52 protein-coding genes (2 of these 52 running past the window's edge) are annotated in these 56,025 nt (G+C 75.2%); 27 read left to right on the forward strand and 25 right to left on the reverse strand.

Annotated elements, in window-relative coordinates; all coding sequences use genetic code 11:
• Positions 1-400: the 5' portion of a nitroreductase family deazaflavin-dependent oxidoreductase gene (locus J0910_RS07635; RefSeq protein WP_420157817.1), read on the reverse strand. Its footprint begins 143 nt before the window's first position; only the first 400 of its 543 coding nucleotides appear in the window; its start codon is at positions 398-400; its stop codon lies off the left edge, out of view.
• Positions 401-694: 294 nt separating this feature from the next.
• Between J0910_RS07635 and J0910_RS07640 the strand changes: the two genes are divergently transcribed.
• On the forward strand, positions 695-1,867 hold the full coding sequence (locus tag J0910_RS07640) for an FAD-dependent monooxygenase (RefSeq protein WP_420157818.1): 1,173 nt from the start codon (positions 695-697) through the stop codon (positions 1,865-1,867).
• 51 nt (positions 1,868-1,918) lie between these two features.
• Here J0910_RS07640 and J0910_RS07645 read toward each other — a convergent pair whose 3' ends face one another.
• On the reverse strand, positions 1,919-2,518 hold the full coding sequence (locus tag J0910_RS07645; RefSeq protein WP_420157819.1) for a TetR/AcrR family transcriptional regulator: 600 nt from the start codon (positions 2,516-2,518) through the stop codon (positions 1,919-1,921).
• A 67-nt stretch (positions 2,519-2,585) separates the two neighbouring features.
• Here J0910_RS07645 and J0910_RS07650 point away from each other — a divergent pair, with 67 nt between their 5' ends.
• Entirely contained in the window at positions 2,586-3,773 is a 1,188-nt protein-coding gene (locus J0910_RS07650) for an FAD-dependent monooxygenase (RefSeq protein WP_420157820.1), read from the forward strand.
• A gap of 392 nt (positions 3,774-4,165) precedes the next feature.
• Here J0910_RS07650 and J0910_RS07655 read toward each other — a convergent pair whose 3' ends face one another.
• From J0910_RS07655 to J0910_RS07670, 4 genes are all read right to left on the reverse strand, one after another.
• Positions 4,166-4,975, reverse strand: coding sequence for a succinate dehydrogenase/fumarate reductase iron-sulfur subunit (locus tag J0910_RS07655; RefSeq protein WP_420157821.1), 810 nt, complete (start codon positions 4,973-4,975; stop codon positions 4,166-4,168).
• On the reverse strand, positions 4,972-6,918 hold the full coding sequence (locus J0910_RS07660; protein ID WP_420157822.1) for a fumarate reductase/succinate dehydrogenase flavoprotein subunit: 1,947 nt from the start codon (positions 6,916-6,918) through the stop codon (positions 4,972-4,974). Before J0910_RS07660 ends, J0910_RS07655 begins: the two co-directional genes overlap by 4 nt.
• Positions 6,919-7,024: 106 nt before the next feature.
• A complete protein-coding gene (locus J0910_RS07665) occupies positions 7,025-7,843 on the reverse strand; it encodes a hypothetical protein (RefSeq protein ID WP_420157823.1) in 819 nt (272 codons plus the stop codon).
• A gap of 300 nt (positions 7,844-8,143) precedes the next feature.
• A complete protein-coding gene (locus tag J0910_RS07670) occupies positions 8,144-9,085 on the reverse strand; it encodes a LysR family transcriptional regulator (RefSeq protein WP_420157824.1) in 942 nt (313 codons plus the stop codon).
• Between the two features lie 80 nt (positions 9,086-9,165).
• Between J0910_RS07670 and J0910_RS07675 the strand changes: the two genes are divergently transcribed.
• Genes J0910_RS07675 through J0910_RS07685 form a run of 3 tightly spaced genes read left to right on the forward strand, consistent with a single transcriptional unit; the run spans position 9,166 to position 12,554 of the window.
• Positions 9,166-9,867 carry a succinate dehydrogenase cytochrome b subunit gene (locus tag J0910_RS07675; RefSeq protein WP_420157825.1) on the forward strand — a complete coding sequence of 234 codons (702 nt, stop codon included), beginning with the start codon at positions 9,166-9,168 and terminating at the stop codon, positions 9,865-9,867.
• Positions 9,868-11,808, forward strand: a complete 1,941-nt coding sequence (locus J0910_RS07680) for a fumarate reductase/succinate dehydrogenase flavoprotein subunit (RefSeq protein WP_420157826.1) — start codon at positions 9,868-9,870, stop codon at positions 11,806-11,808. It begins immediately after the preceding gene.
• Entirely contained in the window at positions 11,805-12,554 is a 750-nt protein-coding gene (locus J0910_RS07685) for a succinate dehydrogenase/fumarate reductase iron-sulfur subunit (protein WP_420157827.1), read from the forward strand. The genes J0910_RS07680 and J0910_RS07685 overlap by 4 nt, the downstream gene beginning before the upstream one ends.
• A gap of 105 nt (positions 12,555-12,659) precedes the next feature.
• Here the strand turns inward: J0910_RS07685 and J0910_RS07690 are convergent, their stop codons facing one another.
• The 3 genes from J0910_RS07690 to J0910_RS07700 form a co-directional block, all read right to left on the reverse strand.
• Entirely contained in the window at positions 12,660-13,673 is a 1,014-nt protein-coding gene (locus tag J0910_RS07690; protein ID WP_420157828.1) for a hypothetical protein, read from the reverse strand.
• Positions 13,670-14,299, reverse strand: coding sequence for a GNAT family N-acetyltransferase (locus J0910_RS07695; RefSeq protein WP_420157829.1), 630 nt, complete (start codon positions 14,297-14,299; stop codon positions 13,670-13,672). The genes J0910_RS07690 and J0910_RS07695 overlap by 4 nt, the downstream gene beginning before the upstream one ends.
• Before the next feature lie 165 nt (positions 14,300-14,464).
• Positions 14,465-15,169 carry a TrmH family RNA methyltransferase gene (locus J0910_RS07700; protein WP_420157830.1) on the reverse strand — a complete coding sequence of 235 codons (705 nt, stop codon included), beginning with the start codon at positions 15,167-15,169 and terminating at the stop codon, positions 14,465-14,467.
• Positions 15,170-15,345: 176 nt separating this feature from the next.
• On the opposite strand from J0910_RS07700, the gene J0910_RS07705 reads away from it, so the two are divergent.
• A complete protein-coding gene (locus J0910_RS07705; protein WP_420157831.1) occupies positions 15,346-17,595 on the forward strand; it encodes a hypothetical protein in 2,250 nt (749 codons plus the stop codon).
• A 640-nt stretch (positions 17,596-18,235) separates the two neighbouring features.
• Here J0910_RS07705 and J0910_RS07710 read toward each other — a convergent pair.
• The 5 genes from J0910_RS07710 to J0910_RS07730 all read right to left on the reverse strand — a co-directional run bounded on the left by J0910_RS07710 (position 18,236) and on the right by J0910_RS07730 (position 25,976).
• Positions 18,236-19,897: a hypothetical protein gene (locus tag J0910_RS07710; RefSeq protein WP_420157832.1), complete on the reverse strand. Its 1,662-nt coding sequence runs from the start codon at positions 19,895-19,897 to the stop codon at positions 18,236-18,238.
• Positions 19,898-19,912: 15 nt separating this feature from the next.
• A complete protein-coding gene (locus J0910_RS07715; protein ID WP_420157833.1) occupies positions 19,913-20,320 on the reverse strand; it encodes a DUF3054 domain-containing protein in 408 nt (135 codons plus the stop codon).
• 226 nt (positions 20,321-20,546) lie between these two features.
• Complete coding sequence (locus J0910_RS07720; protein ID WP_420157834.1) at positions 20,547-21,902, reverse strand: MFS transporter; 1,356 nt, start codon at positions 21,900-21,902, stop codon at positions 20,547-20,549.
• Positions 21,903-22,201: 299 nt separating this feature from the next.
• Positions 22,202-23,368: a S1 family peptidase gene (locus J0910_RS07725; RefSeq protein WP_420157835.1), complete on the reverse strand. Its 1,167-nt coding sequence runs from the start codon at positions 23,366-23,368 to the stop codon at positions 22,202-22,204.
• 451 nt (positions 23,369-23,819) lie between these two features.
• A complete protein-coding gene (locus J0910_RS07730; protein ID WP_420157836.1) occupies positions 23,820-25,976 on the reverse strand; it encodes a S9 family peptidase in 2,157 nt (718 codons plus the stop codon).
• 67 nt (positions 25,977-26,043) lie between these two features.
• On the opposite strand from J0910_RS07730, the gene mshB reads away from it, so the two are divergent.
• A complete protein-coding gene (mshB, locus tag J0910_RS07735) occupies positions 26,044-26,904 on the forward strand; it encodes an N-acetyl-1-D-myo-inositol-2-amino-2-deoxy-alpha-D-glucopyranoside deacetylase (protein ID WP_420157837.1) in 861 nt (286 codons plus the stop codon).
• 249 nt (positions 26,905-27,153) lie between these two features.
• Positions 27,154-27,576, forward strand: coding sequence for a hypothetical protein (locus tag J0910_RS07740; protein ID WP_420157838.1), 423 nt, complete (start codon positions 27,154-27,156; stop codon positions 27,574-27,576).
• Positions 27,577-27,657: 81 nt separating this feature from the next.
• On the opposite strand, the gene J0910_RS07745 is transcribed toward J0910_RS07740, so the two are convergent.
• The 3 genes from J0910_RS07745 to J0910_RS07755 form a co-directional block, all read right to left on the reverse strand.
• Positions 27,658-28,875: a site-2 protease family protein gene (locus J0910_RS07745; protein ID WP_420157839.1), complete on the reverse strand. Its 1,218-nt coding sequence runs from the start codon at positions 28,873-28,875 to the stop codon at positions 27,658-27,660.
• A 234-nt stretch (positions 28,876-29,109) separates the two neighbouring features.
• Positions 29,110-30,438, reverse strand: a complete 1,329-nt coding sequence (locus J0910_RS07750) for a hypothetical protein (protein WP_420157840.1) — start codon at positions 30,436-30,438, stop codon at positions 29,110-29,112.
• A 109-nt stretch (positions 30,439-30,547) separates the two neighbouring features.
• On the reverse strand, positions 30,548-30,766 hold the full coding sequence (locus J0910_RS07755) for a putative acetyltransferase (RefSeq protein WP_420157841.1): 219 nt from the start codon (positions 30,764-30,766) through the stop codon (positions 30,548-30,550).
• A 203-nt stretch (positions 30,767-30,969) separates the two neighbouring features.
• On the opposite strand from J0910_RS07755, the gene fdxA reads away from it, so the two are divergent.
• Positions 30,970-31,293: a ferredoxin gene (fdxA, locus tag J0910_RS07760; RefSeq protein ID WP_420157842.1), complete on the forward strand. Its 324-nt coding sequence runs from the start codon at positions 30,970-30,972 to the stop codon at positions 31,291-31,293.
• A 152-nt stretch (positions 31,294-31,445) separates the two neighbouring features.
• A complete protein-coding gene (gene dapC, locus J0910_RS07765; RefSeq protein WP_420157843.1) occupies positions 31,446-32,567 on the forward strand; it encodes a succinyldiaminopimelate transaminase in 1,122 nt (373 codons plus the stop codon).
• Between the two features lie 413 nt (positions 32,568-32,980).
• Here the strand turns inward: dapC and J0910_RS07770 are convergent, their stop codons facing one another.
• Together J0910_RS07770 and fes are read right to left on the reverse strand one after the other, a co-directional pair.
• Entirely contained in the window at positions 32,981-33,355 is a 375-nt protein-coding gene (locus J0910_RS07770) for a MarR family winged helix-turn-helix transcriptional regulator (RefSeq protein ID WP_420157844.1), read from the reverse strand.
• Positions 33,356-33,586: 231 nt separating this feature from the next.
• On the reverse strand, positions 33,587-34,936 hold the full coding sequence (gene fes / locus J0910_RS07775) for an enterochelin esterase (RefSeq protein ID WP_420157845.1): 1,350 nt from the start codon (positions 34,934-34,936) through the stop codon (positions 33,587-33,589).
• A gap of 35 nt (positions 34,937-34,971) precedes the next feature.
• Here fes and fepB point away from each other — a divergent pair, with 35 nt between their 5' ends.
• Complete coding sequence (gene fepB / locus J0910_RS07780; RefSeq protein ID WP_420157846.1) at positions 34,972-35,949, forward strand: Fe2+-enterobactin ABC transporter substrate-binding protein; 978 nt, start codon at positions 34,972-34,974, stop codon at positions 35,947-35,949.
• 111 nt (positions 35,950-36,060) lie between these two features.
• Here fepB and J0910_RS07785 read toward each other — a convergent pair whose 3' ends face one another.
• Positions 36,061-36,981 carry a hypothetical protein gene (locus tag J0910_RS07785; RefSeq protein ID WP_420157847.1) on the reverse strand — a complete coding sequence of 307 codons (921 nt, stop codon included), beginning with the start codon at positions 36,979-36,981 and terminating at the stop codon, positions 36,061-36,063.
• A gap of 269 nt (positions 36,982-37,250) precedes the next feature.
• On the opposite strand from J0910_RS07785, the gene J0910_RS07790 reads away from it, so the two are divergent.
• From J0910_RS07790 to J0910_RS07800, 3 genes are all read left to right on the forward strand, one after another.
• Positions 37,251-38,087 (forward strand): 2,3,4,5-tetrahydropyridine-2,6-dicarboxylate N-succinyltransferase, encoded by an 837-nt coding sequence (locus tag J0910_RS07790; RefSeq protein ID WP_017592796.1) that lies wholly within the window; start codon positions 37,251-37,253, stop codon positions 38,085-38,087.
• A 78-nt stretch (positions 38,088-38,165) separates the two neighbouring features.
• Positions 38,166-39,251, forward strand: a complete 1,086-nt coding sequence (dapE, locus tag J0910_RS07795; RefSeq protein ID WP_420157848.1) for a succinyl-diaminopimelate desuccinylase — start codon at positions 38,166-38,168, stop codon at positions 39,249-39,251.
• A gap of 50 nt (positions 39,252-39,301) precedes the next feature.
• Complete coding sequence (locus J0910_RS07800; protein WP_420157849.1) at positions 39,302-40,099, forward strand: LOG family protein; 798 nt, start codon at positions 39,302-39,304, stop codon at positions 40,097-40,099.
• A 23-nt stretch (positions 40,100-40,122) separates the two neighbouring features.
• Here the strand turns inward: J0910_RS07800 and J0910_RS07805 are convergent, their stop codons facing one another.
• Positions 40,123-40,437 carry a hypothetical protein gene (locus tag J0910_RS07805; RefSeq protein WP_420157850.1) on the reverse strand — a complete coding sequence of 105 codons (315 nt, stop codon included), beginning with the start codon at positions 40,435-40,437 and terminating at the stop codon, positions 40,123-40,125.
• Between the two features lie 75 nt (positions 40,438-40,512).
• On the opposite strand from J0910_RS07805, the gene J0910_RS07810 reads away from it, so the two are divergent.
• The 3 genes from J0910_RS07810 (at position 40,513) to J0910_RS07820 (ending at position 42,340) form a co-directional block, all read left to right on the forward strand.
• A complete protein-coding gene (locus tag J0910_RS07810; RefSeq protein ID WP_420157851.1) occupies positions 40,513-40,929 on the forward strand; it encodes a hypothetical protein in 417 nt (138 codons plus the stop codon).
• A gap of 51 nt (positions 40,930-40,980) precedes the next feature.
• Complete coding sequence (locus tag J0910_RS07815) at positions 40,981-41,568, forward strand: DNA-3-methyladenine glycosylase I (RefSeq protein WP_420157852.1); 588 nt, start codon at positions 40,981-40,983, stop codon at positions 41,566-41,568.
• Positions 41,569-41,752: 184 nt separating this feature from the next.
• Positions 41,753-42,340: a hypothetical protein gene (locus J0910_RS07820; protein WP_420157853.1), complete on the forward strand. Its 588-nt coding sequence runs from the start codon at positions 41,753-41,755 to the stop codon at positions 42,338-42,340.
• A 154-nt stretch (positions 42,341-42,494) separates the two neighbouring features.
• Here the strand turns inward: J0910_RS07820 and J0910_RS07825 are convergent, their stop codons facing one another.
• Positions 42,495-43,307 (reverse strand): enoyl-CoA hydratase-related protein, encoded by an 813-nt coding sequence (locus J0910_RS07825; protein ID WP_420157854.1) that lies wholly within the window; start codon positions 43,305-43,307, stop codon positions 42,495-42,497.
• 279 nt (positions 43,308-43,586) lie between these two features.
• Between J0910_RS07825 and J0910_RS07830 the strand changes: the two genes are divergently transcribed.
• Positions 43,587-43,754, forward strand: a complete 168-nt coding sequence (locus J0910_RS07830; protein WP_081620500.1) for a DUF3117 domain-containing protein — start codon at positions 43,587-43,589, stop codon at positions 43,752-43,754.
• 88 nt (positions 43,755-43,842) lie between these two features.
• Positions 43,843-45,333 (forward strand): leucyl aminopeptidase, encoded by a 1,491-nt coding sequence (locus tag J0910_RS07835; protein WP_420157855.1) that lies wholly within the window; start codon positions 43,843-43,845, stop codon positions 45,331-45,333.
• A gap of 13 nt (positions 45,334-45,346) precedes the next feature.
• On the opposite strand, the gene J0910_RS07840 is transcribed toward J0910_RS07835, so the two are convergent.
• The gene (locus J0910_RS07840) at positions 45,347-46,015 is read right to left on the reverse strand and encodes an O-methyltransferase (protein WP_420157856.1); all 669 of its coding nucleotides are present in this window, start codon (positions 46,013-46,015) and stop codon (positions 45,347-45,349) included.
• Between the two features lie 443 nt (positions 46,016-46,458).
• Between J0910_RS07840 and sigE the strand changes: the two genes are divergently transcribed.
• From sigE to J0910_RS07860, 4 genes are all read left to right on the forward strand, one after another.
• Positions 46,459-47,058 carry an RNA polymerase sigma factor SigE gene (sigE, locus tag J0910_RS07845; protein ID WP_420157857.1) on the forward strand — a complete coding sequence of 200 codons (600 nt, stop codon included), beginning with the start codon at positions 46,459-46,461 and terminating at the stop codon, positions 47,056-47,058.
• A complete protein-coding gene (locus tag J0910_RS07850) occupies positions 47,055-47,738 on the forward strand; it encodes an anti-sigma factor family protein (protein WP_420157858.1) in 684 nt (227 codons plus the stop codon). Before sigE ends, J0910_RS07850 begins: the two co-directional genes overlap by 4 nt.
• On the forward strand, positions 47,732-48,835 hold the full coding sequence (locus tag J0910_RS07855) for a sigma-E factor regulatory protein RseB domain-containing protein (RefSeq protein ID WP_420157859.1): 1,104 nt from the start codon (positions 47,732-47,734) through the stop codon (positions 48,833-48,835). The genes J0910_RS07850 and J0910_RS07855 overlap by 7 nt, the downstream gene beginning before the upstream one ends.
• Positions 48,836-49,280: 445 nt before the next feature.
• Positions 49,281-50,372 carry a S1C family serine protease gene (locus tag J0910_RS07860; RefSeq protein WP_420157860.1) on the forward strand — a complete coding sequence of 364 codons (1,092 nt, stop codon included), beginning with the start codon at positions 49,281-49,283 and terminating at the stop codon, positions 50,370-50,372.
• 95 nt (positions 50,373-50,467) lie between these two features.
• Here J0910_RS07860 and J0910_RS07865 read toward each other — a convergent pair whose 3' ends face one another.
• Positions 50,468-50,935 carry a nucleoside deaminase gene (locus J0910_RS07865; RefSeq protein ID WP_420157861.1) on the reverse strand — a complete coding sequence of 156 codons (468 nt, stop codon included), beginning with the start codon at positions 50,933-50,935 and terminating at the stop codon, positions 50,468-50,470.
• A gap of 118 nt (positions 50,936-51,053) precedes the next feature.
• Positions 51,054-52,193, reverse strand: a complete 1,140-nt coding sequence (locus J0910_RS07870) for an Mrp/NBP35 family ATP-binding protein (RefSeq protein ID WP_420157862.1) — start codon at positions 52,191-52,193, stop codon at positions 51,054-51,056.
• Between the two features lie 195 nt (positions 52,194-52,388).
• Here J0910_RS07870 and J0910_RS07875 point away from each other — a divergent pair, with 195 nt between their 5' ends.
• The 4 genes from J0910_RS07875 to J0910_RS07890 form a co-directional block, all read left to right on the forward strand.
• A complete protein-coding gene (locus J0910_RS07875) occupies positions 52,389-53,312 on the forward strand; it encodes an RNA polymerase sigma-70 factor (RefSeq protein WP_420157863.1) in 924 nt (307 codons plus the stop codon).
• 267 nt (positions 53,313-53,579) lie between these two features.
• Entirely contained in the window at positions 53,580-54,680 is a 1,101-nt protein-coding gene (locus J0910_RS07880; protein ID WP_420157864.1) for a CPBP family intramembrane glutamic endopeptidase, read from the forward strand.
• A gap of 150 nt (positions 54,681-54,830) precedes the next feature.
• A complete protein-coding gene (locus tag J0910_RS07885) occupies positions 54,831-55,496 on the forward strand; it encodes a DUF6758 family protein (RefSeq protein ID WP_420157865.1) in 666 nt (221 codons plus the stop codon).
• A gap of 45 nt (positions 55,497-55,541) precedes the next feature.
• Positions 55,542-56,025 carry the 5' portion of a PHP domain-containing protein gene (locus tag J0910_RS07890; protein ID WP_420157866.1) on the forward strand. It continues 407 nt past the right edge of the window, so the window shows 484 of its 891 coding nt (coding positions 1-484); it begins with the start codon at positions 55,542-55,544; its stop codon lies beyond the right edge, outside the window.

Below are 56,025 nucleotides of genomic sequence, written 5' to 3' on the forward strand. Positions count from 1 at the left end.
CCGGGATCTCCCTGCCCTTGTAGTTCACCGAGGCCTCGGGGCAGGCCAGCAGGTTGTGCGTCCAGGCCGGGTGGTTCTCCCGGCCGAAGTTGCTCCCGACCACCAGGAAGGAGCGCGGCGTCCGGTCCCGCTCCGGCAGGCAGGCCACCGGCGCCCGGCGCGGCGCGCCGCTCTTCCGGCCGCGGGTGGTCAGCATCAGACTGGGCACGGCCCAGCGGGCGAGCTGCGCCCGGCCGCCGGTCAGCCGGTACAGCAGCCGGTCGGCCGGGGGGAACACCTTGGGCGCGATCCGGGCGAAGAGCCGGCTCGCGGCGGCCTTCTGCACCGCGGGCAGCAGCGCCTCGGCGACCGCGCGCCGGGGGCGCCGCGCACCGGGCGGCGGGGTCGGTGAGGGGGGCACCGGGACTCCCTTCGTCGTCGCTTCCGCGGCCCGGCCGCCGGAGCGCTCGGGCCGCACCTAGAACCTAGCGGTCGCTTGGTTGTTCGGGAAGGGGGGCGCGGCGCCCGGTGGAGCGGGCATTTCGGGAGGAAAGCGGGGAGAAGGGCGGCGCGCGCGAGTCCAGGTCAGGCCACGCCGCAGGAAAACGCGCCAACACATGGCGTTCCCGGGGCGCCGACCCTAGCCTGAATGCCAGGGCTCCGAACCGCTCTCCCGGTGCGGGGCCGCGGCCCCTCGTCTCCGGAGGACCAGCGCATGTCAGCACCGCACGCCGTCGTGGTCGGGGGCGGCATCGGCGGCCTGGCCGCCGCGGTCGCCCTGACCAGGGCCGGGTGCGAGGTGAGCCTTTTCGAGAAGGCCCCGCTTCTCGACCCGGTCGGCGCGGGGCTGGCGCTCGCCCCCAACGCGCTGCGCGCCCTGGACGCCCTGGACGCCGGCGAGGAGGTCCGCAAGCGGTCGGCGCCGCACGGCATCGCCGCGATCCGCCGCCGGGACGGCCGCTGGCTGGTGCGCACCGGGCCGCACGAGACCCAGCAGCGCTTCGGCGACGCGGTCTGCGTGCTCCGCTACGCCGACCTGTGCGACGTGCTGCTGCAGCGGCTGCCCTCGGGCGCCCTGCACACCGGCTCCGCGGTCACCGCGGTGGAGGCCGGCACCACCCGCCAGCTGGCCCGGGTCTCCACCGAGACCGGCGACCTCAGCGCCGACCTCGTGGTGGTCGCCGACGGTGCGCGCTCCGCGGTCCGCTCCGAGCTCTTCCTGGAGCACCCGGGGGCGGTCTACGCCGGGTTCGCCTGCTGGCGGGCGATCGTCCCGTGGGACCAGGCCGACCCGCTCGACTTCGGGGAGACCTGGGGCAAGGGCGGCGTCGCCGGGGTCCTCCCGCTCAGCGGGGACGAGGTGTACTGCTACGCCACCGCGAACGTCCCGGCCGGCGAGTCCGCCCCGGACGAGCGCGCCGCGCTCGTCGAGCGGCTGGCCGACTGGCACGAGCCGCTCGCCGACCTGTTCGCCGCCGCCCGCCCGGAGGCGGTGGTCCGCAGCGACGCCTGGCACATCGACACCCCGCTGCCCGCCTACCACAAGGGCAGGGTGGCGATCCTGGGCGACGCGGCGCACGCCATGACGCCCAACCTCGCCCAGGGCGCCGGCCAGGCGATCGAGGACGCCGTGGTGCTGGCCCACCACGCGGGCGGTTCGATGGCCTACGTGACCACCGCGGTGCAGTCCTACAGCGCGGCCCGGGTGGGGCGCACCACGGCCCTGGTGCAGCGCTCCGCGCAGCTGGCCGAGGCGGTGCAGAACGACTCCCCGGTCCTGGCCGGGCTGCGGGACACCGCCGCCGGCCTGGTCGGCAAGGTCGCCCCCTGGCAGCTGGCCCGCTACACCCGCCCGGTCGACGACTGGCGCCCCCCGGTCGCCTCCTGACCCGGGGGAGGGGCCGCCGGCTCCCGGTGCCGGGAGCGGGACGGGCCCGGGTCAGCCCCGCCCGCCGGCGGGGAGCCAGGCGTCCAGCAGCTCCGCGGCGCCGGCGACCAGGTCCTCCAGCGGGGACGGGGCGGCGCTGCCGCCGCCGGCCACCGAGTCCAGGACCATCCCCTCGCACCAGGCGATGAGCGAGCGGGCGTGCCGCTCGGGGGCCGCCGATCCGAGGCCGCGCAGGGTCGCCACCGCCGTGTCGCGGAACCGGGCGCCCGCCCGGTCGTAGATGCGGCGCAGCTCGGGCCGGCGGGACGCCTCCAGCGCCAGCTCGAAGCGGGCCAGGGTCCGCTCGGCCGAGGTGTGCACCGAGGCGTGCACGAACCCGGCGAGCAGCCGGGCCGCCTCGTCCCGGGTGGGCGGCGCGCCGGCGAAGAACGCGGTCAGGGCCTGCTCCTCCTCGGCCGCCATGTGCTCCAGGGTGATCTCCAGCAGCCGGGCGCGGGTGCGCGCGTGGTAGGAGGTCGAGCCGTCCGGAAGCCCGGCCGCCCGGTCCACGGCGCGGTGCGTCAGGCCGCGCAGCCCCTCCCGCGCGGTGACCCGCACCGCGGCCCGGGCGATCAGTTCGATCCGCTCGCGTCCCCGCGCGCTCTCCGCCAAACCGCCCCCTCCGTCGAAGCTCTACGGATGTAGAGTACAGTCTCTACAGATGTAGAGGAGAGTGGAGATGGGCGGAACGGAACACGCGGTGGTGGTCGGCGCGGGCATCGGCGGGCTGGCCGCCGCGGTGGCGCTGGCCCGGACCGGGCGGCGGGTGACGGTACTGGAGCGGGCCCCGGAGATCCGGCCGGTGGGCGCGGGGTTCGGCATGGCGCCCAACGCGCTGCGCGGCCTGGACGCGCTGGGCGTCGGCGACGCGGTCCGGGCACTGGCGCTCCGGGGCAGCGGCGGCATCCGGCGGGCGGACGGCCGCTGGATGGTCCGCATCGACATGGCGGAGGTCCGGCGCAGGTTCGGCGACGCCCTGGTGGTGCTGCGCCGGTCCGACCTGGTGGACCTGCTGATCGGCGCGCTCCCGGACGGCGCGCTGCGCACCGGCGCCGAGGTCGAGCGGGTCGACCCCGGCGGCGGCCGCCGGCCGGCCGGGGTGCGGCTGCGCGGCGGCGAGGAGATCGGCGCCGACCTGGTGGTCGCGGCGGACGGGATCCGCTCGGCGGCGCGGCGCGGGCTCTTCCCCGAGCACCCCGGCCTGCTCTACTCCGGGTTCACCTGCTGGCGGCTGCTGTCCCGGCCGGAGGCGCGGATGCACGTGGAGCCGGCGGAGGTCTGGGGCCGCGGGCGGGGCGGCGGGGTGATGCCGCTCGAGGACGGCTCGGTGTACGCCTACTTCGTGCACCGGACGGCGGAGGGCGGCCGGGGGCCCGCGGGGGAGCGCGCCGAGCTGGAGCGGGTCTTCGGCGGCTGGTGCGCCCCGGTGCCCGAGGTCGTCGCGGCCGCGCGGGAGGAGGCGGTCAACCGCGGCGACCTGTACCGGATGGCCGCACCGCTCCCCGCCTACCACCGCGGCCGCACCGCGCTGCTCGGCGACGCGGCCCACGCCATGCTGCCCAACCTGGGCCAGGGCGCGTGCCAGGCGATCGAGGACGCGGTCGAGCTCGCACACGCCGTCGGCGCCCCGGGCGGCCCCGCGCACCGGATCCCGGACGGCCTGGCCCGGTACAGCGCCTCGCGGGCGCCCCGGGCCAACGGGGTCGCCGCGGCCTCCGCCTCGGCGGCCCGGATGATGGGCGCCACCGCGCGGCCGGCCGCGGCGCTCCGCGACGCGGGCCTGACCGCCGTGGGCAGGGCCGCCCCCGGCCTCTTCTACCGGGCCTTCGAGCGCACCTTCGACTGGACCCCGCCCGCCGGCGGCTGACCGGGGGCGGGCCCGCCCGGCCCGGCCTCCTCCGGCCCCGCGCGGCGGGGGAGGGCGGGAAGAGGGCCGCGCCCCCAGGGGGGCCGAGGCCCGAGTTCCGGCGTTCGCCGCGGCACCTGGCCCCTGGGGAGGCGATGAGCGGGCCCAGCACCGCGATGGGGACGAGCAGGCGAGAGCGGAACAGCGCCGGCTCTGCCTCGGGCCCATGCGCAGAGGGGCGGCCGTCCGCGAGGTCGGCCGGACCGCCGGCATCCACCGGAGGACCGGCCAGAGGCGGCCGAACGGACGGGTGCCCCGGGCGGGCTTCCCGGGGCGCCCCCCGTCACCGAGGGGGCGCCCCGGAACAAGGCCGGGCGGAGCGGGGCCCGGTCGGACGCCCGGCCCCCGCGGGGTCAGGGGAGGGGCGGGCCGCCGTCGCCCGGGCGGGTGTTGGGGACCCGCGGGGTGTCGGCGTCCCGGCCGCGCAGGCCGATCTTGGAGCCGAGCCAGACGACCGGGTCGTAGCGGCGCCCGGCGACGCGCTCCTTGAGCGGGATGAGGGCGTTGTCGGTGATCTTGATGCCCTCCGGGCAGACCTCGGTGCAGCACTTGGTGATGTTGCAGTAGCCCAGGCCGAACTCGTCCTGGGCGATCATCCGGCGGTCCGCGGAGTCCTCCGGGTGCATCTCCAGCTCGGCGACGCGCATCAGGAAGCGCGGGCCGGAGAAGTGCTCCTTGTTCTCCTCGTGGTCCCGGATGACGTGGCAGACGTTGTTGCACAGGAAGCACTCGATGCACTTGCGGAACTCCTGCGAGCGCTGCACGTCCTCCTGGGCCATCCGGTAGCCCTCCGGGCCGGCGTCCTCCGGAGGGGTGAAGGAGGGGATCTCCCGGGCCTTGGCGTAGTTGTAGGACACGTCGCACACCAGGTCCCGGATGACGGGGAAGGTGCGCATCGGCGTGACGGTGACGGTCTCCTCCGGCCCGAACACGCTCATCCGGGTCATGCAGGACAGCCGGGGGCGCCCGTTGATCTCCATCGAGCACGAGCCGCACTTGCCGGCCTTGCAGTTCCACCGCACGGCCAGGTCGGGCGCCTGGGTGGCCTGCAGCCGGTGCAGCACGTCGAGGACGACCTCGCCCTCGTTGACCTCGACCTCGTACTCGGCGAGGTCCCCGTCGCCGCCGCCGCGCCACACGCGGAACGTCCGCTTCGCGCTCATCGCTCCTCCTTCAGGGGGGTGTCGGCGGGGCCGCCGGAGGGCAGCTCCTCCTCGGTCAGGTACTTGGCGAGCTCCTCGTGCCCGAAGAGCTCCAGCAGGTCCGGCCGGGGCGCCTCCAGGGGCTGCCGGCGCAGCCGGGCCCCGCCGCTCCCGGTCAGCGAGGCGACCAGGTTGACCTTGCGCCACTCGGCGGACATGCCCGGGTGGTCGTCGCGGGTGTGCCCGCCCCGGGACTCGGTCCGCTCCAGCGCGGCGCGGGCGATCACCTCCGAGACCAGCAGCATGTTGGGCAGGTCCAGGGCCAGGTGCCAGCCGGGGTTGTAGGTCCGGCCGCCCTCGGCGCGCACCGAGGCCACCCGGTCGGCCAGCTTGTCCAGCGCCTCCAGCGCCTGCTCGATCTCCGGGCCGCGCCGGATGATGCCGACCAGGTCGTTCATGGTCTGCTGGAGCTCCTGGTGCAGCGCGTAGGGGCTCTCCCCGGTCTCCCGCTCCAGCGGGGCCGACTGCCGGGCCAGCGCCGCGGCCTCGGCGTCCGGGTCGACGGAGGGCCGGCCGCCGCCGAGCCCGTCCAGGTAGGCGGCCGCGCCCAGCCCGCTGCGCCGGCCGAAGACCAGCAGGTCGGACAGGGAGTTGCCGCCCAGCCGGTTGGAGCCGTGCATGCCGCCGGCCACCTCGCCCGCGGCGAACAGGCCGGGCACCAGCGCGGCGCAGGTGTCGGCGTCGACCTCCACCCCGCCCATCACGTAGTGGCAGGTGGGGCCGACCTCCATCGGCTCGGCGGTGATGTCGACGTCGGCCAGCTCCTTGAACTGGTGGTGCATCGACGGGAGCCGGCGCATGATCTCCTCGGCCGGCAGCCGGCCGGCGATGTCCAGGAACACCCCGCCGTGCGGCGAGCCCCGGCCCTCCTTGACCTCGTTGTTGATCGCGCGGGCCACCTCGTCCCGGGGGAGCAGCTCCGGCGGGCGGCGGTGGCCGGCCGGGTCGGTGTACCAGCCGTCGGCCTCCTCCTCGGTCTCGGCGTACTGCGCGGCGAACACCTCGGGGACGTAGCGGAACATGAACCGCTCGCCCTCGGAGTTGCGCAGCACCCCGCCGTCGCCGCGGACCGACTCGGTGACCAGGATGCCCTTCACCGACGGCGGCCAGACCATCCCGGTGGGGTGGAACTGGACGAACTCCATGTTGAGCAGGGTCGCCCCGGCGCGCAGCGCGAGCGCGTGCCCGTCGCCGGTGTACTCCCAGGAGTTCGAGGTGACCTTGAACGACTTGCCGATGCCGCCGGTGGCCAGCACCACCGCCGGGGCCTCGAAGACCACCGGCTCCCCGGTGGCCCGGGTGTAGCCGGCCGCGCCGGAGATCCGCGGCCCGGCCGGGCCGCCGCGGTCCAGCAGCAGCTCGGTGACGGTGGTCTCGGCGAACACCCGCAGCATCGCCTCGGGGTCGCCCAGCTCGGCGGCGTCGGCCTGCTGCAGCTGCACCACCCGCTGCTGCAGGGTGCGGATGAGCTCCAGCCCGGTGCGGTCGCCGACGTGCGCCAGCCGCGGGTACTCGTGCCCGCCGAAGTTGCGCTGGCTGATCCGCCCGTCGGAGGTGCGGTCGAACAGCGCGCCCCACCGCTCCAGCTCCAGGATCCGCTCGGGGGCCTCCTTGGCGTGCAGCTCCGCCATCCGCGGGTCGTTCATGAACTTCCCGCCGCGCAGCGTGTCGCGGAAGTGCACCCGCCAGGAGTCGGCGTCGTTGACGTTGCCGAGCGCGGCGGCCGCGCCGCCCTCGGCCATCACGGTGTGGGCCTTGCCGAACAGCGACTTGGAGATGACCGCGGTCCGCTTCCCCTGCTGCCGGGCCTCGATCGCGGCGCGCAGCCCGGCCCCGCCGGCGCCGATCACCACCACGTCGTAGCTGTAGCGGAGGATCCGGTTCGTCTCGCTCTTCTCGGACATTCGCCTGACTTTCTGAGGGATCGCTGCGGCCCCGGGGGACGGGGCCGGTCGGTTCCGGCGCCTTGCCATCGGCGCCGTCGGTTCCGGATTCGTCAGTTCGCTGCCGTCAGTTGAGGAGCCGGAGGTCGGTCAGGGTCCCGCTGGCGACCAGGGCGACGTAGAGGTCGGTGAGGACCAGGGTGCCCAGGGTGACCCAGGCGAACAGCATGTGCCGCACGTTCAGCTTCGACACCGCGGTCCACATCCGGTAGCGGGCCGGGCTCCGGGAGAAGGAGCGCAGCCGGCCGCCGACGACGTGCCGGCAGGAGTGGCAGCTGAGCGTGTAGCACCACAGCAGCACCACGTTGGTGAGGAGCACCAGGTTGCCCACGCCGATCCCGAACCCGCCGTTCTCGCCGTGGAACAGCGCGATCAGCGCGTCATAGGTGTTGAGCAGGGAGATGCCGATCGCGATGTAGAAGAAGTAGCGGTGCAGGTTCTGCAGGATGAGCGGGAATCGGGTCTCCCCGGTGTAGCGGCCGTGCGGTTCGCGCACCGCGCACGCGGTGGGGGACTGCCAGAAGGCGCGGTAATAGGCTTTCCGGTAGTAATAGCAGGTGAGCCGGAACAGCAGCAGGAACGGCAGGCTGACCACCGCGAAAGGCAGGAACCAGGGGAAGTCCCAGGGCAGCCTGCCGAAGACCGCCGCCTCCTCGAAGCACTGGCCGGCCAGGCAGGGCGAGTAGAACGGCGTCAGGTAGTGGTACTCGGCGACCCAGTAGTGGTCCTGCTGCAACGCCCTGGCCAGGCCGTAGACGAGGAACGCGGTGAGGCCGAGGACGGTCCACACCGGGCCGGACCACCACCGGTCGGTGCGCAGCGTCCGCTGCGCGATCCGGGCGCGCTTCCATCCGGCGGCCTCGGGCGGGGGAAGTGTCGATGTCATCTCCGCGCAACTCCCTATAGGTCGGTGGAGCCACGCTAGGACGGCACGATCACGAATTCAGCAAGAATTAACACCGCCATGGGTGTGAAAAAAGCCACTCTCTGGAACCCTTTTGTGAGTGTTTTCCGGAGAATGGCGAAATATGCGCCGGTGAGTGTTTTGCGAGTTTTGTTGCCGGATGTTGTCCGTGTGAGGTGAGGGGTTTTCGCTCCGGCTTCGCCCCTCTTTTCGGGAAAGTTATCCGGAAAACGCGCCCCGGGGGCGCCCCTGCGGGTGTGAGGTGCGTCCCGCCGCGCCCGGTCAGGGCAGTGAGGCGGCGATGACCTCCAGGTCCTCGCCGAGCTCCTCGGGGGCCAGGTGGGTCAGGTAGGCGGTGAGGTGCCGGCGGAAGGCGCGGGCGCTCTTGGACGGCTCGACGTCCTTCCGGTGCGCCAGGGCTATCGTGCGCAGCAGCCGGGGCCGGCCCAGCGGGGTGCCGCGCAGCCCGGGGCGGTTCTTCAGCACCATGCTGGGCACCACGGCGATGCCCAGGCCGGCCTCGACGAAGCGGAGCACCGCGTCCATCTCGCCGCCCTCCACCGCCATCCGGGGCTCGAACCCGGCCACCCGGCACGCGTTCAGGGTCGCCTCGCGCAGGTCGTACCCGCGCCGGAACATCACCAGCGGGCGGTCGCGCAGGTCGGTGATGCGCATCGACGTCCGGGGCGTGGGGGCCGGGCCGTCGGCGGCGCTGGCCACCACCAGGTTCTCCCTTAGTATCGGAGTGGTCACGAACGCCGGATCGCTGCTCTGCAGAGGCAGGATGATCAGCGCCAGGTCCAGCTGGCCCTTGCCGAGGGCGCGGATCAGGTCGCGCGAACCGCTCTCCTCCACCCGCAGCTCGATGCCGGGGAAGCGGGAGTGGAACCCGGCCAGCGCGTCGGCGACCAGGCCGCCGCAGAGCGACGGGGTGGCGCCCAGCCGCACCCGCCCCCTGCGCATCCCGGCCAGTTCCGCGATCTCGCGGCGGGCCGTCTCGGCGTCGGTCACCATCCGCTGGGCCAGGGGAAGGAGGGCCTCTCCCGCGGGCGTGAGTGTGATATTCCCCCGGGCGCGGCTGAACAGCGGCGAGCCGAGTTCCGCTTCGAGGGTCCGGATCTGTTTGCTGAGACTGGGCTGGGCGACCTGGCAGAGCTCGGCTGCGCGGGTGAAATGCCGCGTCTCGGCGACCGCGAGGAAGTAGGCGAGCTGCTGGAACTGCATGGTCGATAGCCTAAGGCTATGGACACCAGCGGCGCGATGACTTAGACGACATCCTTTATCCCGTCTTAAGGTGACAGGTCGTGGCGAACAGTACCCTGACCAAGCAGCGCTCGGAGGCGCGCAGGTCGTCGGTGGCCCTCAAATCCGCTATGGCGGTCACCGGTGCGATCCTCGTGCTCTTCCTGATAGCGCACATGTACGGAAACCTGAACGTCTTCGCCGGGCAGGAGACGTTCGACAACTACTCGCACCACCTGCGCGAGCTCGGCGAGCCGATGCTCCCGCACGAGGGCTTCCTGTGGATCATGCGCGTCGCGCTCCTCGCGGCGATCCTGATCCACATCTACTCGGCGGCCGTGCTGACCGCCCGGGCCCGCAAGGCGCGCCCGGTGCGCTACGTCAAGCACAAGTCGGTGCAGCAGACCTACGCCTCGCGCACCATGCGCTGGGGCGGCGTGATCATCGCGCTCTACGTGGTCTTCCACATCCTGCACCTGACCACCAACACCATCGCGCCGGGGGGGAAGTCCGACAGCCCCTACGAGCGGCTGGTCAACGGCTTCCAGCCGGAGTACTGGTACGTGACGCTGATCTACGTCGCCGCGGTCGTCCTGGTCGGGATGCACGTGCGGCACGGGATCTGGAGCGCGTGCGCGACGCTGGGCCTCAACCGCGAGGGGCGCCGGCGGACGATCAACGCCATCGCGATCGCCATCGCGGCCGTCATCACGGTGGGCTTCCTGCTGCCGCCGTTCTCCGTTCTCCTCGGGCTGGTGGGATAAATGACCGAGCTCTACACCGAGGGCGCGCCGATCGCCGACACCAAGGCGCCCGACGGGCCGATCAACGAGCGCTGGGACAAGCGCCGGTTCTCCGCGAAGCTGGTGAACCCGGCCAACCGGCGCAAGCTGTCGGTCATCATCGTCGGCACCGGGCTGGCCGGCGCGTCCGCCGCCGCGACCATGGGCGAGGCCGGCTACCAGGTCAAGTCCTTCTGCTACCAGGACAGCCCGCGCCGCGCGCACAGCATCGCGGCCCAGGGCGGCATCAACGCGGCGAAGAACTACCGCAACGACGGCGACAGCATCTACCGGCTGTTCTACGACACCGTCAAGGGCGGCGACTTCCGCTCCCGCGAGTCCAACGTGTACCGCCTGGCCCAGACCAGCGTCGAGATCATCGACCAGTGCGTCGCGCAGGGCGTCCCGTTCGCCCGCGAGTACGGCGGCCTGCTGGACAATCGCTCCTTCGGCGGCGTGCAGGTCTCCCGGACCTTCTACGCCCGCGGCCAGACCGGCCAGCAGCTGCTCATCGGCGCCTACCAGGCGCTGGAGCGGCAGATCGCGGCCGGCACCGTGGAGATGAACACCCGGCACGAGATGCTGGAGATCGTCCTCGTCGACGGCCGCGCCCGGGGCATCATCGCCCGGGACATGGTCACCGGCGAGATCGAGACCCACATGGCCGACGCCGTCGTGCTCGCCACCGGCGGCTACGGCAACGTGTTCTTCCTGTCGACCAACGCCATGGGCTGCAACGTCACCGCCTCCTGGCGGGCGCACCGCAAGGGCGCCTACTTCGGCAACCCCTGCTACACCCAGATCCACCCGACCTGCATCCCGGTCAGCGGCGACTACCAGTCCAAGCTGACCCTGATGAGCGAGTCGCTGCGGAACGACGGCCGCATCTGGGTGCCCAAGCGCACCGGGGACGACCGCGATCCGCGGCAGATCCCCGAGGACGAGCGCGACTACTACCTGGAGCGCATCTACCCGTCCTTCGGCAACCTGGTCCCGCGCGACATCGCGTCCCGCGCCGCCAAGAACGTCTGCGACGAGGGCCGCGGCGTCGGCCCCGGCGGGCTCGGCGTCTACCTGGACTTCGCCGACGCCATCAAGCGGATGGGGCGGCCCGCGGTCGAGGCCAAGTACGGCAACCTGTTCGACATGTACCAGCGCATCACCGGCGAGAACCCCTACGAGGTCCCGATGCGCATCTACCCCGCGGTGCACTACACCATGGGCGGCCTGTGGGTCGACTACGACCTGCAGTCCTCCATCCCGGGGCTGTTCGTCACCGGTGAGGCCAACTTCTCCGACCACGGCGCCAACCGCCTGGGCGCGAGCGCGCTGATGCAGGGCCTGGCCGACGGCTACTTCGTCCTGCCCAACACCATCAACGACTACCTCGCCGACGGGCCGTTCGAGAAGATCGACGAGAGCCACCCGGCCGCCGCGGAGGCCGCGGAGTCGGTGCGCTCCCGCATCGACAAGCTGCTCTCCATCGACGGCGACCGCACCGTGGACTCCTTCCACAAGGAACTCGGCCACATCATGTGGGAGTACTGCGGGATGGAGCGGAACGAAGAGGGCCTGCGCAAGGCCATCGACAGGATCCGCGAGCTCCGCAAGGAGTTCTGGAGCAACGTCAAGGTGCTCGGCTCCAACGACGAGCTCAACCAGGCCCTGGAGAAGGCCGGCCGGGTGGCCGACTTCCTGGAGCTGGGCGAGCTCATGTGCATCGACGCCCTGCACCGCCGGGAGTCCTGCGGCGGCCACTTCCGCAGCGAGAGCCAGACCGAGGACGGCGAGGCGCTCCGCCACGACGACGAGTTCGCCTACGTGGCGGCCTGGGAGTTCACCGGCGAAGGCAAGCCGCCGGTGCTGCACAAGGAGTCCTTGGAGTACGAGTACGTCGAGATGAAGCAGCGGAGCTACAAGTGAACATCACCCTGCGCGTTTGGCGCCAGAAGGGCAAGGCCGACGAGGGTCGGATGGTCACCTACAAGGTCGAGGACGTCAGCCCTGACATGTCCTTCCTTGAGATGCTCGACGTCCTCAACGAGAAGCTCACCCTGGCGGGCGAGGACCCGGTCGCCTTCGACCACGACTGCCGCGAGGGCATCTGCGGCGCCTGCGGCGTGGTGATCAACGGCGTCGCCCACGGCCCGGAGACCACCACCACCTGCCAGCTGCACATGCGCAGCTTCAGCGACGGCGACGAGATCACCCTCGAGCCGTGGCGCGCCGGGGCCTTCCCGGTCGTCAAGGACCTCGTGGTGGACCGGGGCTCGTTCGACCGCATCATCCAGGCCGGCGGCTACATCAGCGCGCCCACCGGCACCGCGCCGGACGCGCACGCCGCCCCGGTGCCCAAGGCCGACGCGGACCGCGCGTTCGACGCGGCCACCTGCATCGGCTGCGGCGCCTGCGTGGCGGCCTGCCCGAACGCCTCGGGCATGCTGTTCACCGCCGCGAAGGTGACCCACCTGGGCAGCCTGCCCCAGGGGCAGCCGGAGCGCGAGGCCCGGGTGATCAAGATGGTCAACCAGCACGACGAAGAGGGCTTCGGCGGCTGCACCAACATCGGCGAGTGCGCCGCGGTCTGCCCGAAGGGCATCCCGCTGGACACCATCGCCCAGCTCAACCGGGACCTGCTGGGCTCTCTGGCCAGCAGCAAGGCCGAGTAGGGCCGCACCCGAACCGGGCACCGCAGGGCCGCTCCCCGCTCCGGGGGGCGGCCCTTTCCCGCTCCCGGCCCCGGGGCGGCGCTCCCGCGGCCCCCGAGGGACGCCTCACCCCTGCCGGGCGGCGTCCCGGTAGCGCGCGGCGACCTCGCGGAAGGCCTCCTTGGGCCGCCGGGCCGAGGGGTCGTCCTCGGGGACCGCCACCACCCCGAACCCGGCCGCGTCCAGGTCGCGGGGGGCGGTGGCGGAGTGCGGGAAGCCGGGCATCGCGAAGGTGAACACGAAGGCCCCGTGCACATCCCGGTCCCGGTAGAGGTCGAGCAGCTCTCCCAGGTAGCGGGCTTGCACATGCTCGTCTCGGACGGTGCCCCGGCGCAGCCGGGGCGGGTCGGCGAACCAGTTCACCGCGAAGAACGAGCCCGCCCCGCGCAGGTCGCCCCCGACGTGCGCGCCGCAGCCGAACTCGGTGACGACCACCGGCCTGCCCGCCGTGCGCAGCAGCGCGTCCAGGCGGCGGGCGTAGTCCGCGGCGTCGGTGCCGAACCGGTACAGGTTCACCCCCGCGATGTCGAAGCCGGACCAGTCCACCCGCTCCCAGCCGCCGGCGCCGTAGGTCACCGGGCCGCCGAAGGAGCCGCGGGCGGTGGCCAGCGCCGCGGCCAGCAGCGCGCCGAGCCGCCGGTTCATCCGCCGGTCGAAGCGGCGGCGCAGCCAGGGGCGGCGGATCAGCTGGATGCGGGCGAACTCGCTCCCGCCGGGGAGCAGGCCGGGGGAGGTCAGCGAGAACTCCGTCCCGACCAGCAGGACGACCCGGCCCGGGTGGGCGCGGCGCAGCCCCTCGGCGCGCTCGGCGACCTCGGCCAGGTGCGCCAGCAGCTCGGCGGGGCTCCGGTCGGCGCACCGCGGGCGGACCCACGCCTCCAGCCCGCCCTCCAGCGCGGCCCGGGAGACCTGCTCCAGCCGCTCCGGATCGGAGCCGACCACCATCACCGCGGTGCAGTGCAGCTCCTCGCGGATGGTCCGCAGGTCCGCCTCGGCGGCCTCCGGGGGCATGTCGTCGGTGAGGTAGGAGATCCCCCTGACCCGCGGCCGGCCGCCCCCGCCCCCCGGGGCCCCGCTCACGGCGCGGGCCGGAGCATCGCCCAGGTCCGGGGCAGGCCCTCGGCGTCCAGCTCTCCGGTCCGCTCGAAGCCGTACCGCCCGTAGTAGGCCGTGTTCTCTTCGCGGTTGGTCTCCAGGTGCACCGGGACCCGGTCGTCGTCGGCGCGGGACAGCCCGGCGCCGAGCAGTGCGGCGCCGATCCCCCGGCCCTGGGCCACCGGGTCGACGCCGAGCACCTCCAGATGCCAGTACGGGCCGGTCGCGGGGGCGAGGGCGCCGAGCTCGCGCTGGAACGCGGCGAGCTCGGGCAGGCGGCGCAGGCCGAACAGGGAGACCGTGTTGGGCAGGGTGCGCAGCAGCGCGCGGGGGCTCAGCGACGGCTCCTCGGGCTCCTTCCAGACCGCCGCGCCGCGCACCACCGGCCGGGGCCCGTCCTCCACCGCCACCCGGACCCGCCCGCGCGGGACGAACACGTACCCGGTGAGCGCCGCCCACCAGCGCGCGAGCTTCGCCATCCGGGACACCTGGTCGGGGAAGAGCCACTCCGCCTGCGGGTCGTCGAAGAACGCCCGGCTCAGCACCCGGGCGACGCCGGGCACGTCCTCCATGGTCGCGTTCCTGACGGTGAACTCCGGTCGTTCGCTCATCGTTCGGCCTCACGGTCGTCGGGCGGGCGGTGGGGAGGGCCCTTCCCACACTATGAGGCCGCTCCCGGGCGGCCCCGCCGCCCCCGCCGGGATGGCCGGTTGCGGACGGCGCCCCGCCGCCGCGTCGGCGTCGCGCTCCCCGGGATGCCCGGCCGGGGCCGGAGGTCAGGGAACGGGCTGGTCGAAGACGTGCGCGCGGACCCAGGCGTGCATGGCGACGGCGGCCGCGGCGCCGGCGTTGATGGAGCGGGTGGAGCCGAACTGGGCGATGGAGAGCACCGCGGCGCACACGTCGCGGACCTCCTCGGACAGCCCGGGGCCCTCCTGGCCGAAGACCAGCACGCAGTCGCGGGGCAGCGGGTAGGTCTCCAGCGGCACCGAACCGGGCAGGTTGTCCACGCCCACCAGCGGCAGGCCGCGCCCGGCCGCCCAGGCCACCAGGTCGCCGGTGCCGGGGTGGTGGTGGACGTGCTGGTACCGGTCGGTCACCATGGCGCCGCGCCGGTTCCACCGGCGGCGGCCGACGATGTGCACGGCGCGCGCGTTGAAGGCGTTGGCGCTGCGCACCACCGACCCGATGTTGAAGTCGTGCTCCCAGTTCTCCACCGCGATGTGGAAGGGGTGCCGGCGGGTGTCCAGGTCGGCGACGATGGCCTCGTGCGTCCAGTACCGGTACCGGTCCTCGACGTTGCGCCGGTCGCCCTCGGCGAGCAGGGCGGGGTCGTACCGGTCGTCCTCGGGCCAGGGGCCCTGCCACGGCCCGACCCCCACCTCCTCCGGTCCGCCGCCGGAAGGCGGGGCGGCCTCCCCGCCGGCACCGCCGGACTCGGGGAGGGAGGAGGGGGCGAGGGCCTGGGACTGCTCGTTCACACGTTTCACCTTATGGCGCCCGTGCAGGGCCCAGGCCCCGCCGCCCTGCCGCCGCCCCGCCCGGGACGACCGGAAACGGCCAGGGCCGGGCCCGTCTTCGACCCCCGGCGGGCACGCTGCGTAGGATTCGGACGACCCCCAGCCGCCCCCCGCGACACGAGGAGGCCCGGACCGCCGTGGCCGAGCGCGACAAGCCGAACGTATCGACGCACAACGAGCTCAGCGGCTCGGCGAGGGACGTCATGCAGGTCGGGGAGTACAACGAGCACCACCACTACCCCGACCTCCCCCGCCCCGAACCGGTCTGGGACATCCACGCGGAGTCGTACGGGGAGTTCGTCAACCACGACGGGGCGCGGGCCCGGGCGGCCGCCCTGTACTCGGAGAAGGCGCTCGGAAGCCGCCCGCGCCCGGCGCTGCTGCACGTGCTCGGGCCGGCCGGGGTGGGGAAGACGGCGTTCGGCGCCGAGGTCGCCCTGCTCCTGCGCGATCTGGCCCGGGAGGAGGGCGCCGGGGAGGTGACCGGCCTCTACGCGGACCTGGCCGGGGTCCGGGCGGCGGCGGGCTCCGCCGAGGAGCTGGTGCACGTCTCCGACGTGCTCGGGGACTTCCTGCGCCGGCTGCACATGCCGGCCGAGGCGGTCCCCGACGGGCTCGCCGCCCGGCGGGAGGCCTTCCACGCGATCACCGGGAACCGCAGGACCGTCGTGGTCCTGGAGGGGGTCACCGGCCTCAACGAGGTCCGGCCGTTCGAGACCGGGCCGGGCAGCATGCTCATCGCCACCGGGCGCACCGCGATCAAGGGTCTGGTCCGGCGGCAGGTCCCCTGTATCCGGCTGCCGGCCCTGGCGGAGGAGCCCGCGCTGAGGCTGCTGCGCGGCTTCGACTCCGGCGACGGCCGGGTGCACCGCCTGCTCCGGGAGGACCCGGAGGGCGCGCGGGCCCTGGTCGCCCGGTGCGGCGGCCTGCCGCTGGCGCTGCGCATCGCCGGCGCCCGCCTGGCCCGCGACCCCGGGCTGGACGTCGCCGGGATGCTCCACCGCCTGGACACCGCTCCCCGGCTCCCCGAAGAGCTGGACCGCCTCGACGAAGCGGAGGGGGAAGGGCCGCGCGTCGCCGAGGTCATCGCGTTCGGCCGCCGCGGCCTCTCCGCCCGGGCCGCCGAACTCTACACCGCGCTCGGCGAGTGCCCCGGGAACAGGGTGCCGGCCGGGCTGGCCTCGGCCCTGCTCGGCTCGGCGGAGGAGGCCCGGGCCGCCCTCGCCGAGCTCACCGACTCCTCCCTGCTGGCCTGGGACGGGACCGGCCACCGGTGGGAGCCGCTGATCCGGCACGACGCGCGGGCCCGCGTCCAGGCGCTGCCCGATGCCGACCGCCGCCGGCTCAAGGGGCAGGTGCTGAGCTGGTACGCCGCGGCGCTGGCGCACGCCGACCGGGTGGTGGCCGGGGCCCGTAGCCGGGTCACCGCCGAGCACGGGGACGGGGCGGCCGACCGGGTCCCGGGCGGCTACCGGGCCCCGTTCGATCCCGTCCCGGCGGCCGCGAGGGAGTGGGCGGGCGGGGCGGCCGAGGCCGTCCCCGGCCTGATGCGCACCGCACTCGACCTGGAGCGCGGCGCCGACGCGCTGCTCCTCGCCGAATCGCTCTGGCCGGTCCTGCACGAGCTGAGGCGCGACTCCCTCGCGGCCGAGGTCTACCGGCGCGCGCTGGAGGACGCGGTCGGTCCGGACGACCGCGCGGCCGCGGCGAGGATGGGCAACTACCGGGGGCGGGCACTGCTGGACGGCGGCGCGGCGGACGAGGCCGGGGAGGCGATCGCCGCCGCGGCGGCCGCGGCCGAGGCCTCCGGCGACCCCCGCGTCCTGGCCCCGGTGCTGGAGACCCGCGGCCTGCTGAACGAGCGGACCGGGCGGGTCGGCGAGGCCATCGGGGACGTCGAGCGCGCCCGGGAGATCCAGCGCGGGCTCGGGAACGTCCGGGGAGAGGCGCTCTACGGCTACCAGCTGGCCGCTCTCCACCTGGCGGCCGGCGACCCGGGGGCGGCCGCCGCCGAGTCGGAGCGGGTCGCGTCGGCGGTCCGCCGGGAGATCGGCCGGCTGGAGGGGGCGGAGAGCCCTGAGGCGGCGGGGCGGCGCAACGACTGGCGCTCCATCGGGGTCCGGAACGCGACCCGGCTCGGCCGGGCGCTGCTGGCCGGCGGCGACGCCGAGGGGGCGTTCGCGCGGGCGGGGGAGGCCCTGGAGTCGCTCGGCGCCGACGACGCCCCGGTGCGCTGGGCCGACGCCTTCGCCGTGCGGGCCGAGGCGGCCCACGCGCTGGGCGACCGCGCCGAGGCCGGGGAGTGCGCGGACCGCGCGCTGCGCGTCTACCGCGACCACCACCTGCACGGCAGGGCCGAAGCGCTGTGCAGGGCCCTGGGGATCTGAGCCGGCCGCCGGGCCGCCTGCCGTCCGCCACCGGCCGCTGGTCGGAGACCGGCCGGAACCGGAACAGGAGCCGTGCCGCCGGGCCCGTGCGCCTGCGCGGCCCCGATACCGGAGGCTCCCGGCTCTGGCGGGACCGTCCGGCCGGGGACGGAGGTCCGGGGCGGATTTCCGCCGGGGCGATCTGGGCCCGCCCGGTGCGCTGCCCCGGCACGGGTGCCTCCTTGCCCGGCCGGGCAAGGAGGCGGAGGGGCGAAGGGCGGGCTTCGGCCGGGGGCGGCGCCGAGTGGGCGTTCCGGGTCCGTGTGCTTGTGCGGCTCTCGGTTCCGGTGGGGCGTCCGGCCGGGGGAGAAGGGGCGGAGATCAGGTTCCCGCCGGGGCGGCCGACGGGCGGGCGGTCCGGGCCTGCCGGGTCGCGCTGTTCCGGGACGGGAGGCTTCCTGCTTCGGCCGGGCAGGGCGGCGGAGGGCCGAGGGGCGGGCTTCCGGCGGGGCGGCCGGCGTCGGGCGGGGGAATCGGGGCGCCGTGTCCCGGTCCGGGAATCAGCCGTGTGAGCACTCGGGGAGCGGGGGCTCCGGCCGGGCCGCCGTGGTGGGGTGGTCCGGGCCGGAGTCCTCCGTTCCGTTTCCCGGATGTCCTGAGATCAAGCGGGGGGGGGGTGCTGCAAACGCGTTCCTCCCTGCGGGAGGAGGAGCACCGCGCCCTTCTCCCGCCAGGTGGTGAGGGCGGGGTCCTCGTCGAGCCAGGCGGTGGCCGCGGCGGCCACCTCGGGCGGGGCGGCGGGGCCGTCCGCGCGCAGGCGGAGCCAGGGGCCGTCGGCGAGGGCGAGCAGGTACTCGCCGCCGGGGAGCACGGCGGCGGCCAGCGAGCACAGCGGGTGCCGGTCCAGGGCCTCCCGGGCCCAGCGGACCGCCTCGGCCTCCGGGGCGGGGCGGGGGCGGAGCAGCGCGGTGGCCGCGTCCCGGCGGGCGGGGACGGTGTCCTCGGTGCTGACCAGGAGCGGGCCGCGGGAGGCGGCGGAGACCGCGGCCGGGTGCAGGGCCGGGCGGAGGACCGGTGCGCCGCGGTCCACGTCCACGGCGGCCGCGGCCACCCGCCAGGCGGTGGCCTCACCGGCCAGGTGCTCGGGGTCGGGCAGCGGCGGGAGGGCGGCCGGCCCGGCCGGCGGGGCCGCGCCCAGCAGCGAGTAGCAGAGCCCCCGCAGCCGCTCGGCGGCCGAACCGGGGTGGGCGATCAGCAGGTCGCGGGCGTCGGGCGGAGGCGCGTCCAGGGCGGCCTCCACGGCGCGCCGGGGATCGTCGCCCGGGCCGAGGAACGGCACCCGGCGGGCGAAGGCGTGCAGCGGCGAGGCCGGGTCCAGCTCGTCCCCGCCGAAGGCGGCGAGCAGCACCGGGCGGCCCAGCGCCGCCGCGTAGTAGGTGGTGGAGCCGTGGTCGCCGACCACGGCGTCGGCGGCGACGAGCGCGGCCCGCCACCCCTGGTAGGGGTCGACCAGGACGAGCCCGGCGTCCTGCTCGTCGCTGAGCAGCCGGCGCAGCCCGTGCGGGCCGTGCCGGCACCAGACGTTGGGGTGCGCGATCAGGGCCACCCGGTAGGAATCGGCGGGCAGCGCGGCCAGCAGGCGGCGCACGGCGTCCCGGCCGGACCCGAGCAGCGAGTCCCGGTTCCAGGTGGAGGAGACCGCGATCAGGCGGTGGCCGGGCGGGATCCGCAGGGCCTCCCGGAACCGGTCCCGGCGCCCCTCGTTCGCGGACATCCGGTCGAAGGAGATGTCGCCGACGGCCTCGGCGCGCACCCCGCGCAGCGCCGGGGCGGCGGGCAGCCGGTCGGCCTGCTCGGTGTGGGAGAGCGCGAGCGCGGCGGGCAGCGCCCGGCCGGCGTGCAGCAGCTGGCCGGGGGCGAGCCCGGAGGCGGTCTCCAGGTCTCCGGGGACGGCGCCGACCAGCCGGTTGTGCCCGGCGCCGTGCGGCATGAGCAGCAGCGGCGGCCCGCCCGCGGCCGGCCGCAGCCGGTGCAGGCCCTCCTTGGGGGAGGCCGCCAGGGCCAGGGAGAACCGCTCCCGCTCGGCGACGGCCCGGTCGAAGCCGATGATCCGCTGCACGCCGGCGGCGCGCAGCATCGGCTCCACCCCGGGTTCGGAGACCGAGCCGGGGTTGAGCGCGAAGGTGAGCTCGACGCGGTCGTCGCCGTCGAACACGTGCACCGCGTCGAGCAGGCGGCCGGCGGCGGGGACGCTGCGCACCACCACGAGCACCTCGTGCTCGGCCGCGGGGAAGGTGCGCCAGGGGTCGGGGGAGGGCGGCATGGGGGAGGCGGGCGCTCAGGCGGCCCCGGACTCCTTCTCCTCGGCGGCGCGGGCCTTCTCCCGGACCAGGGTGAACGGGCGGGAGAGCTCGCGCCAGCCGATCATCGCGCCGCCGAGGAAGACGGCGGTGACGACGGCGAAGGAGAGCGGGGCGCCGTCCGGGGTGAGCAGGGCGCGCAGGGCCAGGCCGAGGGCGGCGGTGCAGAGCCAGATGCCGACGCCGGTCCAGGCGACCCGCATCGGGTGCCGCCAGGCGCGCATGGCGGCCCAGCCGACCGCCAGTCCGACGGCGAAGGGCCAGGCGGTGCCGAGGAACCCGGTGAGCGAGGCGGCCTCGGCGTGCGAGGCGCGGCCGACGGCGACGAACGCCCCGACGCTCAGCAGGTCCAGCAGCGCGGCGACGGCGACAGGGAAGAAGCGCATGCCTCCAGGTTATGAGGCGTGCGGGGGAGGGGCGACAGGGCGGCGGGCGGAGCCCCTCCGGAGGCGCGGGGCGGAGGCGGCGGTCCCGCCGGATCCGGCCGGCCGCCGCCCGCACGGGCGGACGGGGCAGGGCGCCGGCGGAGGCGCGGCGCTCCGGGCCCCTGCGCCGGGGACGCCGCCGCGCCGGCCGCGCGCCGGGATCCGTCCCTCCCGGCGCGCGGCGGGGTCAGCGGGCGGAGACCGGGGTCTCGTCCAGTGAGTCGTCCCGGGTCTCCCGGGCCAGCAGGAGGGCGGCCAGGGTGACCGCGGCGGAGGCGATCAGGTAGCCGCCGACCGCCCAGAGGCCGTACTCGGCGGCCAGCCAGGTGGCCGCGTACGGCGCCAGCGAGGCGCCGACCAGGCCGCCCAGGTTGTAGGCGATCGAGGCGCCGCTGTACCGGACGTTGGTCGGGAACAGCTCCGGCAGCAGCGCCCCCATCGGGCCGAAGGTCAGCCCCATCAGGGACAGCCCCAGGATCAGGCAGAGCTGCACCAGCGCGGTGGACCCGCTGTCCAGCATCGGGCCCATCACCAGGCCGAACAGCAGGATCGCGGCGGTGGTCGCGATCAGCACGGGGCGCCGCCCGTACCGGTCCGCGATCAGCCCGGCGACCGGTGTGAACAGGCCGAAGAAGACCACGCCGACCAGCAGCATCAGCAGGAACGGGGTGTAGGAGTAGCCCAGGCCGCCCGGTTCGGGGGCGGTGCCGTACGACATGGAGAACACGGTCGTCAGGTAGAAGAGCACGTAGGTGGCGACCATGATCAGCGTGCCCAGGACGATCGCGCCGGTGCTGGTCTTGAAGACCTCGACCAGCGGGAGCCGGGCGATCCGGCCGCTCTCCCGCGCCTTGGTGAAGGCCGGGGTCTCGTGCAGCTTCAGCCGCACCCACAGTCCGATGACGATCATCACCGCGGACAGCAGGAACGGGACGCGCCAGCCCCAGGCGAGGAAGGCGTCGTCGCTCATGGTGGAGGTCAGGGCGAGGAAGACGCCGTTGGCCAGGAAGAACCCGATCGGCGCGCCCAGCTGGGGGAAGGTGCCGTAGAGCGCGCGCTTGCGGCGCGGGGCGTTCTCGGTGGCGAGCAGGGCCGCGCCGCCCCATTCGCCGCCCAGGCCCAGGCCCTGGCCGAACCGGCAGAGCGCCAGCAGGAGCGGGGCGGCCACGCCGATCTGGGCGTAGCCCGGCAGCAGCCCGATGAGCACGGTGGAGACGCCCATGGTGAGCAGGGAGGCGACCAGGGTGGCCTTGCGGCCGATGCGGTCGCCGAAGTGGCCGAAGAGCATCGACCCGAACGGGCGGGCGATGAAGGCGATGGCGAAGGTCGCGAAGGACTGCAGGGTGGCCGCGGTGGCGTCGCCCTCGGGGAAGAAGAGGTGCGGGAAGACCAGTACGGCCGCGGTGGCGTAGACGTAGAAGTCGTAGAACTCGATGGACGTCCCCACGAGGCTGGCGACGATCACCCGCCCCTTCCCGTTGACGGGCGGGGCGTCCGCCGCCCCTCCCCCTTCGGGCACCTCTTCCGCTGCGTGCGTCGCCACGGCCTTACCTCCCTTTACCTGGAGTTTTCACGCACATGATACGCGCGCGCACCACCATGCGAGACGTTGTGTCCCAACATGTGAGATCGGGTGGGCGGGGGGCGGCGCGGGTGCGGTGCGGGGAGGGCCGGATGACCGGCCGGCGCGAGGGGGGATGGATGGACCTGCGCGCCGGCCGGCTCCCGCGGCCGGGGAGGACCCCGGCCACGAACACGGGACGCCCGGCCCCCCGCGGGGAGGGGCCGGGCTCCGTCAGGGACGGTCTGACGGATGGACCCGGAGGTCCGGTGCGGACCGGGTCAGCCGGTCAGCAGGGTGGCGCCGTAGGTCTCCAGGATCGGGTTGATCGGCTGGAAGAACGTGGTGCCGCCGGAGGAGCAGTTGCCGCTGCCGCCGGAGGTCACGCCCTGGGCCTGGTCGCCGCTGAGCCAGGAGCCGCCGGAGTCGCCGGGCTCGGCGCAGACGTCGGTCTGGGTCAGCCCGTTGACGGTGCCCTCCGGGTAGGAGACCGACTGGTTCTTCGCCTGGACCGTGCCGCAGTGCCAGCCGGTGGTGGAGCCGGACCGGCAGATGGAGCTGCCCTCGGGGGCCTCCTCCGAGCCGGCCACCGTCACGGTGCCGCCCTCGTAGTCGTTGACGGCCGGGGTCGGGGTCCAGTTGCCGTCGGCCTGGACCACGGCCATGTCGGCGCCGGGGAACTCCGAGCCGGTCACGGTGCCGGTGCCCGAGCCGTCCTGGGAGCTCACCTGGGTGCCCTCGGGGCCGCAGTGGCCCGCGGTGGCGAAGCCCTCGGTGGTGGCGAAGCCGATCGAGCAGCGGCCGCCCCCGGTGGAGTACGCGTCGCCGCCGACGATGTCGGCGTAGAGCCGCGGCTTCTCCGAGGTGGTCTCCACCGTGTAGGCGTCGGCGGGCACGCCGGCCGCGGACGCGAACTCCTCGGCCGCGGCCTCCTCGCCCTCCAGGGCGGTGATGACCACGGTGTCCTGCTGGACGTCGGGGTACCAGCCGGCGATGCCGTCGGACAGCTCGGCGCCCTCGCCGTTCAGGTCGGCGACCAGCTTCTGCAGGTCGTCCTCGCCGTACTCGACGACCTCGGCCTCGGCACCGGCCGCCTTGACCTCCTCGGTCGCGGAGGCGTCGGTGACGGCCACGGTCAGCGTGCCGCTCTCGATGTCGAACCAGCTGCCGCCGTACCCCTCGCCCAGCGAGGAGCGGAGCTCGGAGTCGGTGCTCCGGGCCTCGGCCTCGGCGGCGGCGAGCTCGCCGGCCTCGGCCTCGGTCAGGCCGAGGTCGCGCTCCATGGCCTCCAGCAGCTCGTCGGGGAGCTGCGCCTCGGAGCCGGAGACGGTCTCCGCGGAGACGCCGGCCGGCTCGCCCGCGCTGCTGTAGACCAGCGCGCCGGCCGCGACCAGGCCGAGGGCGAGCGCGCCGCCTCCTGCGGCGCGCGCGATGGTGGATCTCTGCATTCGTCCGCCCTTTCTCAGGGATTCGGTTGAAGGCGGGATCCGCGTTGAAGAACGGGGATTCAACGAGGGATCCCGGGCCGGTCCGCCTCGGGAGCGGCGGTCGGCCCCGTTCGCCGCGTTCGGCAAACGATTCGCCACGATAAGTCATGGTGTCCGGTGAAAAACAGATGGTGCTGATGTTCCGAAAAGGAAGATCGTCTCCGGCCGTCTGAAACGTGAAAAGGGTGCCGCTGCAGGCGGTTCGGGAACGCCGACGTGAACCGGTGGGTAGCGGACGATCCGATGACCGGATGAATCGTCCGCCAGGGGAAAGTCAAGAGGAGGTGATGGCCGGATCAGGTCAGCGCGGAGCGGAACCCGCCTCCGCCGCCCCGCCCGGCGGGCCGTCCGGCCGCGCCGGGCACGGGTCGGGGCGGGGAGGGCCGCCCCGCCCTCCCCGCCCCGGCGGCCGCTAGAAGCCGCCCAGGGACGACTTGAGGAAGTCCACCTGGAGCAGGAGCAGGTTCTCCGCCGTCGCCTCCTCGGTGGGCATATGGGTGATCCCGGAGAGCGGCAGCACGGTGTGCGGCCGGCCCGCGGCCAGCAGCGCCGAGGAGAGCCGCTGGCTGTGCGCGAACACCACGTTGTCGTCGGCCAGCCCGTGGATGAGCATCAGCGGCCGCTCCAGCCCCGCGGCGTCGCCCAGCAGCGAGCTGGTCCGGTAGGCCTCCGGCTCCTCGTCCGGCAGCCCCAGGTAGCGCTCGGTGTAGTGGGTGTCGTACAGCCGCCAGTCGATCACCGGCGCCCCGGCCACCGCCGCGTGGAACACGTCCGGGCGGCGCAGCACCGCCAGCGCCGCCAGGTACCCGCCGAACGACCAGCCGCGCACGCCCACCCGGTCCAGGTCCAGGAAGCCGTACCGCTCCGCCGCGTCGTGCACCGCCGCGACCTGGTCCTCCAGCACCGGGCCGGCGAGGTCGCCGCGGATCGCCTGCTCCCACTCCACCCCGACGCCCGGGGTGCCCCGGCCGTCCGCGATGAGCACCGCGAAGCCCTGCTCGGCGAACCACTGCGAGGTGAGGTAGGCGCCCCGGGCCTCCAGCACCCGCTGGGCGTGCGGGCCGCCGTACGGGTCCACCAGCACCGGCAGCCGCCGCCCGGCGTGCTCGCCCTCCGGGTCGAACCAGGACGGCAGCACCAGCGCGGAGGGGACCGACCGCTCTCCGGCCCGCCACAGCCGGGGCGCCGGCGCGGGCAGCTCCGGGGACTCGGCGAGCGAGGCGATCTCGACGGCCTTGGCCCGGGTCTCGGTGTGCGCGTCGGTGACGACCAGGGTGCGCACCCCCTCGGCGTCCAGCGCGCGCCGCTGCACCACCAGCGTCCCGCCGCGCAGCCGGCCGGAGTCGACCCCGCCGCCGCCCCCGCCGGGCGGCTCGACCGGGCCCGCCGACCCCTCCCCGGCGTCGGCGAGCCACAGCTCCACCCGCCCCGGCCGGGACGGCCGGGAGGCGGTGAACAGCACCCGGTCGCCGTCGATGTCGGAGACGCCGCGCACGTAGAGGTCGCCGGGGCCGACCGGGCGGCCGCCGATCACCAGCCGGCGCTCCCCGCCGGCGGTCCGGCCGATCCACACCTGCTCGCCGCCGGAGGTGAAGCCGGGCACCCCCGGCATGATCTCCACCCACACGTCGTCGCGCTCGGTGCGCACCGGCCCGGTCAGGCCGGTGGCCGGGTCGGCGCTGAACACGGTGAGCTCGGACTGGGCCCGGTTCTGCGCGGTGAACAGCACGGTCGGGGTGCCGTCCGGGCCGGTGGTCCAGCCGGCCTGCACCAGGTAGGGGAGGGCCTTCCGGTCCCAGTCCAGCCACTGCGGCCCGCCGGAGCCGTCCAGCGGCAGCACCGCCAGCCGCACGTCGGCGTTGCGGGTGCCCGCCGCCGGGTAGGCGATGGTCTGCGGCGCCGCCTCGGGGGAGGCCGGGTCGGCGATGTGCCAGCGGGCCACCGCCGACTCGTCCACCCGGGCGGCCAGCAGCGAGCCGCCGTCCGGCGCCCACCACATCCCGCGGTAGCGGCCCATCTCCTCGGCGGCGATGAAGTCGGCCAGGCCCCAGGTGACGCCGGGGGCGTCCGGCTCGGCGAGGACCCGGTCGTCCCCGGAGCCGATGGACACCGCGCGCAGCGCCCCGCCGGACACGTAGGCCACGTTCTCGCCCCGCGGGCAGATCCGCGGGTCCACCACCGCGCCGGTGGCGGGCAGCGGGAACGGGCCGGGCTCGTCGCCCGCCAGGTCGGCGTAGTACAGCCGCCCGGACAGGGTGAACACGGCGCGGGTGAAGGCGTCGTCCACGCTGTAGGCGACGATGCCGCCGCCGGACTCGCGCAGCCGCTCCCGGCGGGCCCGCTCCTCCGGCGGCAGGTCCTCCTCTTCTCCGGCGCCGATCGCCCGCGGGTCGGCGATCAGCCGCTCCCGCCCGGTGTCCAGGTCCAGCAGCCACAGGCAGGCGGCCCCGTCCGTACCGTGCCTGCTCCGCAGGAAGGCGATCCGCCGACCGTCGGGGGAGATGCCGAATGCCTTGGGGGCGCCCAGCGTGAACCGCCGGGTCCGGGCCTGTTGCCGTGGAAAGCTCATGGGGCGATTCTCGCCCATCGCGCGATGGGCGGCGCCGGGCAGGGGCGCACCGGTATCGTCGGGGTCCATGACGGACCGGAGACTCCTGCTGGTGCACGCCCACCCCGACGACGAGAGCATCGTCACCGGCGCCACCATGGCCAAGTACGCCGCGGAGGGGGCCCAGGTCACCCTCGTCACCTGCACTCTCGGAGAAGAGGGCGAGGTGATCCCGCCCGAGCTGGCCCACCTGGCCGCCGACCGGGAGGACACCCTGGGGCAGCACCGGATCGGCGAGCTGGACAAGGCCTGCCTGGCGCTGGGGGTGCGGGACCACCGCTTCCTCGGCGGCGCCGGCCGGTACCGGGACTCCGGCATGGTCGCCACGCCCACCAGCGAGAACCCGTCCTGCTTCTGGCAGGCGGACCCGGAGGAGGCGGCGCTGCTGCTGGCCGATGTGGTGCGCGAGGTCCGCCCGCACGTCATGGTCAGCTACGACGCCAACGGCGGCTACGGCCACCCGGACCACATCAAGGCGCACCGGGTCGCCTACCGGGCGTTCGGCCTGGCCGCGGAGCGGACGCTGCCCGGCCAGCCCTGGCAGACCCGGAAGCTCTACGCGATCGCCCACCCGCTGTCGGTGCTGCGCGCCCGGGTCGAGCGGCTGCAGCGCGACCCCGGTCCGTTCGCCGCCCCCGCCGGCATCTCCGACATCGCCACCGGCACCCCGGACGAGCAGGTCACCACCAGGATCGACGCCTCGGCGCACTGGGCCGCCAAGGCCCTGGCGCTGCGCGCGCACGCCACCCAGGTCACCGTCGACGGCGAGCGGTTCGCGCTCTCCAACGGCATCGCCCAGGAGATCGACGCGGTCGAGCACTTCACCCTGCTCCGCGGACCGGCCTCCCGCCCCGGCCCGGACGGCCTGGAGACCGACCTGTTCGCCTGAGCCCGCTGATGGGAAAAGGCGGTGGGCGCAGAAGAACACCGCCTCCCCCGCCCTTCCCCCGATGATCTTGACGTTGCGGGCCTATCAGAGCGCTCTGATAGGCCCGCAACGTCAAGATCATCGCCCGGGGGCGGGCTTCTCCCAGCAGTGATCTGAACCCGTCCGCTCCCGGGACCATCGCGGGACCCGGGCCGGGAGAGCAGGGAAGAGACCGGCGTCTCGGGGCGGACGAATCGGTAGGCTTCCCCCGTGTCTGCTTCCTCCACCTCGACCGGCCCGTCCGGCGCCGGCCCCGCCCGGCTGGCCGTCGCCATCGCCGCCAACACCATGCTCTTCCTGGCGGCGCTGGGCACCGGCGTCTTCGGCGGGGTGTACGCCGGATGGCTCGCCTGGCTCTGGATGACCGGGCCGGTGGGCAAGGCGCTCGCGCTGATCTCGCTGGCGGTCGTGCTGGCCGCGCTCTACGCCGCGGTGCGCGGCATCGGCCGGGTCACCGATGTCCCACTGGGGCCGCTGCTCTGCGCCACCGGATGGATCGGTGCCCAGATGCTGCTGGTCCTGGGCGGAAGCGGCGTGTTCGGCGTATCCCCCGTGGAGCTCGTGTTCCTCTACGGCGGCATGGGCGCCGTCATGTTCGGGGTGTTCTCCACCGTGCCCTCGGGGCCGCGCTGACCACGGGGGCGCGCCGGAGCAGGTTCCGGGCGCGGCGCGGCCCCCGCGGCGGTGCCGCGGGGGCCGGTGCCGGGGGGCCGGTCAGGAGGCCCAGAAGCGCATCAGCACGTCCCCGTAGAGGACGTCCATCTGCGGCATGCCGATCGCCTGGAACAGCCCGGTGATCTCGTTCAGGTAGACCATCTGGACCTCGGGCAGCCAGAGCACCCCGAAGACCGCGATGACGCCGAACAGGCCGAAGCCGCGGGCGGCCCGCTCCATCCCCTCGAAGCGGCGCGGGCTCGCCGTCGCCGCCTCGAGCAGCGGCACCAGGATCCCGTAGCCGTCCAGGCCGGGGACGGGCAGCAGGTTGACCAGGGCGGCGGTCAGGTTGAGGAAGCACAGGAACATCAACCCGCCGATGAACCAGTTGTCGGTCACCGAGCCGACCGGCAGCAGCACCGTCACCGCCGCCGCGAGCAGCACGGCCAGCACCAGGCTGGCGACGATCCCGGCGAGCGGGGCGAGCATCCGCCGCCCCCGGCCGCCGATCGCCTCCCGGTCGGTGTAGGAGGCCGGGCCGGTGATGCCCAGGCCGCCGATGACCACGAACAGCAGCGGCAGCACCAGGCCGGTGAAGGCGCCGCCGCCGCGCTCGCCGGAGAGGGTGATCCTGCGCTCGCGGTAGGCGAACGGGTTGAGCCGCAGGTAGCCGCTGCCGCGCAGCCCCCGGTCGCCGGAGAGGTAGGCGACCAGGGCGTGCGCGAACTCGTGCACCGCCACCGACACGATCCAGCCGCCGATGATGAACACGAACGGCGCGTACACGCTGCCGCCCTCGGTCCAGCCGAGCTCCAGCTCGGTCCGGTTCCAGCTGAACCAGCCGGCGATCCCGGTGACGGCGAGTACCAGCAGGAAGACCGGGCTGGGCACGAAGTCCAGCGCGGAGCCGGAGGCCCCCGCCTTGCCGGAGGGGCTCTTCCCGGCCGCCCCGCCCCCGGGAACGGCGCCGGCGGGCCCCTCCGCCGGGCCGGCCGGGTCGCGGTCGGCGCCGTCGCCGCCGGCCCCGCCGTCCGCGGGCTCCGGGTCCCCGGTGCCCCCGGTCTCTTCCGCGCCCTCCTCCGGGCGCTCGGCGGCGGCGTCCTGCTCCTCCCGCCGCTCCTCCCGGTCCCGGTCGGCCCCGGACGCCCCGGAGGGCGCCTCCGGTGCGCCGGCCGGTCCGCCCGCCGGGGCGTCCGGGGCGGGCTCGCCGGCGGCCGCGGGCGCGGTGCCGCCTGTGCTCTCTTCGGGATCCGTGCCGGCCGGATCGGGCGTGGACATGCTTCTCCCACGGGTCTCAAGGTCGTGCGTCGTGTGCGGCGGACGGCGCCGGGACGTGTCTCCTGCGCGGCGTCGAAGGGCGTCGGGGGTCGCGCCCTGGCCGGTGACCACAAGGCTACGGCCATCCGGAGGCCCCCGCTCACCGGGGCGCGCCGCGGCCCCGCCGGGCGGCGCGGACCCCCTCCCCGGGCGGAGCGCCCGAAGGGCCGCCGCGGCCGCCGGGAGAGCGGGGGCTCAGAGCGAGGCCGGCGGCGCGGTCGCGGAGAGGTGCAGCGCGGTCAGCGCGAAGGCCTGCCCGGAGCGGGAGAGGTCCGGGCAGCCCTCCTCGGCCACCAGGTCCCCGCTGCGGGCGAAGCCCAGCGTCTCCATCAGCCAGGTGAGGTGGAGCAGCGCGGACTGGAACCGGCCCGCCTCGGGCGGCCCGCCGCCGTCGCCCCAGCCGGCGTCGGCCAGCACCTTGCGCGCCTCCGCGCCGATGCCGACGGCCTCGGCGCGCGCGTGGCTGCCGGTGGCGCGCGGCGTGCGCAGCAGGAGCAGCCCGAGCAGGGTCTCCGCGGAGGCCTGGGTGAAGCCCTCGGCGTCCAGCAGGTTCTCGGCGACCGCCCGCCACAGCGCGCGGTCGTCGGAGCGCAGGTGCCGGCCGCGGCGGGTGAGCACCAGGCGGCGGCCGGAGCGGCGCACCGCGCGCATCCCGCGCAGCAGCTTGTTCAACACGATCAGCTGCATGGCGTCGGTCTCGCTGCGCGGCGGCGAGGGCGAGGTGTCCCAGCCGAACTCGGCGCACAGCTCGCGCACCACGCTGGGGGAGATGTAGCCGATCTGGGTGAGCCCGATGCCCTCGTCGGCGAAGTCGAGCAGGCGGCGCACCGGGGCGAGGGCCTCCGCGGCGTCCTGCGGCACCTCGGCGCCGCCGATCAGCCGGCCGAGCAGCGGCCAGAGCCGCTGGCGGTGCGGGTGCGAGGGGGAGCCCAGCCAGCCCCGGGCGCGCTCCTCGCGGATCCGGTCCAGGCGGCTGCGGCCCTGGGGGTCGGGCTGGGTCAGGAACGCGTGGGTGAAGCGCTCCTGCTCCGGTCTCCAGCCGCGGGTGCCCGGCCGCACGTCGCCCGCGGCGATCGCCAGCTCCAGCGCGGCCGAGACCGCCCGGCTCGCCTCGATCTCGGCGCTGCCCAGTGAGGCGCCCCAGGTCAGCTCGGGCAGGTCCGGGGGCTCCACCCCGGAGGCGCGCATCGCCCGGTGGTAGGCGGCCAGGCCGCCGTCGTACCCGCCGGAGTGGGCGTCCAGTACCGCGCGGGTGGTGGCCGACGAGCAGATCGCGGCGTAGCGGTCCAGGTCCAGAAGGGAGAAGAGGCGGCCCAGGGACCGGGCGGTGAGCATCCGCTCCCCGGTCTCGCCGCCGAACCGGACCGGCAGCACGTACCAGCAGAACTCCTGGACGGCGCGCTGGGTCAGGTCCTGCAGGCTGCTGCCCCCGGTGATGGAGGCCAGGGCGTTCTCGGCCAGGCGGGCCGCCCGGGGGTCCAGCCGGGCGAGCTGGGCGAGGGCGGACGCGACGGTCTCCTGCATGGCGTGGGTTCGACACCTCCCCGTGCCGGCCGGGCCGGGCGTTTCACGCCGCCGGGCGGCCTGGTCGTCTGCGGTTCTCGGTGGCGGCGCGGGCCTGCCGGCGGAGCGCTCAGGCGCCGCCGGGCCGACGGCGCTCCGGCGGGTGCTGCGGCACCAGCCGGCCGGCGACCACGTCCGCCGCGGCGACCTCGACCAGTTCCCCGTTGCGCCTGCGCACCCCGATCGCGCCGCCGCGCCACCATTCGAGTACACCGACGATATCCCGGAAGCGGCCGTCGGGCAGCCGTAGCCGCAGCGTGGCACGGCGCCCCAGGTCATCGGGGGTCACTTCGTTGAAGAATCTGGCGGTTTGGGCCACTCGGTCCACCCCCGATTGCGTGGAAAAGCGCTGCGAGCGCAATACTGGAAGCTGCGAATCGTCTGACGAGAGCCCGGCGAGTCCGCGTGCCGGGTCCCCGGCGTCGCCCAGGCTACGACAGCGAACACAGTTGCACGCGGTCAACGTGGCGAAGACCGAAGAGGAGTAACGACGTGACCTACGTCATCGCGCAGCCGTGCGTCGATGTGCTCGACAAGGCCTGCATCGAAGAGTGCCCCGTCGACTGCATCTACGAGGGCGAGCGCATGCTCTACATCCACCCGGACGAGTGCGTCGACTGCGGCGCCTGCGAGCCGGTGTGCCCTGTGGAGGCGATCTACTACGAGGACGACCTGCCGGAGCAGTGGTCCGAGTACTACAAGGCCAACGTCGAGTTCTTCGACGAGATCGGCTCTCCCGGCGGTGCCTCCAAGGTCGGCAAGTACGACACCGACCACCCGCTGATCGTGAAGCTGCCCCCGCAGGCCGAGGGGTAGAGCGTGCCGCGCCCGGCGGCCGCGCCCGCGCCCGGGAGGGGCGGCGGGGCGGCCGCCGGTGCGCGCCGGCGGTGATCGGAGCACGGGCCGGCCGGGCCGGTGCGGTTTGAGAGCGTCCGCAGGGGGCGGACGGGAACGGTGGGATTGAACCGATGGGTGAACGACGGCGCTTGGCGGACCGGCTTCCGGTCTTTCCGTGGGACCGCCTGGCCGAGTACAAGCGGATCGCGGCGGCGCATCCGGAGGGCATCGCCGACCTGTCCGTCGGCACGCCCGTCGATCCGGTCGCGGAGAGCATCCGCGCGGCGCTGGCCGGGGCCGCCGACGCCCCCGGGTACCCGCTCACCCACGGCACCCCCCGGCTGCGCGCCTCCATCGCCGGGTGGCTGGAGCGCAGGCACGGGGTGCGGATCGACCCCGCCCACGTGCTGCCCACCATCGGCTCCAAGGAGCTGGTGGCCTGGCTGCCGACCCTGCTCGGGCTGGGCGAGGGCGACACCGTCGTCCACCCCGAGCTGGCCTACCCCACCTACGACGCGGGCGCCCGGCTGGCCGGCGCCGCGCCGCTGCCCGCCGACTCGCTGACCGCGATCGGCCCCGCGCGGCCCGGGCTGATCTGGGTCAACTCCCCGGCCAACCCGACCGGCCGGGTGCTCGGCCGCGACCACCTGCGCAAGGTCGTGGAGTGGGCGCGCGAGCGCGGCACGGTCGTCGCCTCCGACGAGTGCTACCTGGACCTGGGCTGGGAGGGCGAGCCCCCGGTGTCGATCCTGGACCCGGAGGTCTCCGGCGGGTCGCACGAGGGCCTGCTCGCGGTGCACTCGCTGTCCAAGCGGTCGAACCTGGCCGGCTACCGGGCGGCCTTCGTGGCCGGCGACCCCGAACTGGTCGGCGAGCTGCTCGCGGTGCGCAAGCACGCCGGGATGATCGTTCCGGCCCCGATCCAGGCGGCGATGGCCGCCGCGCTCGACGACGACGCGCACGCCGAGGAGCAGAAGGCCCGCTACGCGGCCCGCCGCGGCCCGCTGCGCGCCGCGCTGGAGCGGGCCGGGTGGACCGTCGACCACTCCGAGGCCGGCCTGTACCTGTGGGCCTCGCACCCGGGTCACGACGCGTGGAGCGCCGTGGGGCTCCTCGCCGAGCACGGCGTCCTGGCCGCCCCCGGCGACTTCTACGGCCCGCGCGGCTCCCGGCACGTCCGGGTCGCCTTCACCGCCACCGACGACGCGGTGGCCGCCGCGGTCAAGCGCCTGGACGCGCTGCCCGCCTCCTGACCCGCCCGCGGCCCGCCCGCCGACCGCCCCCCCGGTCCGGCGCGGCGGGCCGCGGCGTTCCCGGCACCGGAGCGGAGCGCGTCGGGCGCTGCGCCGACCGATCGGCCGCGCCTCCGCCCAGGGGCCCGGCCGCCTCCGGGCGCCCGGAGGCGGCCGGCGGGGCCGGGCCGGGCGGCGCGGAGACCGGACCGGTGGTCCGGGGCGAAGGCGTCCGGCCGCCGCCGCAGGGCGGCGGTCCCCTCCGCTGCGGACCGCGATGGACCGCGGAGGGCATCGGGCGCTCCGCCGCGCGGCCCGGTCGGCCGCGCCTCCGGTCCGCTCCGCGGGACCGCCGGCCCGGTCCCGGTGCCGGCCGGGACTCCCGCCGCCTCCGGGCGGCCCGAGGCGTCGGGCGGCCCCGCCCGCTGCGGAGGTCAGTCGGGCGGGTCGCGGTCGAGAGCGTCCAGCAGCCGGTACAGGGCGGCGATGTCGTCGCCGGTGAGCCGGGTGGACAGCGGGGAGCGCCCGGCCAGGCCGGCGCCGATCGCGCGGACCACCCGCAGCCCCTGCTCGGTGGGGCGGGCCGTCCGCACCCGCTTGTCGCTCCGGGAGGAGACCCGGGCGACCAGGCCGCGCTCCTCCAGCCTGCGGGTGAGAACGGACACCCCGGAGGGGGCGCGGCCCAGCTGGAGGGCGAGGCCGCCCTGCGAGGGGCCGTCCAGCAGCACGCGCAGGGCGCGCGCCTCCAGCGCGGTCAGGCCGTGCTCGGCGGCCAGCTCGCCCAGCAGGGACTCCAGCCGGTGGGCCACGCGCAGCAGGGCCTCCCCGGCGTCGCGTGCCGACGGCCGGCGGTCCGGCTCTCCCGGGGCCGTGCTCTCGGGATCGGGGTCAGGGATGGCGCTCCTCCTGGTCTCTCGGCGGACGGGGCGGGGCGGCGGCGGGGGCTCCCTCCCGCCCCGGAACGATCATGGCGCCCCGGGCCCGGCGGCGCACCCGGGCGGGCCGGGAGCGCCGGGACCGCGGCGGGGCCGGTTTCGGGGTCAGCGGCGGGCGGCGGGCCAGTCCCCGGTGAGGGCGGCCAGGGCGTCCGGCAGCCCGGCGCGCCAGCAGGCCCGGTCGTGGCCGCCGTTGAACTCGGTGTAGTGCAGGTCCGCGCCGCGCTCGCGGAGCACGTCGCGGAGCCTGCGGTTGGGGCCGACCAGGATCGGCTCGTTCAGGCCGACGCTGAGGTGGATCCGGTCGGGCAGGGAGGGCGCCTCGGCGAGCAGCCGGGCCATCCGCTCGGTGTCGCCGCCGGTGCCGCCCGGGTTGGGCCACCAGTAGGAGCCGGACTGGGAGAGCGCCCGGCCGACGTGCTCCGGGGCGCGGTGCGCGGTGTAGAGCGCGGTGAGCCCGCCCAGGCTCTGCCCGGCGACCAGGGTGCGGCGCGGGTCGGCGCAGCCGCCGTGCTCGGCGCGGAGCAGCGGCAGCACCGACCCGGTGAGGAATTCCACGAACGGGTCGTGGCAGGCCAGCTCGCGGGTCCGGGTGGCGAAGCCGAGCGAGGGCACCATCGCGACCAGCATCGGCGGCAGGGCCCCCGCGGCGATGAGCCGGTCCAGCAGCGGGGCCAGCGGCAGCGACCACCACTCCTCGCCGTCCAGCAGCACCGCGACCGGCCATCCGCCCTCCGGCGGCTCCGCCGCGGGCGTGTACACCCGGACGGTTCGGGTGTTGCCGAGCGCCTTGCTCGCCAGCTCGCGCCCGTCCACCCTGCCCTGCGGGGCGCGGCCGGGGGCGGTGCGCCAGAGCTCGGCGGGGGCGTCCGGCAGCGAGGCCACCGACCAGGCGCCGTCCAGCCGCTCGCGGGCCAGCGGGTCGGGGCGGGCGTGCGCCAGGGCGTCGAACCAGCGGGCGATGGCGGGCGCGTCGGCCGGATCGGCGGCGGAGAGCGCGCGGGCCCGGCGGACGCGGGACATCTCGTTCGCGGGGCCGGGCGGCGGCGGGCTCCCGTCGGCCGGGACCGGCGCCACCGCGTACGAGCAGCGCCAGTCGGAGCGCATCCGGTAGGTGAGGTGCCAGATGTCGCTCCCGGGGACGCGCTCCATCCGGTTCCGCTCGAAGGAGCGGGCGTCGGCGCTGCGGTCTGCGACAAGGATCACATCGGAGAGCCCGTCCCCGCCCCGCCAGAGGAAGGTGGCGGTGCGCTCGCCGGGGGTGCCGGTCTCCTCGACCACCGGGGTGCCGGTGCGCTCCGCCGCGCGCCAGAAACCCTCGACGGCGCCGGGGCCGCGGGCGGCGGCCCGCTCGGCGGCCCGGACCACCGGAGCGGTGCCGCGGGGGAAGACCACCGCGGGCTTGAACTTGGGCGGGACGGTCATCGGCGTGGGTGCGTTCACAGTCTCGGACATTGACATGAGGATAGGCATACCTAAAAATGCTTGCAATGAAGCAAGAAAAGTTCGCCTCGCCTATCATCCCCCTGGCCGTCTCGGCCGCGGCGCTCGCGCTGCTCGCCGCCGGCTGCTCGTCCGGTTCGGCGGAGGCCCCCGCCGCAGAGGGCGAGACCCGCACCGTCGAGCACATCTACGGTGAGAGCGAGGTCCCCGCGGACCCGGAGCGCGTGGTGGCGGTCAGCGTCACCTCCACCCCGGTCCTGCTCAGCCTGGACGTTCCGGTGGTCGCCGCCGGCACCACCAGCCCCTCCGCGCTCACCGACGACAAGGGCTTCTTCTCGCAGTGGGCGGAGACCGCCGACGAGCAGGGCGTGGAGCCGCTCCCCGGCCCCGAGCCCGACCTGGAGGCCGTCGCGGCGGCGAAGCCGGACGTCATCGTCGGCAACGGGTTCGGCGCGGACGCGGTGGACGAGTCCGCCTACGAGAAGCTCTCCGAGATCGCCCCCACCGTGGTCTACGGCGAGTCCGACACCCCCTGGCTGGAGCTCACCGAGGAGATGGCCGGGGCGTTCGGCGCCGAGGACCGGGCCGAGGAGATCGCCCAGGAGTACACCGACCTCACCGAGGAGGCCGCCGGCGAGCTGGAGGGCGCCGGCGAGATCGCCGCGATGACCGGCACCCCGGAGAAGTTCTACGTGTTCACGCCGGAGTCGGCGCAGGGCCGCTTCTTCGCCGACCTGGGGCTCGTCCAGCACGAGTTCTCCGAGGACGATGCGGTCCCCACCGAGGGGCGCGCGGACACCGTCGAGGTCTCCCTGGAGAAGGCCTCCGCGTTCGGCGAGGCGAGCCTGCTCTTCGTCAACACCGGCGGCGAGAAGGTCGGGGACTACGCCGACATGGCGCCGAACCTGGAGAAGACGCCCGCCTTCGAGGAGGACCGCGCCTTCACCCTGGGCCCCGCGGCGTTCCGCCTGGACTACTACAGCGTGCCCGTGGTCGCCGACCGCCTGGTCGAGGTGCTCGGCTGACCCCCGTCCGGGGCGCGGCGCCGCCGCGCCCCGGACGCCGGACGGGGCCCGTGCCGCGGAAGGGGCGGCACGGGCCCCGTGCGCTCTTCTCCACCCGGGCCGGGGCCCGGGTCAGCCCAGCACCACCTCGCCGTCGGGGGCGGCGTCCGGGACGGTGCCCCACCCCTCCTGGCCGTTCTGCGCGGTCCACCGCTGGTCCTGGTAGGTGACCGAGCTCAGCCCGTACTCCTCGGAGTGGGCCACCGCCCACAGCGCCATCGCCCAGCCCAGGTCGCCGGTGCGCGGCTGCTCGCCGGAGGCGGGGACGGCCGCCGGCGAGGCGCCGAAGACCCGCTCCATCTCCTCCAGGGCGGCCTGGACGTCGTCCGGCTCGGCCGCCGGCCGGGCCGAGGGGGAGGGGGACTCCGCACCGCCGGCCGGCCGGGACGGCCAGCAGGTCAGCGCGCCCGCCGAGGAGCCGGTGAACGCCGCGGCCATCTCCCGGGAGCGCTTCTCGTGCTGGTCGTAGGCGAACCCGTCGGCGCTCCGCTGCACGGTCTGGGCGGCCTCGTACACCGGCATCTCGGCGTAGCCGTCCACCTCCTCCAGGTGCTCGTAGAACTTCCCGCTGGCATAGACCGGGTCCATGATCTGCTCCGGCTCGCCCCACTCCTGCGAGGGGCGCTGCTGGAACAGGCCGACCGAGTCGAGGTCGCCGTATTCGATGTTGAAGAACTTGGTCTCCTGCCAGACGGTGGCGAAGGCGATGACCACCGCCTCCTCCGGCAGGTCCCGGGCGAACGCGACACCGGACACGGTCGCGGCGCTGGCGGCCTGCTCGGGTTCGAGGACGTCGTCGCGCCCCTCGCCGGAGACCGAGCAGCCCGCCGCGACCGGCGGGTCGATGTCCACCGGTCCGATCGAGCGGATCACGTAGACGCCCACGGCGACCAGGGCACCGCAGACGAGCGTCAGTGCCACCAGGATCTTGATGAAGGCGGAGGACTTCCTCCTCCGCCGTTCTCGCCTCTGTCGGCGCGGCTTATCGTGCACAGGCAGACCGTAGTGATTCAGGGGGGTCCGCCCGGCGGCGCAGGGCCGCTCGGCGGAAGACCCCGTCGGACAGGGACCGGTCCCCCGGACTCGTTCGGGGCCGGGGGTCTCTCACGTCTTGCGAGCCGGGGGGCGCTCACCCCGAATGGTAAGGCGTGCCCGACCGGGGCGGGCCGGACTCCCGCGCCGCAGGAGCGTACCGGCCCGAGCCCGGACGCGCGGCGCCCCCGGTTGGTCGCACCAGCCCGGAACCAGTAGGCTCACAGGCCATGACCACCTCGTTCACCAGCCCGCTGCCCGCCGAGATCGACGATCTCTGGGAGCGCCGTTCCGAGCTGACCCCTGACGACACCGCGGCCCGCGACACCATCGTCGGAGCCGTCGACGAACTGGACGCCGGCAAGGCCCGGGTCGCCTTCGTCGACCCGGACACGGATCAGGTGGTCGTCGACGAGCGCGCCAAGCGCTCCATCCTGCTGAGCTTCCGCGTGCTCGGCATGGAGGAGTCCAAGGTCGGTGACTTCCACCACCACGACCGCATCCCGCTCAAGACCCGCTTCGACGGCGTCCGCGTCGTCCCCGGCGCCATCGCCCGCTGGGGCGCCTACCTGGCCCCCGGCGTCGTGCTGATGCCGTCCTTCACCAACTTCGGCGCCTGGGTCGGCTCCGGCACCATGGTCGACACCTGGGCCACCGTCGGCTCCTGCGCCCAGGTGGGCGAGAACGTCCACCTCTCCGGCGGCGTCGGCGTCGGCGGCGTGCTGGAGCCGCCGCAGGCCTCCCCGGTGATCATCGAGGACGACGCGTTCCTCGGCTCGCGCAGCATGGTCGTCGAGGGCGCCCGGGTGCGCCGCGGCGCCAAGCTCGGCGCGGGCACCATCCTCACCGCCTCGACCCGGGTCTACGACGCGCAGACCGGCGAGGAGCTGCCCCGCGGCGAGGCCCCCGCCTGGTCGGTGTGCGTCACCGCGAACAAGGTGAAGAGCTTCCCCGGCGGCGACTTCGGGATGCCGGTGCTGCTCGTCCTCAAGCGCCTGGAGGAGGGCCAGGAGCACGACAAGCTGGCCCTCAACGACCTGCTCCGCGAGCACGGCGTCAACGCCTGACGCCGGCGCGGCCGTGAGAGCCCGGGGGCGGACCCGCCCCCGGGCCGCGCCATGACCGCCGACCCGGAAAGCCCTCAGATGCTCGACCTCACAGCAGACGTCCGCACCCTCACCGCGCGACTCGTCGACACCGAGTCGGTCAGCGGCGGGGAGCGCGCGCTGGCCGACATGATCGAACGCTCCCTGTCCGGGCTGGGCCACCTGCGGGTGGACCGGGACGGCGACGCCGTGGTCGCCCGGACCGGCCTGGGCCGCGCCAAGCGCGTCGTGCTGGCCGGGCACATCGACACCGTGCCGATCGTGGACAACGTCCCCTCCCGGCGGGAGGGCGACCGGCTCTACGGCTGCGGCTCCTCCGACATGAAGAGCGGCGTCGCGGTGCAGCTGCGGCTGGCCGCCGCCCTCACCGAGCCGGTGCACGACCTCACCTTCGTCTTCTACGACTGCGAGGAGGTCGACGCCGAGCGGAACGGGCTGCGCCGGCTCTCCCGGGACCACCCCGAGTGGCTCGCCGGCGACTTCGCGGTGCTGCTGGAGCCCACCGGCGGCGTCATCGAGGGCGGCTGCCAGGGGACCATGCGGGTCGAGGTGATCGCGCGCGGCGAGCGCGCGCACAGCGCCCGCTCCTGGATGGGCGAGAACGCCATCCACGGCGCCGGGCGCATCCTGGACGTGCTGCGCGGCTACACCCCGCGCGAGCCCGAGGTCGACGGCCTCCGCTACCGCGAGGGGCTCAACGCGGTCTTCATCTCCGGCGGGGTGGCCGGCAACGTCGTCCCGGACGAGTGCACGGTCACGGTGAACTACCGGTTCGCCCCGGACCGCTCGGTCAAGGACGCCGAGGAGCACCTGCGCGAGGTGTTCGCCGGCTTCGACGTGCGGGTCACCGACGCCGCCCCGCCGGCCCGCCCCGGGCTGGACGACCCGGCCGCCGCCGAGTTCGTCGCCGCGGTCGGCGCCGGCGAGGCCCGGGCCAAGCTCGGCTGGACCGACGTGGCGCGGATGTCGGAGCTGGGCGTGCCCGCGGTCAACTACGGCCCCGGCGAGCCCACCCTGGCGCACACCCGGGACGAGTGGGTGGACCTGGCCCTGGTCGACCAGGCCGAGCGGCGGATGGCCGACTGGCTGACGGGCGCGGGCGGTTCGGCGAACGGGCGCGGATAGTTGCCGGAACCGGCCCCGCCGGAGGGGGCCGGACCGGATAGTTTGGGCCCATGACCGACGCCGACAAGATCCGACGGGCGGGGCCGTTGACCTACCGGGGCAACGCGATCCCGCAGACCACCACCGACCAGCGCCTGCTCGACCGGCGCGGCCCCACCGACTGGGTGCACACCGACCCGTGGCGGGTGCTGCGCATCCAGTCGGAGTTCGTCGAGGGCTTCGGGCTCCTCTCCGAGCTCGGCCGGGCGGTCAGCGTGTTCGGCTCGGCCCGGATCAAACCGGATACCCCCTACTACGACCTGGGCACCGAGGTCGGCTCGCTGCTGGCGCGGGCCGGCTACGTGGTGATCACCGGGGGCGGCCCCGGCCTGATGGAGGCGGCCAACAAGGGCGCCGCCGAGGCCGGCGGGACCTCCATCGGACTGGGCATCGAGCTCCCCTTCGAGCAGTCGCTCAACGAGTTCGTGGACACCGGCGTCACCTTCCGGTACTTCTTCGTCCGCAAGACGATGTTCGTGAAGTACTCCCAGGCGTTCGTGGTGCTCCCGGGCGGCTTCGGCACCCTGGACGAGCTCTTCGAGGCCATCACGCTGGTGCAGACCCGCAAGGTGACCCGCTTCCCGGTGGTGCTGCTGGGCACCGAGTTCTGGAGCGGCCTGGTCGACTGGATCCGCGGCCGGCTGCTGGACGAGGGCGTCGTCTCGCCGGAGGACCCGGACCTGATCCACCTCACCGACGACCCGGCCGAGGCGGTCGAGGTCATCGACAAGGCCCACGCCGACATGGAGCGGGAGCGCGAGGAGCGCGCCGCGGCCGAGGCGCTGGCCCGCGAGGGCGACGGCGAGTAGCCGGACCGGCACCGGGCCGGGGGTCAGGCCAGCCCGCGGCGGACCGCGGCCGGAGGCCGGCCCCCGGCCACCGAGGCCACCATGTCCAGCGCCTGGCGCGCCGAGCGGGGATGGCCGGTGGTGAACAGCCGCGCGCCCAGCCAGGCGTAGAGCGCGACCAGGGCGGTGCTCTCGGCCTCGTCCCCGGCCTCGCAGCGGACCAGGACCGGCAGCGGGCCCGCGGCCAGCGCGCGCACCCGCGCGGCCGGCGGGCGGTGCCCCGCGTCGACCGCGCCCGCGGGGGCGGCGGCCCCGGGCTCCAGGACCTCGCAGCCGAGTCCGGCGTCGTGCGTCTCCATCGCACCGAGTCTGCCACGGCCGCGAGGCGACCGGCTCCCGGGCGCCGGGCGCCGCGGTATGGCACGATCGGGACCGTGAATCCAACCATCCTGTTCCTCATCGCGGTGGCCGCGGCGGCCGTGCTGTGCGGGGTCGCCTACGCGGTCATGGGCAAAGGGGGCCGGCTGGCGCGCTTCGAGGCCGACCGGCCGCCGCTCGACCTGCCCGAGGGGCGCGGCCTGACGTCCGCGGACATCGGACGCCTCACCCTGCCGCTGGCGCTGTGGGGCTACCATGTCCGCGGCGTCGACGAGGTGCTGCGCAGGGCCTCGGCGGCGCTGAACGAGCGCGACGAGCACATCGCCGAACTGGAGCGGCGGCTCGCCGAGGTCCCGGCCTCCACCGGGCCGCGGGTGCTCTACCCGCGGACGCCCCCGGGCGGGCAGCCGCTCGGCACCGGCCGGAACGGCAGCGGCGAGGAGGCCGACCGGGGCCCCGGCGCGGCCGGCTGATCCGCCCCGGTTCCGCTCCGCCCCCCGTACCGCCCCAGGAGAGGACCCCCGATGACCGGCGCCTCCGCCGCACCCCAGGGCCCCGACGGCCGGCGCCGCTGCACCTGGGCGCTGGGCACCCCGGACCTGATGGCCTACCACGACACCGAGTGGGGGCTCCCGGTCCGCACCGACCGGGCCATGTTCGAGCGCCTCTCGCTGGAGGCCTTCCAGGCCGGCCTCTCCTGGCTCACCGTGCTGCGCAAACGGGAGGCGCTGCGCGAGGCGTTCGCCGGCTTCGACCCGCGGACCGTCGCCGGCTACGGCGCCGCCGAAGTGGAGCGGATGCTCGGCGACGCCCGGCTGATCCGCAGCCGGGCCAAGATCGAAGCGGTGGTCGGCAACGCGCGCGCGGCCCTGGAACTCCAGGAGGGCCTGGCCGCGTTCGTCCGCGGGCAGGCCGCCGGGCCGGAGCGCCCCGCCCCCCGCACCGACGCCGACGTGGCGGCCGCCACACCGGAGAGCGCCGCCCTGGCCAAGGCGCTCAAGGCCCGCGGGTTCCGGTTCGTCGGCCCGACCACCGCCTACGCCGCGATGCAGGCCACCGGTATCGTCGACGACCACCTCGCGGACTGCTTCCGCCGGGGGAGCAGGGGGTGACCCCTGCCGGGGCGCGCTCCGCCGGACCGGCGGCCGCCCGCTCGCGCCGTGCCATATCCTCTGACGCTGTACCGGGTGGGCGCCCGCCCGCGCCGGTGCCCGAGCACGCCGTTCGCACGTGAGGATGAGTGAGTGCGATGTTCCTGAAACGAGCCGCCAGCCGGCCCCCGGCCGAGGACGCCCGGTGAGCGAGGCCCCCACCCGCCGGTCGGAGGGCGGCGCCGAGGGGCCGCCCTCGGCCTCCCCGGTGCGGCAGATGTCGCTGTGGGCCCCGCCCCGCTCCACCCGGCACAGCGCGGCGCGCCGCCGCCGGGGCAGGGCGATCGCCATCGCCGCGGCCGCCGCCGTGCTGCTGGGCGGGGCCGGCGCGGCCGCCTACTGGGGCCTGGCCTCCGGCCCCGGCGAGGAGGAGGCCGCGGGGGCCAGCGTCCCCGACTCCTTCGCCGGGTCCTGGCGGGGCGACATGAGCCAGCAGGACGCCTCCGGCGCGCACGTCACCGACTGGGGGGCCGAGGTCCGCCTGGAGTCCGGGGAGGAGCGCGGCAGCTCCGAGTGGTACACGCTGAACTGCCGGGGCAGCCTCACCCTGTCCGAGCGGACCGGGGACGGCTTCGTCTTCGACTACGTGGAGACCTACGACCCGGACGACCGGTGCGTGGACTCCTCCGTGCTGCGCCTGTCCCCGGGCGCCGCCGAGGGCACCCTGGAGGCCCGCTGGGAGGCGGTTTCGCACGACGGCACCGAGATGGTCTCCACCGGCACCCTGCGCTGACCCGCGCCGCGGCGCCGCTCCCCGCCCGCGATGATCTCGGCGTCGCGGGGGTGGCAGAGCGCTCTGACGCCCCCGCGGCGCCGAGATCATCGCGGGGGGAGGGGAAGGGCGGGCGGGCCTCCCCGGCGCCCCCGCGGTCCTTCCCCCGGCGGTGCTACCGGCCCTCGAAGGAGGGCTTCTCCTTCTCCAGGAAGGCCAGCGTGGCGTTCTTGTGGTCGACGGTCTCGGCGCACTGCTCCTGCAGCGAGGCCTCCATGTCCAGCGCCCGGGACAGGTCGAGCGCCTGGCCGAACGCCAGCTCGGCCTTGATCGCCGCGTAGGCCACGGTGGGGCCCGAGGCCAGCCGCAGCGCCAGCTCGCGGGTGGCCCCGGCCAGCTCGTCGGCCGGCACCACCTTGTTGACCAGCCCGATCTCCAGGGCCCGGTCGGCCTTGACCGGCTCGGCCAGCATCAGCATCTCCGCGGCGCGGGCCTGGCCCACCAGCCGGGGCAGCGTCCAGGAGGCGCCGGAGTCCGAGCCGAGCCCGATGTTGGCGAAGGCCATCGAGAACGAGGCCTTCTCCGAGGCGATCCGCAGGTCGCAGGCGAAGGCCAGGGACGCCCCGGCCCCGGCCGCCACCCCGTTGACCGAGGCGATCACCGGCTTGGGCATGTTCGCCAGGCCGAGCACGATCGGGTTGTAGTGCTCGCGGACCGTTCCGGCCAGCCCCCGCCCCTCGCTCAGGTTCTCGCCGTGCTCGCGCAGGTCCTGGCCGGCGCAGAAGGCGCGGCCGCGCCCGGTGAGCACCACGGCGCGGGCCGAGCGGTCGCCCTTGGCCCGCTCGATCGCGGCGAGCAATTCCTCCTTGGCCGCTCTGGTCAGCGAGTTCATCGCGTCGGGCCGCTCCAGGGTGATGGTGGCGACCCCCTCGGAGAGGTCGTAGGAGACGGATTCGGCGGCGCTCTCGGCGCTGTCGCTGTCGGCCACGGAGGACTCCTCGATCGGCTCGGGTGGACGGCGCCGTCACCCCTGTTCCGGCGCTGCGGCTATAACCTTACTGTTCGGATTCCTTGGGGCCGGCGGGCCCGGGGCTGTCCGATCGTTCCCATTCCGGTCGTAAACCCGAGATAATGACGGAACGGGGATCCCGACCCTAAGAGTCGCTTGGACGAGGGCCCGGAGCCCCCGGCCCGGTCCGCCGTCGCGGATCGGCTCGCGGGTCCCGCGGTGGTTCACAGCGATGTTTCCTATGAAAGGGGAAATGGCATGGCGGCGATGAAGCCGAGGACCGGTGATGGTCCGATGGAGGTCACCAAGGAGGGCCGCGGCATCATCATGCGGGTCCCGCTGGAGGGCGGCGGGCGCCTCGTCGTCGAGCTGACGCCGGACGAGGCCAAGGAGCTCAAGGACGCCCTGGACGGAGTCGTCGGCTGAACTCCGCACCGGTGACCGAGACCCCGCCCGCCGCGGCAGCGCCGCGGGCGCGGTACACCACGTCCCCCTAGATTGCGAGCGAGCGAGCGTGCCTTTCGAAACGGAGATCCGGCCGGTTCCGGGATCCCTCGCGGACACCGACGCCGACCTGGTGGCGATCCCCGTCCGGGCGACGGACGCGGGACCGGAAGCGGTCACCGCGGCGGCCGGGGACCTGGACGCGCGGCTGCCGGCGCCCCTCGCCGAGCTGGTCGCGCACTATGAGCTGACCGGGAAGCCCGGCGAGACCGCGCAGTTCGCCGCGGACCTCGGCCGCGGACTGGTCCGGGTGGCCCTGCTCGGCACCGGGTCCGGCGCCCCCGCGGACCTGAGAACCGCCGGGGCGGCCCTGGCCCGCCTCGCCAAGGGGCGCACCAAGGCGGCCACCGGCATCGCCCGGATCCCCTTCCCGGGGGACGGCGCGGAGTCCGTCACCGCGTTCACCGAGGGGGCGCTGCTCGCCTCCTACCGGTTCAGCCTCGCCTCCGCGCCCAAGGGGCCCGCCCCGGTGGCCGGCATCGAGCTGGTCTGCGGGGACGGCGACAAGCCGGTGGAGGCGGTGCGCCGGGGCACGGCGCTGGCCCGCGCCACCGCGCTGGCCCGGGACCTGATCAACACCCCGTCGGCGGAGAAGGACCCGGAGTGGCTCGCGCGGCGCGCCCGGGAGATCGCCGCCGGCGCCGGGCTGGAGGTCGAGGTCTGGGACGAGGCGGACCTGGAGCGCGGCGGGTTCGGCGCGATCCTCGCGGTCGGCCAGGGCTCCGCCCGGCCGCCCCGGATGGTCCGGCTCTCCTACGCCCCGGAGAACCCGGACCGGCACGTCGTGCTGGTGGGCAAGGGCATCACCTTCGACACCGGCGGGCTGTCGCTCAAGCCGAACGACAACATGAAGCTCATGAAGACCGACATGAGCGGTTCGGCCGTGGTCCTGGGCGTGCTGTCGGCCCTGGGCGAGCTGGGGTCGCGGACCCGGGTCACCGGGCTCATCGCGGTGGCGGAGAACTCCGTCTCCGGGTCGGCGCAGCGCCCCGGCGACGTGCTCACCACCTACGGCGGCCGCACCGTGGAGGTGCTCAACACCGACGCGGAGGGCCGGCTGGTGATGGCCGACGCCCTGGACTACGCCGTCGCCGAGCTCGCCCCGGACGAGCTGGTGGACGTCGCGACGCTCACCGGTGCGGCCAAGGTCGCCCTGGGCACCGGGATCGGCGCGCTGTTCGCCACCGACGACGGGATGGCCGAGGCGCTGCGCTCGGCCGGCGAGCGGGCCGGCGAGCCGCTGTGGCGGATGCCCCTCACCGAGGAGTACCGGGACGCCCTGGAGTCGCGGGTGGCCGACCTGGCCAACATCGCGACCAAGAGCGACTACGGCCACGTCGGGGCGACCGAGGCGGCGCTGTTCCTGCGCGAGTTCACCGGCGGGCTGCCCTGGGCCCACCTGGACATCGCCGGCCCCGGCCGGTCGATGGGCGAGCAGGGCGTGCTCACCAAGGGCGGCACCGCGTTCGCCACCCGCACGCTGCTCCGCTGGCTGGCCTGACCGGCCGGCCGGCTCAGGACGGACGGGCCTCCTCGCGGATCGCCGCGAGGAGGCCCTCGCCGATCGGGAGCAGCAGCGGGACCAGCGAGTCGTCCTCCCGGACGGCGCGGCCCACCTCGCGGACGGCGGCGGTGCCGGGGTCGGTCGCGCTGAGCGGGCCGTCGCCGGCCGGGCCGGACTCCAGCGCGTCGTGGAAGACCACCACCCCGCCCGGCCGCAGCAGCCGCAGCGCCTCGGCGAGGTAGGCGGGGTACTCGCTCTTCACCGCGTCGGCGAAGACCAGGTCGTAGGCGCCGTCGGTGAGCCGGGGCAGGACCTCCATCGCCATCCCCCGGATCAGCCGGGTGCGGTTGGCCGAGAACCCGGCCTCGCGGTAGGCGTCGCGCGCGGTCTCCTGGCAGACCGGGTCGATGTCGACGGTGGTCAGGATGGAGTCCGGGCGCATGCCGCGGAGCAGCCAGATCCCGGACCCCCCGTACCCCGTGCCGACCTCCACCGCGGCCCGCGCGCCGATCGCCGCGGCCAGGAAGCGCAGTGCGGCGCCGCAGGCCGCGCCCACCGGCTGCGCGCCCGGATCGGCCCCGGCGGCGTCGCGGACCCACGCCAGGGCGGGATCGTCGTCCGCGTAGTGCTCCAGGTGCGCCAGGGTTTCGTTTCTGCCGATGATGACGGCCTCCCACACGTGGAACGGAGCTGGCGGGCCCCCGAGGACGCCGTTGCGCAGAGTAGGCGAACGGTCACGTCCGGGCCCGTGCCTCACCGAAAGATTAGCCCAACAGCCCCCCGCTACCACGTCCGACGCAGGTCGGCACGCGGAACGGTGAAAAAACCGGGGCACCGGTGCGGGCACCGGTGCGGACGTTCCGGTGCGGACCGGGCGGCGCGGCGGGTGCCGAGGGGCGCCGGACCGCCCGCATCCCGGAGCGGCGCGGAAAAGAACGGGCCGCCGGAAGGAACTTAATCGGCGGCGCGCCGCGTTGCACCGGAGGAAGGACCGACAAGGCCGAAGAACCGGTGGGCTCCGAGCCCTCCCCGGAACCGGTGACGGCCCCCGCCGGCGCGATCCCCGCGCCCGGCGGTGTCCGGGAACGGCCGGATACGCGGTACGAACCGAAAGGAGCAGCGGTGGCCGACCCCGACGCTGCCGTCGACTTCGAGCAGTGGCAGCCTCCGAGCTGGGAGGAAGTGGTGCAGAACCACTCTGCTCGGGTGTACCGCCTCGCCTTCCGCCTCACCGGGAACAAGCACGACGCCGAGGACCTCACCCAGGAGGTCTTCATCAGGGTTTTCCGCTCGCTGTCCTCCTACACCCCCGGGACCTTCGAGGGCTGGCTGCACCGGATCACCACCAACCTCTTCCTCGACATGGCGCGGCGCAAGGCCCGCATCCGGTTCGAGGGGCTGGCGGACAACGCCGCGGAGCGGCTGCAGGGCCGCGAGCCCTCCCCCGCGCAGTCCTACGACGACCGGCACTTCGACGCCGACGTGCAGGCCGCGCTGGACGCGCTGCCCGCCGAGTTCCGCGCCCCGGTGGTGCTCTGCGACATCGAAGGGCTCTCCTACGAGGAGATCGCGGCGACGCTCGGGGTCAAGCTCGGCACCGTGCGCAGCCGGATCCACCGGGGCCGGGCCCAGCTCCGCAAGGCGCTGGAGCACCGGCGCAGGCTGGCCGGGAAGGACGCGACCGGCCCTGAGGCACAGGTATGGACCCGGGAGGTGGAATGAGCATGGAGCACCTGGGCGAGCGGCTGTCCGCCCTGGTCGACGGCGAGCTGGGGCCCGCCGAGCGGGACCGGGCGCTGATCCATCTGGCCTCGTGCGACTCGTGCCGCTTCGAGGCCGACATGCTCCGCCGGCTCAAGCGCCGGCTGCATGGGCTGGACGCCCCGGACCCGTCGAGCGACTTCCTCGGCAGGCTGTCCGCGCTGGGCGCCGCCCCGCACGACCGCCCGTCGGAACCACCCGGCCCCGGTAGCGGCGGCCTGTTCGGAGGCCCGCCGCCACTGGGGTCGAGCCGGCCGCTCGGCGGCCCGGCGCCCGGCGGCCCCGCCCCGGGCCCCGCGGCCGCCCAGCCGCCCGCCCGGCGGCCCCGGCGCCCGCTGCAGGCCCCGTCCGTGCTGCGGCCCGGCTGGCACCGCACCCGCTACGCGGTGGCAGGCGTGTCCGCTCTCGCCCTGACCCTGGGCACCGCCTTCGTGGCCGGCGGCGACGCCGAGCAGGCCCCGGTGGTCCGCCCCTCCCTGGAGGACTACGCGGTGGAGCACGCGCTGACCGCGGGGCAGGCCGCCCTGCCCGCCTCCGAGGACGGCGCCGAAGGGGCGCAGGGCGCCCCCGGCGCCCCGGTCGGACCCGTCGCGCACGTCCCCGGGACGTCCGGGGACGACGGCGCCCCGCGGGCGTGGTGACCGGCCGCGACGGAGCTCCATGGCCCTCCGGGGGCGATCGCTCCCGGTACGACGGCCCGACGGCGCTGCTCGCCCTCTGCTGCGCGCTGCTGCTCGCGCTGACCCTGACCGCCTCGTCCGGGCCGGGCAGCGGGCAGGGCCCGGCGAAGGGCGCCGACGACGGCATGGACCTGCTCCGCCGGGCCGCGGAGGCCTCCCGGAAGGTCTCCTACGAAGGGGTGCAGGCGATCAGCTCCACCGGTCCGGCCGGCACCGAGCACCGGGTCGTCGAGGTCGAGCACAGCGCGGAGTCGGGCACCCGGCTCCACGAGCCGGGCGGTGCGGACGAGGTGCGGATCCGCCCCGCGGACTCCTCGGAGTGGCCCGACCCCGGCGCCCGCGTCCTGGACACCCTGGAGGAGAACTACCGGGTGGTCCGGGCCGGCGCCGGAGAGGCCTCCGGCCGCCCCGCCGAGCTGGTGGAGGCGGTGCGCGCGGACGGCGGCGCGGCCGGGAGGTTCTGGATCGACGCCGAGACCGGGCTGCCGCTGCGCCGGATGACCCTGGACCCCCTCGGCCGGGTGGTGCACTTCTCCGAGTTCACCGAGTTCCAGGTGGTGGACGGGGCCGCCGGGGCGGCGGAGGCCGCCGATCCCGGCCGGGCCCCCGACCCGTGGGGCGACCGGCTGGACGAGGGCGAGCTCCGGGAGCTGCGCGCCGGCGGCTGGACCGCGCCCGACCGGCTCTCCTGGAACTACCGGCTGATGGACGCGCGGACCAAGCGCAAGCCCTCCGGGCCGGTGGTGCACCTCAGCTACTCCGACGGCCTCTCCGTCATCTCGGTCTTCGTCGAGCGCGGCCGGCTCGGTTCCGGATCGCACGGAACCGGACAGGGCATGCGCGCGGTCGAAGGCGGCGGCGGAACCGTCTACATGGGCGGCGCCGGGCAGCAGCGCCGGATGTGGGAGGCGGAGGAGTACGTGTACACGATGCTCGCCGACGCCCCGCCGGACGCGGTCGCCGCGGCGGCGGCCTCGCTGCCCGGACCGGACGAGGCCGGCTTCTGGGACCGGGTGGACCGGGGCTTCGCCCGGTTCGGCGACTGGCTCGGAATGTGACCGGCCCCGGACGCGCGATGCCCGGCATCGCCCTCGATGGGGTATACCGCGCATTGGCGGCATAGTGTTCACTCGGGTGGACGCGGTCGGTGGCGCCCCCTAACCGATGGTTTACGCGATCTCCTCCACAATCGGGAGGAGGCAGCGACAGACGGAGACGACTTTCATGACGGACGAGACCGGCACCCCGCCCCCCGAAGGCCCGTCGCGGCCGAACCCGGCGGGGCCGTACGGACCGGGCACCGGTCAGCAGCCGGCCCACCGCCCCGGCCCCTTCGGCCCCGGCGGACAGGTCCCGCCCGGCGCCGAACCCGCGGGCCCCGGTCCCGCCCCGGCGGGCGGGCCGATGCAGCCGCCGGGACCGCCTCCCGGAGCGGTGCCGCCCGGCCCGCCCCTGCCGCCGCCCGGCGGGGCGGCGGCCGCCCCCCGGCCCCCGCGCCGGTCCATGCCGATCTGGTCCGTCCTGCTGGTGACGGTGGTGGTCGCGCTGGTCGCCGCCGGGATCGGCGGGTTCGTCGGCGGCCGGGCCGGGACGCCGGCGGCCGACGGGAGCAGCCAGGGCGAGGGCGTCAAGCTCAACAACGCCCCCAGCGACGCGCCCAGCCGCGCCCCGGACACCATCGCCGGCGTCGCCCAGCGGGTCAGCCCCAGCGTGGTCTCGATCCAGCCGGACGACCGCTCCCGCGGCGGCAACGGCTCCGGCTTCATCATCGACGACGACCACGTGGTGACCAACTTCCACGTCGCCGGGGCCCTGGAGGACGGGATGGAGGTCGCCTACAGCAACGGCCGCACCAGCCCCGCCGACATCGTCGGAACCCGGCCGGAGAGCGACCTGGCGGTGCTGAAGATCCGCCGCCCGCTGCGCGACGTCGAGCCGCTCCAGTTCGGCTCCTCCGACGACGTCACCGTCGGGGACCAGGTGATCGCGATCGGCGCCCCGCTGGGCCTGGCGGGCACCGTCACCACCGGCATCATCAGCGCCAAGGACCGCTCGGTGGCGCTCGGCGAGGACGGCGCGCGCACCGACATCAAGGCGCTGCAGACCGACGCCGCGATCAACCCGGGCAACTCCGGCGGCCCGCTCGTCGACGAGCAGGGCCGGGTGATCGGGGTGAACACCGCCATCGCCACCATGGGCGGGGCCCCCGGCGAGCAGAGCGGCAGCATCGGCCTCGGCTTCGCCATCCCCTCCGACGTCGCCAAGGAGGTCGTGGACGAGATCATCGACGGCGGCTCCGCGGGCTCCGAGGGCTCCGGCGGATCGTCCTCCAAGGCGGCGCTGGGCGTCGCGCTGGACAGCGGCTACGAGGACGGCGGCGCGCAGATCGCCGACGAGGAGGGCGCCGTCACCCCGGGCAGCCCGGCCGACGAGGCCGGCCTGCGCCCCGGCGACGTGATCACCCGCTTCGACGGGCGCACCGTCACCGACGGCGAGACCCTCCAGGAACTGGTCGCCGACAAGAAGCCGGACGACACCGTGGAGATCGAGTACGAGCGCGACGGCCGGAGCAGGACGACCGACGTCACCCTCTGACCCCGCCGCCCCGGTCCCCCCGGGAGGCGCCGCGGACGGAGAGAGGGCCCCGGTGGAAGCGCACCGGGCCGGGGCCCTCCGCCGCGCGCCGGGGGTCACCCCTCCCCGGGGTCCTCGCCGATGTCCTCGTTCCACAGCGCGGGGTGCTCGGCGATGAAGCCGGCCATCAGCTCCACGCACTCCGCGTCGTCCAGCAGCACCACCTCGACGCCGTTCCCGGCGAGCCAGTCCTGCCCGCCGGAGAAGGTCCGGGCCTCGCCCACGACCACCCGGGAGATGCCGAACTGGCGCACCAGGCCGCTGCAGTACCAGCAGGGCGCGAGCGTGGTCACCATGGTGGTGCCGGCGTAGGAGCGCTGCCGGCCGGCGTCGCGGAAGGCCGCGGTCTCGCCGTGCACCGACGGGTCGCCGTCCTGCACCCTGCGGTTGCGGCCCCGGCCCAGCACCGACCCGTCGGCGCCGACCAGGGCCGCGCCGATCGGGACGCCGCCCTCGGCCAGCCCGGCGCGGGCCTCCTCCAGGGCGATCCGCAGCCAGTTCCGGTACTCCTCGGCGTCGGGCACGCGCCCTCCTTCCCGGCGCCCGCTCCGGGCGCCCTCGCGCGCAACCGGGCCGGCGCCGCGCGGCGCCGGCCCGGGCGGCGGAGCCGGCCCGCGCCGTGCGGGCCGGCTCCGCCGCAGGTCACTTCCGGGTCGGGCTGATCCCGAGCTGCATGCCGGACAGGCCGCGGGGCTTGCCGACCAGCCGCTCGGCGATGCCGCGCAGCACGCCGCCGGCCTCGGAGTCGGGGTCGGTCAGCACCAGGGGCTTGCCCTCGTCGCCGCCCTCGCGCAGCCGCATGTCCAGCGGCACCTGGCCGAGCAGCGGCACCTCGGCGCCGAGCGCCTTGGTCAGGCCGTCGGCGACGGTCCGGCCGCCGCCCTCGCCGAACAGGTAGGTCTTCTCCTCGCTGCCCGGGGCGGTGAAGTAGGACATGTTCTCGATGACGCCCGCGACCCGCTGGTGGGTCTGGGCGGAGATCGCGCCGGCCCGCTCGGCCACCTCGGCGGCGGCCTGCTGCGGCGTGGTCACCACGAGGATCTCGGCGCCCGGCAGCATCTGCGCCACCGAGATCGCGATGTCGCCGGTGCCCGGGGGCAGGTCCATCAGCAGGACGTCGAGGTCGCCCCAGAACACGTCGGCGAGGAACTGCTGCAGCGCGCGGTGGAGCATCGGGCCGCGCCACACCACGGGCTGGTTGCCCTGGGTGAACATGCCCACCGAGATGACCTTCACGTCATGCGCGCTGGGCGGCATGATCATGTCCTCCACCTTGGTGGGCGCGTGCTCGACGCCGAGCATCCGCGGCACCGAGTGGCCGTAGATGTCGGCGTCGACGACGCCGACCTTCTTGCCCTGGGCGGCCATCGCGGCGGCCAGGTTGACGGTGATCGAGGACTTGCCGACGCCGCCCTTGCCGGAGGCCACCGCGAAGACCTTGGTCAGCGAGCTGGGCTTGGCGAAGGGGATCTCCTTCTCCGCCTGCCCGCCGCGGAGCTTGGTCTGCAGCTGCTTGCGCTGCTCCTCGCTCATCACGTCGAGCTCGACCCTGACCCCGGTGACCCCGCCGACCTTGGCGACGGCCTCGGTGACGTCCTTCTCGATCCGGCCCTTCATCGGACAGCCGGCCACCGTGAGGTAGATGCCGACGTGCACCGCGCCGTCGTCGCCGATCTCGACGCTCTTGACCATGTCGAGGTCGGTGATGGGGCGGCGGATCTCTGGGTCCTGGACGGTCGCCAGGGCCGCGTTCACCTGCTCGGTGGTGGGAGTGGAGGACATGTACCCCATGGTAGTGAAGCCCCGCGGTGTCGAGCACACCGGCGGATACCTGGTAAGGGTACCCTTATCTGCAGGTCAGCAGGGTATTCCCGGTTCCGCTCCGGAGGGTCCTCACACCCCGGGGCCGCCGCGCCGCCCGGCCCGCCCTCTGGGAGAGTCGTACCCGGCGGGGACGCGGGAGCGAGGGAGGACCGGATGGCGGGCACGGCCGGACCGGAACCCGGAGCCGACGGCGGCGAAGGGGTGTTCGAGCGCCACCGGCGGCTGCTCTTCGCCGTCGCCTACGACATGCTGGGCAGCGTGCACGACGCCGAGGACTGCGTGCAGGAGGCCTGGCTGGGCTGGCACCGGGCGGACCGCGGGGCCGTCGGCGAACCCCGCGCCTACCTGGTCCGGGCGGTCACCAACCGGGCGCTGAACAAGGTGCGCTCGGCCAAGGCCCGCCGCGAGACCTACATCGGCCCCTGGCTGCCCGAGCCGCTGGGCGCCGCACCGGACGCGGCCGAGCGGGCCGAGCGGGCCGAGGAGGTCTCCTACGCGCTGCTGGTCGTCCTGGAGACGCTGGGTCCGGTGGAGCGGGCGGTGTTCGTGCTGCGTGAGGTGTTCGGCCTGCCGCACGCGGAGATCGCCGCCGCGGTGGACCGCTCCGAGCAGGCGGTCCGCCAGATCGCGCACCGGGCCCGCGCGCACGTGCGGGAGCGCCGCCCCCGCTACGCTCCGGACGACGCCGAGCGGCGCCGGCTCACCGAGCGGTTCCTCGCCGCCAGCCTCCAGGGCGACGTGGCGGGGCTGAAGGCGCTGCTCGCCGAGGACGCCCAGCTGGTCACCGACGGCGGCGGCAAGCGCAAGGCGGCGCTGAGGCCGATCCTCGGGGCCGCCAAGTTCGCCCGCTTCGCGGCCTCCATCGGCCCCGGCTACACCCACCTCCGGTTCGAGGAGGCGGTGGTCGGCGGCGAGCCCGCCGGGCTGCTCCGCGGGCCGGACGGGGGCGTCGAGGCGATGCTCGTGGCGGAGTTCTCCGAAGGCCTGATCACCCGCATGCTGGTGCTGCGCAACCCCGACAAGCTCGCCGGTTTCCGCACTTCGGCGGCGGGTCGGGGGGATGCGGCGCGTTCTTAACAGCGGCAATACACGGCCGGATAGTAATCTCGGCAAACGATGAGAAATACGCCACCGCCGACGGGGCCCTCGTGGCACTCCGGGCCCAGCGGGCCGGAGCAGCCGGGGGCGCAGCAGCATCCGCAGGACTGGGCCTGGCCGCCGGGCGCCGCCGCGGGCTCGGCCGCCCCCGGTGAGGCGCAGGCGGTGTGGGCGTGGCCCCCGCCGCAGCCGCCGCGGGCGCCGTCCGGCCCGGCGCAGCCGCCCCCGGGGACGCCTTACCACCGGATGGCCCGGACCCGGCGGTTCCGCTGGTGGGTCCCGCCGCTGGCGCTGATCACCGCGGTCCTGCTGATCCTGGTCACCCAGGTCGTCCTCCTCCTGGCCGGGAACGTCGCCGCGCTGCTCGGCGGGCGCACGCCCACCGCGGACTCCCCGCTCGGCGCGGAGATCCCCGACCTGGCCTTCATGCTCATCGTGCTGGCGACGATGACGCCGATCGTCTTCTTCGTCGCGCGCGTCGTGCAGTGGCGCCGGGTGGGCGGCCTGCTCTCGGTCGAGGGCCGGATGCGCTGGGGCTGGCTGGGAACCTGCTTCCTGGTCGCGCTGCCGATCATCGCCGCCTACCTCGGCGTGCTGTACGCGCTGCAGCTGGCCACCGCCTCCGAGACGGCCTTCGTCGGGGCGTTCGTCGGCGCGGAGCGGTTCCTGCCGGCGCTCGCGGTGATCCTGCTGCTGGTGCCGTTCCAGGCCTCCGCCGAGGAGTTCGCGCTGCGCGGGTTCCTCATGCAGCTGGTCGGCTCCTACGGGCGCGGCGCCGCCGAGCGGCGCGGCGGCTCGCTCCTCTCCCGCCTGCTGCGCACCCCGGTGCTGGGCATCGCGGTCAGCGGCACGGTCTTCGCACTGCTGCACGACTACCACGGCTGGGCGCTGGCCGACGTCGCCGTCTTCGGCGTGGCCATGGCCTGGCTGACCTGGTACACCGGCGGCCTGGAGGCGGCGATCGCGCTGCACGTGGTGCACAACCTGGCCGCCTTCGGGCTGAGCGCCTTCGAGGGCACCCTCGCCGACGCGGCCACCGGCGGCGGCTCCTGGGAGGGCGTCGTCGGCACCACCACCGAGGCGGTGCTGTTCTGCTCCGTCGTGGTGCTGCTGGCCCGGCGCAGGGGCCTGCGGCGGACCGCCCCCGGCGACCCGGACGCGGTGCAGGCCCCGCCGGAGCCCCGCAGGCTGCCGCGCTGGGTGATGCAGCCTCCGCCGGTGCAGGACCCGGCCGGCGCGGAGCGGCCCGGCGACCACGGCTCCCACTTCCGCACCCCGCCCGGATCGCCGCAGGGCCCCTACGGCCCGCCGCCCTACGGGGGCGGGGCGGCCGGCCCCCCGCGCTGACGCGGCCCGGTCGGAGGACCCGAGGGGGAGCGGGCGGCGGAGACCGCCCCGCATGCCGCGACGGCATCGGCGCCCGCCGCCCCGCCTCCGCCGCCACGCCGTGCGGGAAGCGGTTTTCCCGCAGGTCGTCCGGGTATCTTCGGGGAGACCATGAAGCATGAGCCATCGTGTCCACGCTGCGGCCGCGCCGTCCGCGCTCCCAACCTGTGGTCGAGCGCCTGGCAGTGCGCCGTGCACGGCCCCGTCGCCCCGCTCCAGCCGCTGCGGGCCCCCGGGGAGACCTCGCTGGACCTGCTGCTGGACAGCGCCCAGGTCCCGGTCTGGCTGCCCTGGCCGCTCCCGGCGGGCTGGGTGGTGACCGGGTTCGCCGACGCCGGCGACGAGCGCAGCGGCGCCCTGGGCATCGCGGTCGCGCTGTCCGGCCCCGCCCCGCTGGGCGGTGTCGGGGAGATGGCCGTCGTCGCCGAGGACCCCGGCATCGGGCTGGGCGCCCGGCTGGCCGGGATGGACGCCCCCGACCCCGGGGCCGGGTTCGACTCCGGGCCCGCCGCGCTCCGCCTCCGCCACGGCGGGCACGACATCCCGATGTGGCCGGTGCCCGGCTGCAAGAAGCGCTCGGTCTACGCCGGGGAGGCCTACGCGAGCTGGCTGTGGCTGCTGCTCAGCCCCGCCGACACCGACGTCCTCACCTGCGAGCTCAGCGGGCTGCGGGACATGCGCGACCGGGTCGACGGCGCCACCCTGCCGCCGCCCTTCGGCGCGCTCTCCCCCTTCCTGGCGGAAGAGCTCAAGCCGCTGGACGAGCCGGAGGCCTGACCCCGGCCCGCGGCGCGGCCGCCCGGCGGTCCATAGAATCGCCGGGTGACCCGCATCGATCTGCACACGCACAGCTCCGTCTCGGACGGCACCGAGCCGCCGGCCGAGGTCGCCGCCCGCGCCCGCGCGGCCGGGGTGGACGTGTTCGCGCTCACCGACCACGACACCGCGGCCGGCCTGGACGAGGCGGCGGCCGCGCTGCCCCCCGGCCTCACCCTGGTCCCCGGGATGGAGCTCTCCTGCGCCTACCGGGGGGCCAGCGTCCACCTGGTCTGCTACCTGTTCGACCCGGAGGCGCCGTCGCTCGCCGCTGAGCTCCGCCGGATCAGGGACGACCGGGTGAACCGGGCCAAGGAGATGGTGCGCCTGCTCCGCGCCGCCGGCGTCGGGGTCACCTGGGAGCAGGTCCGCGACATCGCGCTCAACGGCGGCGGGGACGGGGACCTGGAGGCGGGCGTGGTGGTCGGCCGGCCGCACATCGCGCGGGCGATCGTCGCCGCCGGCGCCGCGGAGGACGTGCAGGACGCCT

It is taken from the genome of Nocardiopsis oceanisediminis (genome assembly GCF_048595525.1).
Taxonomy (GTDB): Bacteria; Actinomycetota; Actinomycetes; order Streptosporangiales; family Streptosporangiaceae; genus Nocardiopsis_A; species Nocardiopsis_A oceanisediminis.

Excerpts from the sequence above, each read along its gene's own strand:
- J0910_RS07640 (WP_420157818.1), top strand. The coding sequence starts at position 695 with ATGTCAGCACCGCACGCCGTCGTGGTCGGGGGCGGCATCGGCGGCCTG.
- J0910_RS07650 (WP_420157820.1), top strand. The coding sequence starts at position 2,586 with ATGGGCGGAACGGAACACGCGGTGGTGGTCGGCGCGGGCATCGGCGGG.
- J0910_RS07655 (WP_420157821.1), bottom strand. The coding sequence starts at position 4,975 with ATGAGCGCGAAGCGGACGTTCCGCGTGTGGCGCGGCGGCGGCGACGGG.
- J0910_RS07660 (WP_420157822.1), bottom strand. The coding sequence starts at position 6,918 with ATGTCCGAGAAGAGCGAGACGAACCGGATCCTCCGCTACAGCTACGAC.
- J0910_RS07665 (WP_420157823.1), bottom strand. The coding sequence starts at position 7,843 with ATGACATCGACACTTCCCCCGCCCGAGGCCGCCGGATGGAAGCGCGCC.
- J0910_RS07670 (WP_420157824.1), bottom strand. The coding sequence starts at position 9,085 with ATGCAGTTCCAGCAGCTCGCCTACTTCCTCGCGGTCGCCGAGACGCGG.
- J0910_RS07680 (WP_420157826.1), top strand. The coding sequence starts at position 9,868 with ATGACCGAGCTCTACACCGAGGGCGCGCCGATCGCCGACACCAAGGCG.
- J0910_RS07695 (WP_420157829.1), bottom strand. The coding sequence starts at position 14,299 with ATGAGCGAACGACCGGAGTTCACCGTCAGGAACGCGACCATGGAGGAC.
- J0910_RS07710 (WP_420157832.1), bottom strand. The coding sequence starts at position 19,897 with ATGCCGCCCTCCCCCGACCCCTGGCGCACCTTCCCCGCGGCCGAGCAC.
- J0910_RS07715 (WP_420157833.1), bottom strand. The coding sequence starts at position 20,320 with ATGCGCTTCTTCCCTGTCGCCGTCGCCGCGCTGCTGGACCTGCTGAGC.
- J0910_RS07725 (WP_420157835.1), bottom strand. The coding sequence starts at position 23,368 with ATGCAGAGATCCACCATCGCGCGCGCCGCAGGAGGCGGCGCGCTCGCC.
- J0910_RS07730 (WP_420157836.1), bottom strand. The coding sequence starts at position 25,976 with ATGAGCTTTCCACGGCAACAGGCCCGGACCCGGCGGTTCACGCTGGGC.
- mshB (WP_420157837.1), top strand. The coding sequence starts at position 26,044 with ATGACGGACCGGAGACTCCTGCTGGTGCACGCCCACCCCGACGACGAG.
- J0910_RS07745 (WP_420157839.1), bottom strand. The coding sequence starts at position 28,875 with ATGTCCACGCCCGATCCGGCCGGCACGGATCCCGAAGAGAGCACAGGC.
- J0910_RS07750 (WP_420157840.1), bottom strand. The coding sequence starts at position 30,438 with ATGCAGGAGACCGTCGCGTCCGCCCTCGCCCAGCTCGCCCGGCTGGAC.
- dapC (WP_420157843.1), top strand. The coding sequence starts at position 31,446 with ATGGGTGAACGACGGCGCTTGGCGGACCGGCTTCCGGTCTTTCCGTGG.
- fes (WP_420157845.1), bottom strand. The coding sequence starts at position 34,936 with ATGTCCGAGACTGTGAACGCACCCACGCCGATGACCGTCCCGCCCAAG.
- fepB (WP_420157846.1), top strand. The coding sequence starts at position 34,972 with ATGAAGCAAGAAAAGTTCGCCTCGCCTATCATCCCCCTGGCCGTCTCG.
- J0910_RS07790 (WP_017592796.1), top strand. The coding sequence starts at position 37,251 with ATGACCACCTCGTTCACCAGCCCGCTGCCCGCCGAGATCGACGATCTC.
- dapE (WP_420157848.1), top strand. The coding sequence starts at position 38,166 with ATGCTCGACCTCACAGCAGACGTCCGCACCCTCACCGCGCGACTCGTC.
- J0910_RS07800 (WP_420157849.1), top strand. The coding sequence starts at position 39,302 with ATGACCGACGCCGACAAGATCCGACGGGCGGGGCCGTTGACCTACCGG.
- J0910_RS07805 (WP_420157850.1), bottom strand. The coding sequence starts at position 40,437 with ATGGAGACGCACGACGCCGGACTCGGCTGCGAGGTCCTGGAGCCCGGG.
- J0910_RS07815 (WP_420157852.1), top strand. The coding sequence starts at position 40,981 with ATGACCGGCGCCTCCGCCGCACCCCAGGGCCCCGACGGCCGGCGCCGC.
- J0910_RS07830 (WP_081620500.1), top strand. The coding sequence starts at position 43,587 with ATGGCGGCGATGAAGCCGAGGACCGGTGATGGTCCGATGGAGGTCACC.
- J0910_RS07850 (WP_420157858.1), top strand. The coding sequence starts at position 47,055 with ATGAGCATGGAGCACCTGGGCGAGCGGCTGTCCGCCCTGGTCGACGGC.
- J0910_RS07860 (WP_420157860.1), top strand. The coding sequence starts at position 49,281 with ATGCCGATCTGGTCCGTCCTGCTGGTGACGGTGGTGGTCGCGCTGGTC.
- J0910_RS07870 (WP_420157862.1), bottom strand. The coding sequence starts at position 52,193 with ATGTCCTCCACTCCCACCACCGAGCAGGTGAACGCGGCCCTGGCGACC.
- J0910_RS07875 (WP_420157863.1), top strand. The coding sequence starts at position 52,389 with ATGGCGGGCACGGCCGGACCGGAACCCGGAGCCGACGGCGGCGAAGGG.
- J0910_RS07880 (WP_420157864.1), top strand. The coding sequence starts at position 53,580 with ATGGCCCGGACCCGGCGGTTCCGCTGGTGGGTCCCGCCGCTGGCGCTG.
- J0910_RS07885 (WP_420157865.1), top strand. The coding sequence starts at position 54,831 with ATGAAGCATGAGCCATCGTGTCCACGCTGCGGCCGCGCCGTCCGCGCT.